Source organism: Mesoflavibacter sp. SCSIO 43206 (genome assembly GCF_019904215.1).
GTDB classification, from domain to species: Bacteria; Bacteroidota; Bacteroidia; order Flavobacteriales; family Flavobacteriaceae; genus Mesoflavibacter; species Mesoflavibacter zeaxanthinifaciens.
This window is the reverse complement of record NZ_CP063201.1, coordinates 1,924,115-1,981,785: the sequence shown is the minus strand read 5'-3', so window position 1 is coordinate 1,981,785 and position 57,671 is coordinate 1,924,115. Positions and strand designations below refer to the sequence as shown.

The following is a 57,671-nucleotide window of genomic DNA, read 5'->3' as shown; positions in this document are numbered from 1 at the left end:
TAAAGTAGCTTTCATAAATTCTTTCATCTAGAAAATTGATAAATAAATTATTTTCATTTTCTTCTGTTATAGAGTATTTTTCTTTCTCCAGACATTCTTTAATAATATCTCCATCAAACTCATTAAGTAAATTTGTAATCCAGATTATATTATCAAATACTAATTTCTTGTTCGTTTTAAAGTCTAACGGTCTCTCATAAAAAAACTCAGCAGAAAGCTCAAAATGATCACATCCACCTCTTTTTATTGTCAATGCCCAATGGGCATTTAGAATAATTTCAGCTTTCTTTTCATCATCAAACCATACATAATCTTTTAATTCTTCAATATTTTTTAAAAACTCGTCAGTTTGAGTTGTTTGGTCAAATATACAATCCTGATTACTACTCAAGAAGTTTTGACTGGTAATCAAATTATTAGAAGTAATTATAATAAAAAATATGAATAATAAGTGTTTCAAATTTTATGTAGACAATGTATTAGTTTTATAAAAAAAGCCTCAAAAAGAGGCTTATATTTTTAGTCATTTGTTGCTTTAGAATACGATTTTCCTTTTTTGTAGATTGGAATTTTTAAACCAGCGTATATATTTGCTGCTTGACTTGAATCTGATAACAGATTAGTTAAAATTGTTTGAGATCCAATAAATAATGGTCCTGCTCTAAAACCAAAACCTGCTTGAAAACCACTATATTCTGATACGCCTAAAGGTAAATAAACACTTACCCACTTACGCTCAAATCTTGGCGTAAGTGTAAATGTATTGTCTATAGAGTTTGTGTTGACTTCTCCTTTTTTTCTTAATGATAAATCACTTCTAAAGTTTAAAAAGAATTGAGAATCCAAATTATAATCTGCTGTTATATGCAATGCTGTTGGAAGCAATACTTTTGTTGCATCTCTTTCTTCTACTAATGTATAGAATGCATCTAATTTATCTTCAAAATCTTCTTCAGAATTAAACTGTGCTTCATTAATAGAGTTAGTAACATCATAAACTTTTACATCTGCATCTTTGTAATTAATGCTTCCTATATCTGTTATACTTATTCCTAATTTAAGTTTGTATGCTGCGTTAGACATATTATCTATATCTAAAGGATCTTTTCGCCACTCGTAAATAAACCCTAAATCTGCACCTAAACCTTGTGCGTTATCTTCAAGTTTAAAATCGCCATCTCCATCTGCACTAAATGCATTAGAGCTACCGTATTGTATGGTTCCTGTTGATGTTATTTGTCCATCTCCATTTATAAAAGTATTAGCATTATAATCTACAAGTAAGTTAGACCCTATAGTATATGCATTACCAAAACCTCTTAAGTACTTTATCGTTGCGCCTCCTTTTAAATAGTGTTGATTATTATCTAACAATACATGTCCGTAAGCAACACCAAACTCTGCCCAACCGTGTGTAGTTATTGTAAAATTATCTTCTTCTATTGTGAAGTCTGAGTTATCATCAAAGTTGTCTTCTACATTTTCAAATAAAACACCACTTAGCTCATTAACGTTAGAAAAAACTCTACCTCTTGTAATGATACCAATACTTGATTTAGGCGAAAGATTAAGCATAAAAGACGGTCCCATTACATCTGCACTTATAGTGAAGTTGTTATTGTCTTTAGGTTCTGTTCTTGAGTCGTCAAAGTCTTCACCTGAAAACAACTCGTTAAAATCTGCAACAAAATAATCATTATTAAATGTAGATGATGCTGATACTAAGTTTATTTCAGTTCTAAATTTTGAGTTTACAATATTTGCTGGATTTAATGCAACACCATGCAAACCAGAATAGTTATCTGAAGTATAACCTATAAATGATTGTGCATTGGCTATATTACAAACCAATAATATAATAGCGATTTTTAAAAATTTCATTTTAATTGGTTTAGTTAAGGTTAAATAGTCTCGTCACTAGCTTTTAACTTTTCAGTGTTTTCTGCTAATTGTAGCTCGTCTATAATTTTTTGGATATCTCCATTAACGATGTTTGATAAATCGTATAAAGTTAAGCCAATACGATGGTCTGTAACACGTCCTTGAGGATAGTTGTATGTTCTAATTTTTGCACTTCTATCTCCACTTGTTACCATTGTTCCTCTTAAAGCAGCTTCTTCTTCCATCTTTTTTGCTAATTCTAAATCATATAATCTAGAACGTAATACTTTAAAAGCTTTTTCTTTATTTTTATGTTGCGACTTTTGGTCTTGACATTGTGCTACTAAACCTGTTGGTGTATGCGTTAAACGTACTGCAGAGTAGGTTGTGTTTACAGACTGTCCTCCTGGTCCTGAAGAACAGAAATAGTCTATACGTACATCTTTAGGGTCTATTTCTACATCAAACTCTTCTGCTTCTGGAAATACCATACAAGTTGCTGCACTGGTATGCACACGTCCTTGAGTTTCGGTTTGTGGTACACGTTGTACACGATGTACACCTGCTTCAAATTTTAATGTGCCGTAAACGTCTTCTCCAGATACTTCAAATTGAATTTCTTTAAAACCACCATTTGTACCTTCGCTATAATCTACAACGTCTACTTTCCAACCTTTACCTTCGCAATACTTAGTGTACATTCTAAATAAGTCACCAGCAAAGATACTAGCTTCGTCTCCTCCAGTTCCTGCACGTAATTCGACTACCGCATTTTTAGAATCTTGTGGATCTTTTGGTATTAGGAGCATACGTATTTCTTCTTCTAATTTAGGGATACCTGTTTTAGCATCGTCGTATTGCATTTTAGCCATTTCGACCATTTCGGCATCGCTTCCGTCAGAAATAATTTCTTCTGCTTCTTTTAAATTATTGGTAAGCTCTATATACTCTTCGCGCTTATCCATTAATACACGAAGGTCTTTATATTCTTTATTTAGCTCTACATAACGCTTTTGATCTGATATAATATCTGGTTGGATTATTAAATCGCTAACCTCATCAAAACGTTGTTTTACAATTTGTAACTTCTCTAACATCTATCTTTTTTGTTGAAAAGCAAAAATACGATAATTTATGAATTTGCAATATTTAATTATACTGATCAAACACTAAATAATTAATACATATCTTTATTACAAACAAAAACTATTTTTATAGCATACATGATCAAACAATTAAAAAGTATTTTCTATTTATATAAATCGTTTTTTATCTGGTCATTACTTATAAATTTACTTTTTGTTTTGATACAAACTCCTGATATAAGGCTTATTTTAATTGTTAAAATTTTATTACTTCTTTTCACCTATTACGTATTGATTAAAACTAACGGAAATCAAAAATTGATGCTGTATAAAATTTTAGGTATTTCTAATTTTAAGTTATTTGCGTCTATATATGTAATCGATCTTATTTTTAACATATTATTTTTCTCTTTAATTAACTTTATAACTGTATAAATTTTGGTTTTAGAAATAGATAATATCGAATTATATTTTAAAGATAAACGCATTTTAAATGGAATTTATCTAAGAGCTGAAACAGGTAAAATCACAAGTATTTTAGGTAGAAACGGATCAGGAAAAAGTTGCCTAATCAACATAGCTTTTGGAACATTAAAAGCTAAATATTGCAATATTAGAATTGATAAAAAACCGCTAATAAAAAAACTATATCTAACTAAAAGAGTAGCATTTTTACCTCAGTTTCATTATACACCAAATCATTCTAAAATAATTTCTATTTTTAAACTATTTAATGTGAAATGGAATAATTTTATTGAAAATTTTCCAGAGTTTTCTAATCTCAAACATTCAAAATTTAATGAGCTCTCTGGTGGACAAAGAAGAATTATTGAAATTTATTTAATCCTAAAAAAAACTTCAGAAATTATATTTTTAGACGAACCTTTTTCTAATATTTCACCTTTATATATTGAAAAAATAAAAAGCCTTATTAAAATAGAGAAAAAACAAAAAGCAATCATTTTGACAGATCATAACTATGAAGTCGTCATAGACATTTCTGATGATATTTATTTACTTAAAAATGGATGTACTAAACTAATTAAGAACATTAATGAATTAGAAGATTACAACTATTTAAGTCCTGGTACTTTAAACTAAAAAGTAGAAAAAACCTCTCTAAATAATTAAAGAAATAATCATCAAAGTAATTAGCAACATAGCCTAAAACATCTGCTAAAATGATTAAGTAAACAAAAGTAGTAAAAAAGAAAGCTCTTTTTAATAGACAGAAGTAGATTAAAAAAACAAAAAAATTATTAAAAGAATCAACAATTATACATACTAAAAATCTACCACAACTCCTATTCCTAAAAGTTGTTTCCATTGTATAGATGCACCACGTTCTACAGCTTCTGCTTCTTCGGTCTCGGCTTCTTCTATAATTTTAATATCATTATCATATTTGATATGAGAGCCTAACGTAGCTTTTACAAAATTATTTACTTTAAAGTCAAACACTACTTCCCAATCTACATCAATATTACCAAAACTGTTTAAATAATCTGTATACAAGCTTAACTGGTTACGTAGGTAAATATTCTCCATAACTTGAGCTTCGTAGGCGTTGGTTATTAAAATCCCCATTTCGGTCCGCATCATTTCTCCATCTTGTATTTTATTTCCGTCTATATCATAAACTGCTGGTGCTACACCAAACGCACCATTGTCTGCTAATTTTTGGTCTAATACAAATGTCCCCTTAAAGGTTAAAGGTGATAAATAAAATGAAAGCTTTTCTATGTTTTTACCATACTCTGCTCCTCCTCCTACAAACACATATCCTGGTGCCATAAAACGAGAAATAGGATTATCTCTATTAGGATAATTATACCCATTAGAGTATTGTGTTTTAAAGTTAAATCTACCTGAAAAATACCAATTAGATATCGTGTCTTTTCTGTAACCAATTGTAGAGATTAACTCAAGTTCGTCTTCAGTTTTTCTTAGTAATTGATCTTCTTGTTTGTTAATACCATAACGTGTTCTTATAGCATTAAACCATATTAAATTATTCTTCTTGTAACGTAAGCTAGAATTTAGAGCTAAAAGTGCCGAAATTGAATTAGCACCACCAGCACTCCAGTTTACAAACGTAACCTCATTTATATCTAAACCTACACGATTAACTTGTTTCCAAGTTAAAGTATCTAGGGTTTTTACAATCGAATCTGTTTCTTGCGCTTGTGTTATTTGGGATACACAAACAGCTAAGATTAAAAGAAAAAATCTCATAATTATAGTTTATTGTTAGTAGGTAAACGTTCCGTATTCGCTTTCTATTGTAAGTTTTTTTGTTGAAGAAGCTTCTACACGTCCAACGATTTGAGCATCAACATTAAATGATTTTGAAATTTTTATAATTTCTTCTGCTACTTCAGGATTAACATACAATTCCATTCTGTGACCACAATTAAATACTTGATACATTTCTTTCCAGTCTGTTTTTGACTGCTCTTGTATGAGTTTAAATAATGGTGGAATTGAAAACATGTTATCCTTTATCACATGTAAATTATCTATAAAGTGAAGAATTTTTGTTTGCGCTCCGCCACTACAATGAATCATCCCATGGATATCTTCGCTTGTATATTTTGAAAGAATTTGCTTGATAATTGGTGCATAGGTACGCGTTGGAGACAACACTAATTTACCAGCATCTATTGGCGATTTCTCTACCTTATCTGTTAATTTAATTTGACCAGAATACACTAAATCTTCTGGCACTGAAGCATCAAAACTTTCTGGATATTTCTTAGCTAAATATTTATTAAAAACATCGTGCCTTGCAGAAGTCAAACCGTTACTTCCCATTCCGCCATTATACTCTTTTTCATAAGTAGCTTGACCAAAACTTTCTAATCCAACAATAACATCTCCTGCTTTGATATTAGCATTATCAATAACATCTGCTCTATTCATTCTTGCTGTTACCGTAGAATCTACAATGATTGTTCTTACCAAATCACCGACATCTGCTGTTTCTCCACCTGTTGAATGTATAGTTACTCCAAAGTTTTTAAGTTCTTCAATTAACTCTTCTGTACCATTAATTATTGCCGAAATAACTTCACCTGGAATTAAATTTTTATTTCTTCCTATGGTTGAAGACAACATAATATTATCTGTTGCTCCTACACAAAGAAGATCGTCAATATTCATTATTAAAGCATCTTGCGCTATACCTTTCCAAACTGATAAATCTCCTGTTTCTTTCCAGTACATGTATGCTAAAGACGACTTTGTCCCTGCACCGTCTGCGTGCATTATTAAACAATAGTCAGAATTATTAGTTAGGTAATCTGGCACAATTTTACAAAAGGCTTTTGGGAATAATCCTTTATCTATGTTTTTTATGGCGTTGTGTACATCTTCTTTTGAAGCAGAAACACCTCTTTGACTGTAGCGTTTAGAAATTTCGGAACTCATTGTGTTGTGTTAAGCTACAAAGATATTTATAAAAAAAAAGCACACAAATATTTATGTGTGCTTTTAAGGGTTATTTTGATGTGGTTGGTAAACTTTTTTATTTCCAATCAGGCATTTTTGCATCTTCCTCTATCAACTCTCTTCCGTTAACCTGACCTAATGTTAGTTTATAAATATTACTTTGCGACAATCCATCATTTGGTGTGTTTTCTATTATAATTTCTGCTTCTGTTGGAGAAAATTTAGCATCTAAATCATTAGTTCCTGGTGGTTTTTCAAAAGACACAGTACTATTTGTTGTCATCGTTGTTAAATCATAAATAAATACTTGAGAGTTTAATTGTCTATACTCTTGATTTTCGTTGCCGGTAACGTCTCTTGTATATAATAGTTTTGTACCGTCAAAAGATAAATCAATTCCTCCTGCTGCTCCTGTTATACCTTGTAAAATTATATCTTGAACTACTCCAAATGTATTTATTGTAAAAATCTCTACCTCATAACCATTACTATTGTTTGTTTTTAAGGCTATAGTGGATGTGTTTTGATTCCAATCTACTTCGGTTATAAAATTACCATTAGATGTTTGATATATTTGATTTAATCCAGATCCGTCTGAATCTATTACATACAATTTATCAAAACTTGGATATAAAATTTGAGAATCATTATTTGTCCACTCAAAGTCTATTTCTTCAAAATTAAATCCATTTACTGGTACAGCAGATGTTATTTGCTGAACATCTGAACCATCTAAATTCATAGTGAAAACATGTGTTTGTCCTCCATTACTTCTTAAAAAAGCAATTTTATTTAAAGATTGCGCTTTGCGAGGTCTCCACGAATTGTTATTTTGAGAAGTTAACTGAATATCATTACCGTCATCATCTGTAGAAAAGATAACATTATTTCCGTTTATTTTTCGAGTAAAGAAAATTCTATTTTCTGGAAACTCAATAGTTCTAAAGTTGAAAACATTGCTAGATACAGAATTATTAATACCATCATTAGCGGTTACTTGCCAAAAATATTTTGTGTTATACATTAAACCAGAAACTGTTAATGTAGTATCCGTAATTTCTGTAAAACTTATTACATCTGCATTTTGATCATTTAAAATCTCTACAGAGTAAGTTAACTCATCCTCTTCTGGATCTGATCCAGACCAAACTAAATCTACGCTTAGACCAACTTCAATACTATTATTTAAAGGCTCTAGCAATAATGGCGCATTAGGCGCATCGTTATTTGCTGTTTCAATTTCAAGTTCAAAAATAACATTAGCAGAAACGGACTCTTGAATTGTTGCACCTTCAAACTTTACAATATACCCTTCTTTTTCTGCTTTAACTGAATAATCTCCTACATCTATATTAGAAATTTGAAAGTTTCCTTCTGAATCTGAGAAAATTGTACTTGTATTTGGATTAGTTGAGATTTTAACATTTTCTAACGGTATGTTAGTACTTTTTTCTACTACTTTACCTGTTAAAGTACCTTGTCCTGTTATTGTAATAGTTTCTTCACTACAAGCACAAAAAAGAACTAAAGCGCTTATTGTAAAAAATATTTTGAATATGTGATTTTTCATGGTTTATTTAATTAATAGCTAATCGATTTAAACAAGTTTATTCTTCTTTTGTTGAATCCTTTTTTTGTTTAAGATTCTCTTTTCTAATCCTACGCTTTTCTTGTTTTAACTCTCTTTTCTGTTGTTTTTTCAGGTCTTTATTACTCTTTGGAGCCGAGAAATAATAATTAACGCCAATCCCAAATCTGTAATACATATCATCTCTTTTACCTGCCTCTACAAAGTCTAATTGATCTGTAAATGCAGTATTATGCTCTGCATAGCCAAATACACCTAAATTATTATTCACCATATATTCTAAACCTGCTCCAAATTGCATTTTTAAATCTATAGTATCAAAATAATTTGAGGCATTAGATCCTACTCCTGCAAAAACATAAGGTGTAAACTTATCGTATGGTAGCATGACATATTCTGCATTCAAATCAAAAGACATGTAACCTTCATTAAGCAGCTGTTTATTTTTTAAATTAAATTTGTTGTAGGTAAAATTTACATTTATAGCAGGATTTAAAAAGTATTTAAACCCAATCTTACTATTAAACTCAAATTCTGGATTTGGTAAATCACCACTAATCCTAGATAAACCTAAAGCACCTGTAACTGCTGTCTTACCTCTTCTTTTTATTAATAACCTATCGTAAATCTCTGTAGACATAGCATCAGATTTTTCTAAGAGATAATCTTCAACTAACTTCTTAGAAGCCTCTTGTGTTGCTTGTGGAGCCCATAATTGATCTTTAATTCCTTCAATAATTAAAGCCTCTACCGCTTTCTCGATCGCTTCGGTAACTGCCATTTGTCCTGGTTCATTTTTTGTAATTCCAGTTTCTGCCTCTAATAATCTTTTAAATTTTACATATCTAAATAAACTTGCATCTATAGCTTGAGACAATATAGTTTTTGAAACATAAACGGTTTTTAACACTTCTCCGTTAGATGTAGAAACTGCTCTAAGATATACTGTTATTCTATCTTGTCGATATTGTGTTGACCCTCCTAAACCAAAATATCTTGCTCCAAAACCACCAGTTATAATATTAGAGTCATAAGAAATTATACCTCCTTCTAACAACACACCTGCATATAATAATGGTGGTAATTGAGGTTCGTTTGGATTGGTAGTTTGCCTATATTGCTTTCTTGTTGATCTAATTATATTCCTCTCTGTAGAAAGATTTGTAAAGTTTTCTCTTTCTATTACAGTAAACCATTTAGAATCTTCTAACGCTTTTGTTAAAATTGTTGTAGCGCCTTGTGTTACAGCTGTACTAAAAGAACTACCGTTTTCTGTTGGTTTATATTGACCTGTTTGGTCTCTAAAATTGTAAACACCAACAACTATTGGTTCTTTTGGTGGCGGTAGGCTTATTAAGTTTTTATTAGCCTTAGTTTGCTCTCCTAATTTTGCTCGTTCTTGTTGATAAGGTTGGTTAAAATAAGTTCCACAAGACGTTAATATAATAGCACAAATAATTAGAACAACAATGTTTAAATTATTGATTTTAGTCATTTAAAATTATTAATTAATTGGGGATAATAAGCTGTGTTTGTTCTCCTGTTCCTGTATCTAATATATCTACCACTAAACCATTACCAGAAGGATATACTTCTACAGATAACGTACCGAAGGTATATGTACCTTCAGACAATCCATCTGCACCTATTTGATCTGCAAATAATGATCTAGAAAGTTGATTTAAAATTTGACTGTTTAAGTTTTCTGAAAAGTTTTCTAATTCTGAGCCATCATTATCATCTTCTGCATCAGGATCCTCTAACAAATTTTGAGACTCTGCAGAACTTAATAACCAATTATAATTAAATGTATCTCCTCCAAAAGCAGGATTTTTTGGTTTGTAAACCAAATCCTGACTAAAACTAGTCATACTAATTAGTAAACCTACAAGTGTTATTAAACTTTTCATGTTAATACTCTTTTATTCGTTTAGCATTTTCTTTTTCTCTTATAAGATACCTTTTTACGTATCTTAAACAAGATTCTGAATGCTTTCTTATTGATTCTGGATCTGGTTTAATCAAAAATTGATAAACTAAATTATCATCAATCTTTACTTCTATTATTGTTCTTCTTCCTAGACTAAATTTTTCTTCTACTACAATAACTTTTGCAGCATTAACTCCATCTTCTCTATATCTATTTGCAAAAGCTTCATAAAACTCTCTTCCAAATTTGGTTCTTGTTTCATCTGTTACTAAGCCTCTAATTTCTACTCCATCTTCACTTGCATTATCAACATCTATAGTTTGATTTTCTTCTTTAGGTTTAACTGTTTTTTTTAAATTATTAGAAGTTGATAGGTTAACTATTTTTTTACCAACTAGATTTTCTTCTTCGTAAATTAGTAAAAAAATAACAACTTCGTCATTTTCTGACAAATTAATTGATGTTTGAGACAGCTCCATTGTCTGGTTAGGCTCTAAAGCAAATAATCCTTCTTGTTTATTTTTTGAGGAGTTATTAGTCTTTTTATTTTTTTTTATAACACTAAAATCATATTTAAGTGTTTTGTAAACCTCTGTTTTATTAAAGGCTATACTTTTGATTTGATATATACCGTTTAAGCTAGACGTATCTATTTTTGCTTCTATATCTCTATTAGTTATTCTTTGCGCAACCAAATTTGATATTGAAAACAACAAAACAATAATTAGTAGTTTGTATTTATAAATAGAATCCATCTAGTTTTTAAGTTTATTTATAATTATTTATGGTTATTGTTCTGCTTTGTCCAGTCATATTGATTTGTAATTTTTCTGAAATAGAGTTTGAACCATAATTTTCTATTTTTAAATTATCACCTATTTGATTAAAAGATGAATTTATAACTTTTTGATTACCAAAATTATAATCTATTACCGTATTATTATCTCCTACTTGTAACACCTGATAATCTATAAGCTTAGTTGCTTTTAATTTTACATCTATTAAATTATCATCTCCTACCTGATTTAAGTCTACATTATATTTTGGTGCAGAGACTACTGCTTCTACTGTATTATAATCTCCTATTTGTGTAACATAAACACTCTTACTATTTAATTGTAATTGCGATGTGTTTGGTTGACTATTATTTACAGCATTACTAACTATAGCTAATTCTTGATTTTGATCTATAACATTACCATCTTCATCAGTTTCTGTTGATGACAAAATAGCATTTTGAGAAAAAGAAAAAACGCTAAACAATGAAAATAATATTAATATTAGTTGCTTTTTCATAATTATTTAAATTTAAAAAATAAGGCAGGATTGTTACCTCCTGCCTCACTTTATCTTAATAATTTGTAATTAAATTTATTTAAAATTTAATTAGTCTTTTTGTACAGTAATACTTGAATTATTCAAACCAATTTGGTCAACTAAAGAAGTATGGAAGCTTCCTGTTTGGAAAACTCTACCTTCATTATCATTCCCAACTTGAATAATATCAGAGTAGTTATCATCTCCATTTTGTACTGATCTTGCGAAGTTGCTAGTACCGTCTTGGTAAACATCAGAACCATTACGATCTCCATCTTGTTCTTGACGAGACTTATTCATTAAACCATCTTGGTAAGCATAAGCATCGTTATCATCTCCCATTTGAGTTTGCCAAGCTTTATTTTTCTCATCATAGTTAATACCTTGATCTACAACAGCATAGTTTCTATCACCATCTTGCATTTGATCAGAGAAGTTTCTTCCACCTGAACCTATATCATTTTGGTATGATAATGCAAAGTTATCATCACCTATTTGAGTTTGAAAAGCTTTGTTTCTAGAGTCTCCTTGAACAATGCTTGCACTGTTGTAGTTACCGTTTTGGTCTTGATCTGCAACGTTTAAGTTACCTACTTGAGTTACATAAGCTCCTGCTAATGCACCAACAGCGTTGAAACCACCACCATTATGACCAACTTGTTTTTGATCAGAATCGTTACCATTTCCTACTTGATATGCGTCTGCAAAGTTACCAGGTGTAGTTTGGTTTGGGTTACTGTTTTGATCTTGACTTGCGCTGTTGTTATTACCTGATTGGTAAACATAAGCTTCATTAAAATCGTAACGTTGTTTTTGGTAAGAATCGTTGTTGTTACCTAATTGCTCTGTCATCGCAGTATTTTCTTGAGCATAACCAACACCTGTATCTATTTCTGCAGTGTTGTCATTACCAACTTGTCTTACATCAGCGATGTTTTGATCTCCATCTTGCTTAACTTTAGACCAGTTGTCGTTACCTCTTTGTTCTACATCGGCATCGTTCATCCAACCACTTAATGCGTTTACTGAACCTTTTTGATCAACTGTAGATTCGTTATCCATACCCTTTTGGAATACGTCAGAGTCGTTACTTGTACCATTTTGATACACTTTACTGTCATTGCTTTGTGCGAACATCATAGACGCACACATTAGTGCTGCTGCACTGAAAATTAATTTTTTCATTGTGAATAAATTTATTGATTAATAGCTGATACAAATATATAGAAATATTGAGATGCTATTTTTGAATAACCATAATTAATTATTGTTTTTAACCAATTATTCGTTATCACAAATAAATTTATCGCTGAAATGCAAAAATCACTTCAGATAATTCCTACAAATAAAAACTTTAAAAAATTGAAGAAAAATTATATCTACGTAGACCTACGTAGATATAATTTAAAGATTTTTATATAAAATTGATAATTTGATAACTTTTAAGTAAAATCCTTTATTTAGTAAATAGCAATTCGCGGTATTTTGTGAGTGGCCAAATCTCGTCATCAACTAATAATTCTAACTTATCACAATGGTATCTAATTTCATTAAAAAGAGGTTTTACATCATTGCAATAGGCGATAGCTTTTTTATACACATCTTCTATATTGTTTGATGTTTTTCTAGCTGTAATCATTTTTGTTACTCCAGAGTTTATCGCTTCTATATGATTTGATATTGATTCTATTAACATCAATTGCTCTTTTGCTAGTTTTTTAAAATCTTTATCATAAATAGCTTTTAAGCCTTGTACGTTTTTAATAAGTCTGTTTTGATACTTAACTGCTGTTGGTACTACATGGTTTCTTGCTATGTCACCTAAGACTCTTCCTTCTATTTGAATGCGCATAACATATTCTTCCATTTCTATTTCATAACGCGCTTCCGATTCTACTTTATTCATTACTCCTAACTCTTCAAAAAGTGTTAACGCTTTTTTAGATACTTTTGCTTTTAAAGCTTCTGGTGTTGTCTTATTATTACTTAAACCTCGTTTTTTAGCTTCTTTTTCCCAAGCTTCTCCATAACCATTTCCTTCAAAAAGGATATTTTTAGACTTTTTAATATACTCTCTTAACACATTAAAGATAGCATCGTCTTTTTTCATTTTCTTATTGTCGATTAATTTATCAACCTCAACTTTAAAATCTATTAACTGTTTTGCGACAATAGTATTTAAAACCGTCATTGGATTAGCACAGTTTGCTGTAGATCCTACTGCTCTAAACTCAAATTTATTTCCTGTAAAAGCAAATGGAGATGTTCTATTTCTATCTGTATTATCTAAAAGTACATCAGGAATTTTACCAACTACATTTAATTTTAGATCTGTTTTTTCTTCAGGTGAAAGTTTTCCATCGGTAACATTTTCAAGCTCTTTTAGTGTCTTAGTAAGTTGCTCTCCTATAAACACCGAAATTATTGCTGGTGGCGCTTCATTTGCTCCTAACCTATGATCATTACTTGCTGAAGCGATTGAAGCACGAAGCAACTCTTCATTATCACCAACCGCTTTAATTGTATTTATAAAAAAGGTTAAAAACTGAAGGTTACTCATTGGTGTTTTTCCTGGGCTTAAAAGATTAACTCCTGTATCTGTACTTAAACTCCAATTATTATGCTTTCCAGACCCATTTACACCTGCAAAAGGTTTTTCATGAAATAACACCTTAAAGTTATGTCTGCCTGCAATTTTTTCCATCACATCCATTAATAATGAATTATGATCTACCGCAAGATTAGCTTCTTCAAAAATTGGCGCTAATTCAAATTGATTTGGAGCAACTTCATTATGTCTTGTTTTTACAGGAATACCTAATAACATACATTCGGTTTCTAAATCTCTCATAAAAGACATAGCTCGATTAGGAATTGTTCCAAAATAATGATCATCTAACTGCTGACCTTTTGCTGCTGCATGACCTAACAATGTTCTACCTGTTAAAACTATATCAGGTCTTGACATGGCTAAACTTCTATCAATTAAAAAGTATTCTTGCTCCCAACCTAAAGACGCATTTACCTTTTTTACATTTTTATCAAAATATTTACAAACTGCTACAGCCGCACTATCTACAGCTTGCAACGCTCTTAATAATGGCGTTTTATAATCTAAAGCTTCTCCTGTATATGATACAAATACAGTCGGAATACATAAAGTTGTACCATAAATAAAAGCTGGAGATGTAGGATCCCAAGCGGTATAACCTCTTGCTTCAAAGGTGTTTCTAATACCTCCATTAGGAAAACTAGACGCATCTGGTTCTTGTTGTACTAATTGACTACCCTCAAATTTTTCTATTGACATGCCACCGCCAACAGTTTCAAAAAAAGCATCGTGTTTTTCTGCTGTTGCTCCTGTTAAAGGTTGAAACCAATGCGTGTAATGTGTTGCTCCTTTTGAGATTGCCCATTCTTTCATTCCTGTTGAGATATGATCTGCAACTACTCTATCTATTTTTTTTCCTAATTGAATAGCATCTATAACACTATTAAAAGCATCTTTTGTTAAATATTGACGCATTGTTGCTTCATTAAAAACATGAGAAGCAAATAATTCTGAACGTCGTTGTTTTTCTTCTATAAATACAGGCTTATGTTGTAGCGACTGTTTAACTGCATGAAATCTTAATGTAGACATAAATTTTCTTTTGTTTTTTGCGAAATTACAATTTTTTGCGTCATAAAATTATTACACCCTAAAAAAAATAGGGTTATCAACAGTCTTTTGATAAATTTATCATTATCACCCTTATTTTTTTATAGGTGAAATTATAATTATTATATCTTTGCGTCAACATAACTAATAAAAATTTTTATACCATGAGTAAATCTAAATTAGAGTACATCTGGTTGGATGGTTATCACCCAACACAAAACATGAGGAGTAAAACTAAGGTTGAAGACAACTTTAGCGGTAAATTAGAAGACTGCCCTATTTGGTCTTTTGATGGTAGCTCTACAAAGCAAGCCACAGGAGACTCTTCTGACTGCTTACTTAAACCAGTTGCTATTTATCCTGACCCTGCAAGAAAAGATGGCTATTTAGTAATGACTGAAGTTTTAAATCCAGATGGTACACCACACGTTTCTAATGGAAGAGCTACAATTGATGATGATGACAACGACTTCTGGTTTGGATTTGAGCAAGAATACTTTATCATGGATAAAAAGACACAACTACCTTTAGGTTTCCCTGTTGGTGGTTATCCTGCTCCTCAAGGTTTATACTACTGTTCTGTTGGAGGAAGAAACACTCATGGTAGAGCTTTAGTAGAAGAACATGCAGATTTATGTATTGAAGCTGGATTAAACTTTGAAGGTATTAATCAAGAAGTTGCTGCTGGACAATGGGAATTTCAATTATTTGCTAAAGGTGCTAAGAAAGCTGGTGATGAAATTTGGGTTGCTAGATACTTATTAGATAGATTAACAGAAAAATATGGCTACTATATTGAATACCATCCAAAACCATTAGGAAAGGATATGGATTGGAATGGATCTGGTATGCACGCCAACTTCTCTAACACGGTATTAAGAACTTGTGGTAGTAAAGAAATTTATGAAAAAATTTGTGAAGCATTTAGACCTGTAGTAAAAGAACATATTGCTGTTTATGGTGAATTTAACGATCAACGTTTAACAGGAGAACATGAAACAGCTAGTATAGATGACTTTAGTTATGGTATATCTGATAGAGGTGCATCTATAAGAATACCTATTATTACTGTAGAAAAAGGTTGGAAAGGTTGGTTAGAAGACCGTCGTCCAGCATCTAACGGTGATCCTTATAAAATTGCAGGAAGAATTGTAAAAACAGTAAAATCTGCTAATATTAGTTAATAACATTTTTGTTAAATCCATTAAAAAACGCTTTCATTAAATTGAAAGCGTTTTTTTATTTCTGTTTTAACCTTTAAAAACTAAAAAGATAAAGGTGGCGTAAACTACTACTAATGCAAACCCTTTAAATTTATCTATAGTATTCTTTTTAGGAATTAACCCTAACGGAAGTATAACCGCTGCAAACAAAAGCATCCAAAAAATATCTCGACTCAAAATTAAAGGCTCTTCTATAGGAATAGTTTTTATTATTGATGTTAAACCCAATACAGAACCTATATTAAAAATATTTGAACCTATTAAATTACCTAAAGAAATCGCTTTTTCTTGTTTAGCTGCAGCAATAACAGAAGCAGCTAATTCTGGCACACTTGTACCAATTGCAATCATAGTTACTCCTATAACAGCTTCACTTACACCTAATTTTTGAGCTATTTCTGTTGCTCCTTTTACTAGCCATTCACTTCCAAAATAAAGCGCTAAAGCACCAATAAGCAACCATATAATGATTTTAACATTAGAAACTACAGATAGCGCATCATCTACTTCTTCAACTTCTTCAGTAGATTTTTGACCTTTAATTAAGTAAACAATAAACAACAGTAAACCTACAAACAATACTGCTCCTTCTATTGGAGTTAATTGACTGTCATTCCATAAAAAATAATACAATGCGAAAGAAAACACCATCATGACAGGCCAAGTTAGCCTGTAAAATGATTTATCTATTGCAATAGCTCCTACAATTGCTGTAACACCTAAAACTAATCCAATATTAGCTATATTTGATCCTACTACATTATTAATTGCAATTGCTGGCGAACCTTTTAAGGCAGCTTGTAAACTTACCAACAATTCTGGTGCAGACGTTGCAAAAGATACAACCGTCATACCAATTACTATTTTTGAAATATTAAGTTTGAAGGATAATGCTACCGAAGACCTTACTAAATACTCGCCTCCTACAACCAAAAGCACAAATCCTAAGATTAAAAAAACAATACTCATAAATTATATTTTATGCGAAGATACATTTTGAATTTTAAAAATTTATAGTCGTAAGTTTTCTTTTTAAACACAATTAATTTTAAAGTTTAACCAAAAAGCCCAAAATTTCGAGAGTGAAATTTTGGGCTTTTTGATTTTAATAATCAACTATTAATTGACTAGTATCTTTTTAACCAAACTTTGATTATTTTCAGTTTCAATTTTGACTAAATATAAACCGCTAGCTACTTTTAAATCTAAGTAGTTATTATTAGCAACTTGTTGTTTTAGCACTAATCGTCCTTCTGAAGAAAACACAGAGATATTGTAATTTTGTTCTTTTCCTGAAACATAAAGCTTGTCTGTTATTGGATTTGGAAATAACTTAATAGAAGAAGTTTCAAAAGTATCTGTACTTAAGTTTTGATTCCACGTATCACCAACATGTGTTCCCCAAATGTATTCTACTAAATCTGGTTGATCTATAAATGGGTTACGGTTAAATTGCCAGTTATAGACTACATTATTTCGATTCATTTCAAAATCGTCTGGTGGATCATTTCTATGCCAATCTAAAATAGTTGCTAAATCTCCCATTTGTCCAGTAGTTGAAGGATAACCATTAACTACACTTAGTCCATTATATCTTATTTGCATATATAAAACACTACGAGCAACATCGCCTTTAAAACTTCCTAAATTGCCACTTGGTCCTGTATATTGTCCGTAATGCTGATTTCCTCTTGAGCTATTTTCTTGCCCATCTACAGCTCTTAATGCATGCGCATCACTATTACCATGACGTAATGAATCTGCTTCTGTAGTCCAATAAATATCAATTCCATCACCTGTATCATCAGCTTCAATACTGTTATAACCTGCTAAAGACCTAGGAAATGTATGCTCTCTGTTCCATTTACCAATATTACTTGCATTGGTTTGGAAATCTAATTTAGCACGACCTTGCTCTGTATAAACCATCCAAATTTGATTAGAGTTTTCTGGATTTTGATCGGCTTCTTTTAAAATATCAATAACATCTGTATAAGTTTGCGCTCTTACAACGGTAGGATCCGCAATAATATCTTGCAAAGCTTGCTCTAAAGCAGCTCCAGATAAGCCATCTAAACTATCATAATAACCAGTAGGCTGAGTGCTTGAAACTACTCCGAAAGTTGGGTTTACTGGCGTACCAAACGGAGCGATAACAAAATCGTTATCTACAACTCTTATCTTAATATTATTGTTAAAAGGTATTAATGGTGTTGGTAAGTTATCAAACCTAATTAAAGGCTCTTCATCTCCTTCATTTAGAGCATCATCAATTAAGGTAATTGTTGTGCTAACTTGATTTTGCCCACTTAATATGGTTAAAGATGTATTTCCTGTATAATCTGAAGTATCAAAACCTTGATTACTCATTACAAAGCTAAACGAGTAATCAGAATCTACATTGCTTTGCGCTGTAAAAGTAATATCGAAAGATGCACCTTCATCAACTTGTGTTTGACTTACAGCAATTTCTAAAGCATTTAAAATTACTCCAGAACCATCATTTAATTGTCTTGGTGTTGGTGTTGTAGACGTGTAAGACCCATCGTTGTTACGCTGTATTGAGTTAGTGTTATTTCCTGGTCCTTCATTAATTTGTTCTGTAACACCTAATAAAGACATTAAAACAGTATCATCAGCGTCACTAGTATCATAAACTAAAGCATCTACTAGATTGGTTGTTGTTGCTAAAGTCCCTTCAGGAAAATCATAATCATTACCTTGATAAATTGCTATAGCATCGGCTCCATTCTGAATCAAATTTTCACCAATAAAAACTTGTGGATAAGGCGTTACCGTATCGCTTCCTATTAAAAGTAATCCATTAACATCTGTAACAGCTCCATCTAAGTCTAATGCAAAATAACTACTATCTCCACCAGAACTAGAGCCATTAAAAAACACTAAAACATATCCATCTAAAGCAAAATTTGGTGTTGCAGACTTTAGCTCTACAAACTCACCATAATCAATTCCTGGTGTATCACAATCTAATTCGTTTATAACAACTGCTTGACTGTAACTAATAGACACAATAAACAGTGATAAAATAGTAATTATCTTTTTCATTTTTGGGAGAATTATTTTTACAAATATACCACTATAAACGAGTTACAATTTTATATGAACGTTAATTAACCTTTTTATGAGTAGAAAAATAATGAAAATCTCTAAAATCGGTGTTTTTTAAATAAAAATTGCCTTGTAAAAAATTTTCACCCTAAAAAAAACCCTACAATTATTACATTTTTAAACAATAAATATATTTTATTATTTCAATTAAAAACTTTGTTGAAGGCATATTTTTAAAAGTTGAAACTTTTTTAATTTTTTTACTTCATATTTAATAGTCAAATTCATAGATTTTATTGCTTTTGCTTGTAGGTTAATATTGAAAAAATATATATTAAAAAAACAATCATTTAAATGGTTGTTTTTATTAACCCTTAAACCTTAAAAACTATGCTAACAATTGCCAAATTAATAATTGATATTATTACATCAATTATTTACTAAAAACCAAAAAAGTAAAACTTAGTCTAGAATAAGTTTTACATTTTTTTTTAAAATTCGCTATTTGGCAAGCATTAATTAAACCAGTAGTTTTGTAAAAAGGTTTACCATGAAAAAGATTTTTTTTAAACTTTTAGCCAAACTAAACAAGTTAATCTTACCCAGTTATACAAAACAAGGTTTAGACCTTAGTAAAGCTAGTAAATTACAATTAGCCATTTTTGGATGGAAACTTTATGTAACTAAAAATGCTTTAGATTAAATTTTTATAACATAAATTTTGATGTTTATATAAAAAAGGAATATATTTGCACCCACAAAAAAAAGGCCTCGTGGCGCAACTGAATAGCGCATCTGATTACGGCTCAGAAGGTTACAGGTTTGAATCCTGTCGAGGTCACTTTAAAGAGCTTAAACTCTTATCAAAACCACGTAATTCTTATGAATTACGTGGTTTTCTGGTTTTTAGAGCAACATTTAAAATGATATGATTTGCTTTAATATGTCAGTTATCCGTCAGTTAATTTTCAAAGTGTCAGTTCAACTGACGCTTTCACAAAAAGCGCTGAATGTATTGCTATAGTTGATTTGACTTTCGTCAAGACGATTTGTTTAATCTAAAGACGACAACTATGCGGTCAACACACACATTTTCAATTCTCTTTTGGGCAGACCAAAAGAACGCTATCAATGGCGAAGTATTAATCTACGCTAGAATAACTGTAGATAAAAAAAGAGCAAATATTAGTTTAAAAAGACGGGTACCTCAAAATCTTTGGGATCCAAAAAAGAAAAAACTCAAAGGTAATTCGCACCAAGCTCAAAACGCTAATCAGTATTTAGATCAGATTTACACACAACTCTTCCAGATTTACCAGGACCTTAAATTTAAAGGAGAGCTCATTACGGCTCAACTTATTAAAGCACAATACACAGGCGAAGCTGACAACAAAGGAAAATCACTTAAAAATATTTTTGAGTATCACAGTAAAAAAATTGCAAACACACTTGCTTCTGGCTCCATAAGAAATTTTGGCATTACAGAAAACTACGTATTTAAGTTTCTGGAGCAAAAAAGAAACACAACAGACATTTACCTCAACCAACTCAATTTTGAATTCTTAAGTCATTTTGAATTGTTTCTGTCTGAAGTTTGGCCAACTGGCCACCCAAAAGCATTAAGCAACAATACAAGAATGAAGCACATACAAAGACTCAGAAAAGTTGTTACCCTGGCTTATCACTTAGAGTGGATAGATAAAGATCCTTTTGTTAGATGGAAAATGACTTACGATAAAACAAACAGAGAATTTCTATCAGAGCAAGAATTAGAAAAACTCGAAAACAAGGTTTTCATTTCTGAACGATTAGATCGTGTTCGCGACCTATTCGTTTTTAGCTGCTACACTGGTATTAGCTATGTAGATATAATGAACTTAACACCCAATCATTTAGTCTTAGGAATAGACGGAGGTAATTGGATAATGACCAAAAGACAGAAAACCAACACAACAGTTAAAGTACCTCTATTAGGGCAAGCTTTAGATGTCGTAAATAAATACAAAGATCATCCGGTAACAGCAGTTAATAATTCATTGCTTCCAGTACTCACAAACGAAAAACTCAATATGTTTCTTAAAGAAGTAGCCAATTTTGTAGGTATTAATAAGAATCTAACCTTTCATATGGCACGACATACATTTGCAACGACTGTAACGCTTTCTAACGGCGTTCCTATTGAAACGGTTTCCAAACTTTTAGGTCATTCAAAAATTGCAACAACTCAAATTTATGCTCGTGTACTTGAAAATAAAGTAAGTGCAGATATGAACGCCTTAAAAAACGTTTTACTCAACAAATCAAAAGACAGCACAGTTGTAAAAAACGCAAAAGCAAGCAGTTAAGTTTTTATAAGAACCTACTTCCCTCACTCCTATTTTGAAATTTTAAACGTGTTGTATAGCTTAATGGATAAATTTTAAATCCAACCTATGCAACACATTTCCCAAATCATTAAACGTTACAAAAAAGAAATCATTAAGATAGAAGAATCTAATCTAAGAAATCTATCTGTTCTTAACGACGGTCTTAACCTTTCAGTACAGACATTAAATAAATTAAGAAAACAATTAAGGACCAAGAACAACATCTTCACTCAAGAAGAAGAAATATCTTTTTTCAAATATGATAAACCGTTTATCAATGGACGAATAAAATTCTTTTCAAAAGTTAGACGATTTATTGCTGAAAAACCTAACGCGAGTATTACTAAACAAATCAAATATGTTCATTCCGCAATAGACAAACTAGAAAAACATAAAATGCGAAATCTTGAATTCTTCCAATATACCAGGCAATGTAATAACACACTAGACCATATATATTTTGTTCGCGGTAAAGACAACATAGACTTTCCTGTAGATACTTCTCATTATTTTACAGATCCAGAATTTTCTACCAGTCACGACAATCTTGCTGCGCAAGTAATTGGTTATGATCTACTCTCAAACTATTACGATCTTGAATTAGAATACCTCAACAAAAAGAAAGACAACATAATTATTGAAGAAGTCAGTCCAGCCATTTTAAATGGCTTGTCCTGGACAGCTTCTAAAACTGATTTAGTAGAAATTATTTATGCACTACATAGTGCAGGAGCCATCAGAAACGGACAAGCTGAATTAAGCAAAATGGCTGAAGTCTGCGCGACACTATTTGATTTAAACCTAAACAATTTCTATAAAACATATGCCGAAATTAAGAATCGCGAGAAAGACACCACAAAATTTTTAGACCATTTAAAACGCAGTCTAGAAAAACGCATAGACCTTGACAATGCTAAGTGAACTCAAAATAAATGCTCATTTTTTACAACGTGATAAATGTTAAATTATCTCGGTAGTACCGAACACATACCGAATAAAAAATTATAAATCTTACCAGCTTTGTAAAACGAAAGTCAAATTAACGTAAGTACTATCATTAAGAGCTAAGCTCGATATGATAGTACTTTAAGTTATCCCGTACTTGATACGGGACCTTATTATTAACCTTTAATTGTTTTACAAATGCCAACATCAATTCTTACCACAGACGATCTTTACGATTTTAAACTAGAACTTCTTGGAGAACTCAAAAAACTTCTACAAGAAAAAGCTCCAAAAACTATCAAAAAATACCTCAAGTCTGCAGAGGTGATGGAAATGCTCCAAATCAGTCCAGGGACATTACAGAACTTAAGAATCAACGGTACATTGCCCTACACAAAAATTGGTGGTATCATTCTATACGAGTATGAAGAAATACTTCGTATTCTTCAAGAAAACAAAGTTGCTTCTTAAAATGAAACAATGGCAGACGTTAATTACATCAAACACCTCAACGCGGTATTTGCTTTGTTCCAAAAAGATTCCAGACTCAACCCTACACACATTAGTCTATATTTAGCATTCTTTCAAATATGGAACCATAATCGCTTTCGCGAAAGCTTCCACGTAAACCGTGAGGATGTAATGCAATTGTCTAAAATAGGTTCAAAATCAACCTATCATAGATGCACCAAACAATTGCACCACTACAAATATCTCATTTATTTGCCATCACATAATCCGTTTAAAGGTTCTGTTATCAAGATGCTCAACTTTAGTTCCCGCGAAAGCGGGAATCTCATAAATGAAGACGCTCATTCTCATCAAAATTCAACTGTACCATATTCAGGACAACAAATGGAACAAGTTGCGAGACAAGCTCTAGACTTAGGTGTGCCAAATCAAGGACAAGCACTGGTACCTTCTAATAAACAGTATAAACAAATAGAAAACAGTTATAAACTGGAGCTTCCAAAAAATGAATTAGAAGTTTTAGATTTTTTCAAAAAAGAAAACTGGCCTCAATTAGAAGCACAAAAATTCTACAACCACTATCAAGCTAATGGCTGGAAAATAGGTGGTAAAATAAAAATGGAAAATTGGCACGCTTCCGCTAAAAATTGGATGCTGAAACATATGGAAATATCAGTTCGAGCAGGTCATATCGAGCGCAGTCGAGATGCGAAAACAAATAATAAACAGCAGTCCCAAATCAAAGACAACCTACACACAGTTAGAAACAAAGATTATAATCAACCGCTATGAAGCAATCAGAAACAGTATTTAATCCAAAGGCACCACACATACTTATTGAAGGCGCCACACAGTTTGAATTAGGTAGTTTTAATGGCAAAGCCATCAATTACGATTTCCCTAAGATACTTAACTACCTAGATGCAAAAGGAAAATTATGCTTTGGCAAGAATTTCAAAATCTACAAAGAGGACCACGAGTTATTACTTAAGCTGGCAAGCTACTTCATTCAAGATCACGAGTATTGCAAGAAACTAAATATTGACACTAAAAAAGGCATACTCTTATCTGGTCCAGTAGGCTGTGGCAAAACGACGTTAATGCGTCTATTACCTCATCTTGTCCCTCATAAAAAAACTTACAATTTTATTCCGTGTCGCAATATCGTTTTTGGTTTTAATGGTATAGGATTCAAAATGATTGAAGATTATAGCGATAATAAAGCATACTGTTTTGATGATTTAGGCGTTGAGCACATTGGCAGACATTACGGTAAAGATTGCAATGTTATGGGAGAAATTCTCATATCACGTTATGAAGTATTTCGTCAAAAACAAGTTTTGACGCATATCACAACAAATCTTAATGCTGTAGAAATTGAAGAACGTTATGGAGAACGTGTTCGCTCCCGTATGCGGTCTATGTTCAACCTACTTAGTTTTGATAGCAACACTAAAGACAAAAGAGGTTAAAAACCTAATGACCTTCTATTATTTGGTTTATGTAGTGTTACTCAACACCTATAAAAATTGGTAACATCAATAAAATTATATCAAACTATCCAATCTGATTTCTCGCCAACACCAGTAATTATTAATGTTTGAATTGCTCGTGAGAAAACTACGTAGTAAAGTGATTTCTCTTTCTTAAGATATTCTTTTTTCTGAATATCAGAATAAATATCAAAACCAGGATGCCTAAATGGCACATAATCCTTACTAAAGCCTCTTACAAATAAATGCTTGAATTCGTGACCTTTTAAATTATGAAAAGTTGACACCACAATTGAATCATTTGATCGTATTGTAGCTTTAATATCAGAAAACTTTTGTTGGATCTCGTTAAGCAATTTCTTGCTTTCATCTACTAAGCGATTTGTTCTACTTGCGATACAGATATCACTCGGGTTTACACTATCATCAAGGAGTAATGTCTCTATCTGCTCTGAAATATACTGATCCTCCGCTTCAGGACTAGCAAAAACTTTATAGGTAGGGTCTGAACCGTGCATTAAACTCACGTAACCAGTATTTGTTTCTTTTTCTCCATCAAAATCATCGTACTGCGTATTTAACAATATACTTACAGCTCTCTTTTTTATTTCTTCTGTAGTTCTATAGTTAACTTTTAATTTTCTAGATCTACGACCACGAATGTGAATACCTGATTTAGAAAAATTAATTCTTCTTCCATAAATATTTTGAAAAGGATCTCCTACCAAGAACAAATCATTCTCTTTTTCATTTACTAAAACTCTTAATAATGATAATTCTAAATTTGAAAAGTCTTGAATTTCATCGCAAATAATATGAGAAAAAGGCTTCTCGCTAATGCTACTAAAATATGCAATTAATAAATTACACAACTCAAATTTAGTATAGTTTGATTCCTTAGCCTTTATAAACTCTTCGCAAAGCTCCCAAATTTGAGTTTTATCTTGGCGACCTATTCTAACAGAGCGACCAACTCGAGAAGTTTTATAATATTCATTAACCGATTTTACTGAATTTGCTAAAATCACATCGTTGTATTCATCCTGAAGAAAGTTTTCATCAAAAGTAGATGGATTAAATTCAATAATCTCTTTCCACAGTTCTAGCTCTTGGCTACTATTAATCATTCCCGACGACTCATCAATTACTTTAAATTCACGTGCCAATTCAAAGATTAGTTTGTCGATATTTAAAATTACTATTTCACTATCAGGTATACTAAATTTTTCAGTTACTGTACTTAAATACTGCGTCAAGCTTTTAGTAAATGTTGTAAAAAGAATTGGCTTATCAAATGATTCTAATTTTTGCGATAAATACTTAGCTCTATGTAAAGCACAGACTGTTTTACCTGTACCAGCGCTTCCAGTGACTTTAAGAGGACCTTTAAACTCTCCATAAGCTATAGAACGCTGTGATGGATGCAGAAATAATTTCCATTTTTCGAAATCTCCAGATAATATATTTTCAAGCTCTTCATCATCTGTAAGCACGTATACATTCTTCTGAGCATTAGGACTCAAGGTATTGTCATCTGATACTTTACCAGCCTCTATTTCTTCAAGAATATCTTTTAATGAAATTCCTTCAGACAAGTAGTATAAATACTCATAAACATCTGATGGAAGATTGGAAGCATAACTTTCTAAATGTTCAACGCGCTCGATGCTTTTAACCAATCCAATAAGATCTTTAGGTACACCAATACTAGTCAGTTGATCGTCTGAATATGATGTATAAAGTGAGGCTGCATCTTTTACGGTGACGTTAGTTGACACAGGTTTAGTTTGGTTTTTAGGGCGGTCATACATTTGAAATGATTGCGTACTCGCATTCCATTCAAAAACTTTATTCTCAGCCCAATCCATTGCTTCATCGTGATTGTCAACCCATAGTAAATGAAATCCATTACCTTCCTCTGGAGCTTGTATAATAGCACGGTATTTTTGATCTATTCTTACCGTCCGAAGAGACTGATCTTTAAATGTATTTATCTTTTCATAATTGATGGCACTAGATTTAGGGTCTTCTTTAAACTTTTTCATAAACTCCCTAGTCTTCTTCTGTATCTTTCTAGGTAGTACAGAGAAAGCATCAAAAAAAGAGTCGTGTATGAACAATTTTATGGCGTTATTCATCTTATTTTTCTAATTTAAAATTGTCAGGAGTAAAAACCTGATATCCATTTGTAATAAATATTTTTTCTGATTCTGAATCAAAAGGACTAACAACTATTTTTTTATCGTGAGAGCCTAATTCGGCAGATGCTAAAATCACATCATTATCCATTAAATCAAAATCTGTATCTGTATTAAAATCAAAACCATTCTTAGCGAATAACTTAACAATATCGTGCAATTCTTCCGAGAAATTTAGTAATGTCTTTTCGCTTACAGCTCCTTGCACTATAGAAACCTCTTTTTTAATCTCTTTATCAAAAGAGTATACCTCTATATTATGAAATTGTGTTAGATTGTAAAACCTCCAGAATAAAGCCCAATTTTCTTTATCCCAAAACGGTACAGCTTTATAATAACCATAGCCTTTAAGTTTAAAATCTTCTGGACGAATAAACAAACCAAAACTAGCTTCGTCTTTTAATTGTAAATCATCTGCGTGAATATAATTAGTTAGCTTTAAGTTGCCCTTTTCAATATCTTTGATACTTCTCGTCTCAATTATTTGCTCAACACTTTCAGGACTGTAAGAAACCCCCATCATCTTACTTTGAAAGCTAAATACGGCAAGACTTGACCAATTTTTATTATCGACTACGGTAATAGGATTTATAAGAAGTTGAAAAAATCGCGTCGCATTATTATTATAATAAACGTCTCTAAAATCATATTCTTTAAAAGAACTATGTTTCAGAAAAAATTTACCAACTATAAATTTCTCGTCTTGTTTAAGCCCTATAGCATCTTTATCATTAAATATAGACTCTGCAAAATCACTCCAAGTAAATACCCATTGATTATATCTGCCAGAATTGATAATACTATTTCTTATTTCTAAATCTTTAGGAAAGCGATCGCTATGATTTTCACTAGCGTGATACTCATAACCGTCAAGATATATTACAATATCCTTTATGGTTTCTAATTCGTCTAGCGTAAATTTTTTACCATTTTTAGTAAGTCCAACACATTTTAAAACAAAATCAGGACGTGTTTTCTTCTCGATACCAAAAAGCCACCTATTGAGATTTTGAGGATATACTTTGTAAACAATTTCATTACCATAATAAGCGAGCTTAAGTTTGTAAATTTTAAGTCCCATCTCATTGTCAGACTCAAAAGTTGAACCTGAAAACTTATTTGCAAATTCTTCGAGAAGTCCTTTAAACTTCCATTCTAAGTCTGACTCTTCATTATTTCCAAACGTACTTACATTTTGAAGGCTTTCTATACTATTCCACTCATCAGTCTTTTCTAGTATATTAGAAAATAACTCCTCTGCTTCAGTACGGCTTAAGATGGTTCTCTCATATTGGTTACCGTAAGTATAAATACATCTATAACATCCATCCTTTCCTTCTTGCTTACACGAACAGTAAGCAATACGTTCATAAGCCTTTTCTAAAATTTTAGTAAAAACTGTAGTATCAAATAGCTTTGATAAATATCCTGTTCCTCCAGGAATAGTTTCATAGAAAACCAGATATCGATCTTTTCTATTTGTCGTTTTATTAAAAATTTCATTCTCTCTAATTAGGATATGATCCGGACGACCTTTAAAATATTCTTTCAAACCTAACTGAAGACCTGCCTTAAATAATGCTATACGCTCTTCAGATCTAAAATCTTCAACAGGAAGCAGTATTGATAAGGCTTCAGTATTAAATTTACGATACAAATAAATTTCATTAAAAACATCATCAGATTGATCGTCGTACAACACTTCTCGGTTAGAACAATAAGGGAAGTGGTAGGCTCTATCTCTATTGTTTAATTCTCTTGCTGACAGTGAACGTTCTGTAGATTTTCCACACGTTTTACAAACTACAAATCCTACTTGTGGGTGTTTTTCTCCATTGATTTCAATTTCCCTTGTACCAAAAAAACCTTCTTCTCTAATACCGGTATTTATCTCTAAGTAGTCTACGTCTTGAAAAAACTCGATTCCAAAAGGCACTCTCTTTAAGACGTGTGCACCTTGAGAAGATGATTGATTAATCTTGATATGTACCGATTTTTGATAAAAATGTCGCTCTCTATCATCTGAAGAATCTGTGATTTTTGAACGTTCTTTATCATTTACAGATAAAACACCTTGAAGTTTTACAAGAAATTTTCTGTTATTTAAGCTAGACCAAGAGCCGTGACCACAAACTGGGCATTGAGATTGTTCATTTTCCTCTACATCAATTTCTTTCTTTACGTGATTACAGTTACTACAAAAACGATGCTCTTCATAATCTTCTTGAGACTTGATCTCTAAACCTTCAGACTTCAGTTTATGACCCTGAGAATAGAATATGTTCGCAGGAGCCAATTCTGTTAATGCAGATGAACTAGGTCTAACTATTTCACTAAAATCTTCATATTTATATTCTGTTTTCCCATCTACTTCCTTCTTTCTTTTAATTTGTGCATTTAAGGTAACTCCAGTTTCTGGAAAAGCGTAATTAGGTAAAACACCTACGTTAGTCAAATACTCAATTACATTACGTCTATTAATATTGTAAATAGCACTAGACAAAGCTCTTTTCTCATTTTTAAGGATTACCGTTTCATTACCTGTCTCCGGTAGTGCTTTAAGTCTCTTGTTTACAAGTTTTATCTTCCCTTGATAATACTCTATCTCATCCAGTAAATTCTTATGTAAACAAGTTAATCTATTAATAAAACGTCCAGAACTTAAATCTTCAAAAATAGATGCAAGGCTTTTAGAATTATCACCTAACTGTTCCTTGTATTGCTCAACAAATAAATCATAAAGTAAGGTTTTATTATTCTCTATATGTGTAGCTATTTTTTGAAATAAGAAATTAGGATCACCTGGTTTTAGAGATTTCAATCTCAATACTCTCACCATTGGAGGTATATTATTTTCCTCAGGATCCATTGAAGCCCAATGATCAAAGCAAAAAGCCATAAAGTGTCGCTTTAAAATATCCTTTGCTTCTAAATAACACGATGGTGTTTTTATTTGCCCACTCATCATATATTGAGGGTCTTGAAAGTAATATAAATCGTGAGCATCACGTCCGGCAAGATTCAAAATCATTGACGTACCACTAGATCTTCCTGCACGTCCTATACGCTGCAGATAATTAGCTGTTTCAGGCGGTAAGGAAGAATTGAAGGTCACATTAAGATCACCAATATCTATACCCATCTCTAATGTAGAGGTTGCTACTAATACGTTTGTACTATCTTGTTTAGGTTGTCTTTTAAAATCATACTCTAATTTTTCACGTTCATTTCTATCAATAAGCCCAGTATGATCTTTTGCAAAAATTCGTAACGAGCGTCCACGATTATAAACCATACGGTAATAATCTAACTGGGTGTTTTCTGCAGCTTCATACTGTCCTTTACAACGGTATTGTAAACATTTCATCCCACTTACTAATGATGCTTGTGCTTCACCAGTATTTATTTGATTACCGCAATGAGAACATTCATAATGAACAACATTTGGACTCAAATAAATGCTATTTTCAGACAACCCATAGTTTGTAACACCAGCTGCAACGCGTTTATCTAATATTTTATTAGCATCTAGGTAGTCTAACAACTGGGCATAAAAATCATTTATTAAAACGGTCTCTTCTTGAATAATCTCTTGAAAGCACTTTTTAAAATACGCACTAAACCAGTTGTCCTTAGTAGTTGTTTGAACAACATCAAAAGCTCTTGTATTTGCACCACTTGCAAGCGCTAAAAATTTAGGCAGTCTTGATGATGGCCCAAAGTTTTTCATTAAGAAGTATTGTTTGTTTACATTACCTCTGTGTCCTATTAAATATGAGTTAGTACGTTCTGTCCTATACTTTTTTAGATATTTATGATCTACACCTCCTTTTGTTCGTAATCGGTGTAAAAAGCCATTTAAGAATTTTAAAAAGGGCTCTTTATCTATGGCTGTTCCTAATTTATTTTCGTCTAACCAATATTTCATTTGGTCATAGACCTCACTCATTATTGCTGTATCAAAATAGGTTGCAGATGCTCCCGTTTTTTCAAGCGTACGACCTATCATCGCGCTATATGAAAATTCAGACCAAATTTCCCAAGACATTCTATTAGAAAACTCTTTATCAAAAACACTACTTAATTTTCCGTCCTTATTTCTGTAATCGCTTATTTCTAATCTCGCCTCACAATCTGGCGGAAAAAATTTGTAATAATAAGCGTCTAAATTTCCTGTTTCTTCATCGTCTGAGTGTTCTTTCCAGTGTTCTATAAATCGTTCATACACTTGTGGTAGTGTAATAGGCTCTTTTACATCTTTCAAAACTGCTTGTATTGCGTGGCGCATACCAAAACGAAAGTTTCTATTTTCTATAAAACCGGCTTGATGTGCTGCGTCTTGAACTCCATTTGTAAAAGCAAGTAACTTACGTTGCCCATCTTTAGTAGGATCTGTTGCTGTAGCAAGTACCTGCGCTGTTGCTATGGACTCTAAGGTAGGGACACCTGTTCCTATAAGTGCTAGTGTATTACGAGAATTGCAATGTGGACAGATTTTATCTATTCTATTACCATCAACTATACGTGTTCCTAGTATTTTAAAATAATCGTTACTCTCGTAATTATCATAAATACTTAAGGAATGTGGATGCAAATAACCGTCTATCGCATCTCCAGAGTGCGTGTAGTCAGAAGCATAAACTTCTTGATACTTCCGGTCTTCAAGGCTACTAATAAAATATAAATTCTTGTTTTGACTATGCGCCATTAATTGCTGGCGTGTTCTAGATAAATCGTCCTCAAAATGCGCATTTTGTTCTTTCTTGACACCTATCCATCCGCTACCTCCACATTCTCTACAAAAGTATGGTGGCAACGATTTTACGGGATCATTAGGATTCATATCGCTTTCCCATTCAAAAGCAGCGGTAGGTTGCAGTTTACGCACTATTTTTGAAAGACTGCGTAACCAATAGGTGATTTGCAGGTATAAAAAAGGAAACTGTTTAGAGCCAGATTGTTCTTTGGCATACGTTATGAGCGCTAGTAGGGAGCCAAATAGTAAGTGAATCTCTTTATCATCTAATTCAAGGCCTATTTTTTCTCTCCATCGCTTTAACTTTGGTTTAATTTCAACTACATCAGATTTTGTGATCTTCAATAAGTCAAAAAACCATTTGTTTTTTTTGAGTGCATCTCCTAAATCTTTGGGTGATAAACCTGCATAACCCCAAAAAACCAGTTGCCGCTCTAAATAGCTGTCATAGGTGTCGTTCTCCTCAAAAGCGCATTTTTGAATCTGAGTTATATCAATAACAGGTTCTTCTATAGTATCATCAAAAAACTCATCTGGTTCTAAACGCTGTTCTTCTATAACCGCATCGGTTGTAACTTTTACTCCAAATACTTTAGAAAAGAAATCTACAAGCTCCAGCTTTCCATGATCTCCACCACCCATTGTTGCAGATGTTCCTACAGGTACGATTTGATCTTTAGACAGTTTTAGTTTTAACTTTAAGCGACGTATTAAGTTTGCTACGTCAGATCCTTTTGCTCCATCATAAGTGTGTAGCTCATCCAGTACTATAAACTTTAAAAGGTCTGTATTTTTAAAGTTGTGGCTCCATAAATTATGAAATCTTGCTTGTAGTAATGCAAAATCAAGCATCTTAAAATTGGTAAGCAATATATCTGGCGGTGCATCTACAAGTGTTTTACGATCTTCTATAATACGATCCTCGCTCATACGTGTTGCACGTATCCCATCCTTATCTTTTCCTTCTCCTATAAAAAGTCCAGCACGTATTTTCCCCTTTAATTCACCGTCATTAAAATCATTAATTTCTTCTGCTATCCTGCGTGCTTGGTCTGTTGCTAGTGCGTTCATAGGATACAGAATAATGGCTTTTATCCCTGGTTTATCTCTATGTTGATAGCAATAATCTAGTAACGGAAATAAAAAACTCTCTGTTTTACCAGATCCTGTTCCTGTGGTAAGTATTACAGGTTCTGGCTTATGACCGTTACGTGTAGATAGTTTGAGAAAGGATAAAAATTGATGATGGTACGGATCAAAAGGTGGTTTTACGTATAACGCTTTCGCGAAAGCGTCTCTATCTCCATCTGTAGCAATCTTATCAAAAGGCAGTCTTAACTGCATATACGGTCCTTTAAACATTCCCTTTTGTTCACTTAAAAGGAAATCTTCAAATGATTGATCCAGTAACGGATCTTCAAAGTTGAAGGTAGATCTTAGATAATCTACCACCGCTTGCTTTATTTCATTTGCTTGTAATAATGGTAGCATCTATATGTTCTTGTTTATTGTTATTATTCTCATTTATTCACCAACTGAATTTACCAACCTGTTATTTTTTTCACCTTGTCAACTTTTGTAAATACTGTAACGACAACGTGTTTATTCACCAACCAGATTTACCAACATCCTTTTTAAGAGTCAATCACCAACTTTCTCATTATTTACCAACCTGATTTACCAACCTTTTAAACAGTCTGTTTATTAACTGTTTTATTATCAATAATTTAAGATTTAGTTATAATCTATTTATTTACCAACCTGATTTACCAACCAATATTTGTAAATATGCTTCTGGTCGCCGTAAATAGAGGTATCATCTATTATTTATTTACCAACCTGATTTACCAACTCCATCATCATTTTCAGGTAGAATATGTAGTAATTTCCAATTACCACCTTTAGTGCCTTCTCTATCTAAAAGTCCTAATTCTTTAAGGACATCTATATTCTTCCCAATAGCCGTATCACTTATACCAATTTTACTCGCCAGCTCTCCTATAGTCACTTTACTATTTTCATTGACGGCTCGTAAAATTTCTAATCGATTATCTGTAAGATGCTTTTCCCATCGGGCTATCCATTTTTCAAAATCAAAAGGTCTTGTAAGTGTTACCGTAAACATTCCATCAAAAGAAAAATGTGGCGGTTGTAAATCGTTCTCTTTCATAAGGTCTTTAATACGGCCTATACCAGAGCCTATTTGTTCTACCATACGCATACGTGCAAAAAGCCCAAATACTAATGGGTTGCGACTATGGCTACGTTTACCAAAATCTTTTGAAGATACAGCACTTACCAGTCCACCTGGATTTGCGATTTCTACACGATCATCAAAAAGCTCTATAGTAATGGTAGCACCTCTATCATAATAATCTCTATGAGCTAGCGCATTAACTATAGCTTCCTTAAATACGGTTTGTGGTATTTCCCAAACTTCTTCACGTGGTCCTGTAGAGCCTTCAATCTCATAACGCACATCTAATTTGTTCTTTAACCATTGTATCGCATCTTTGTACTGCACATATAATGGTCCTGTAAATTTTTTATCATCTACAATATATCGTTTATCCTTACCATCAAAAGCAACGCAACGTATCAATGCAGTATCAATATATTGTTGTGGTTCTTTACCAAAAAACAACACCGCTCCGTTTTTAAAGGCGTTTTTTTGATCTTGTAACTTCAGATTTTTAAAAATCTGCTCGTTAGGTACTGCGCTAGATAAATTTGCTTCTGCTTTAAACTCCTTTAAATTTTCTGCGTGAATACCTGTGGCTATGTCAAAAGCTGGACACGGTGTTTCATCAAAATAAATGCGATCTGCTTGTTGAAAAAAATCGCGCATCTCCTCAATCTCAGTTACTTTTTGAGAATTAGGACCTATACGTACATAGATAGCACCACTTAAAGCATAAGGTTTTTGAGTACCAGATGGTACTTCTATCACCCAGATTTCTTTACCATCTACATCTACTGAATATATTTCACAATTAAGAGCTGGTTTAATTTCTCGTATGCTATTTTGTATGGCAGACCGTTTTGCATTGTCTATGGTACACCCTTGTATCACATTATCATCATCTACACCTATTAATAATGTACCGCCAGATGCATTTGCAAACGCACATATCTCTTCTGTAACCTCTTTTATTTTTTTAGGCAGACGCACTTTAAACTCTGCATTGTAACCTTCTCCAGAAGCTGCAATGCTTTTTATGTCTTTATCTGTGATCATACTACTGCTTCTTCTGTTTTAAAAATGTTCTCAAAATGCGCCCAGGCTACTTTATAATCTTCTACACGGTCACACTTAGTAAAAGGCGCGTGGTAGGTTACTGTTTTACCTTGATATAACTCACTTTTTGTAATGGTATGCTCATAGGTTTCTCCTGCTTTTAGATCCTTAATGCTGTTCCAGTCACTGCGGTCTAGACCTACGCCTACAAGACCTTTAGATACGGTAAATACAATATTACCAGTAGTATCATACCAGGTGTCGTCTTCATTTTGTTGTAATACAGGAAACTGTACATTGTACATTAAAATCAATTCTTCTAACGATAAACCTAATGCCATAGCAGTAATCACATCTATCTCAACAAGTGCTTGCCTGCGCTCAAACCAATTACGTAATGGGGTTTCCCATTTCCATTCTTTAGTTAGAGTGTTAAATGGTTTTAGCCTAGAGTCATTTATACTCCAAGAGTCTTCTTTAAAATCTTCATTCCAGTTGCGCTGCCATAAATCTTTGTAATTATCACTGAGGCAATTCAATATTAATGTTCTAATAAACAAATACTTTTGATATTCAAAAGGAACTTTTAACGGTAAGTTCTTCATCATTGAATCTTTCAGATTACCACTTCCTAGTGACTTCATATAGAAATCTAAAACTATTGAAGATGCCAAAGCACTTAGCTCAATAAGTCTTTCATCTTTTTCGAAGGTAATTGAGTTAATACTATTGATATGCGAAACCTTAGGTGGTAATATGGCACACTGCAAAGTTCTTTCTCCTGTTAAACTCATCATTCTAGTGAAAGCAATTTTATACGAATTCAGCCATTTATTTTCTTTTGAAAATTGATCTTCCTCTCTTTTGTTCTTCTTAATTTCAGTAGGCACAAAATTTGTTCTTTGCACAGATTCTTTAGTTTCTAAAAGATCAATTACATCATAATGTGAATTCAAACTGCAAATCTTTCTTGGTGTTTTATAAAATGGATTTGCAACAAAAAAGTGAGGTCCACTTAATATCAACTCATAATCATCAATTTTTGGGTATTTTGTACTTTGGATCAATAAACCATCTTTTACAGCTTGGGCTTGATCGTAACCAATAACGATTTTATGTTTTTCATCAGAAACTTTACCTTCAAAATCTGCCAATTTACTCAATACCGAAAGAATTTCTCTAGTATGTATACTTACTAATTTAGCCGACTGCCATTTATCTGAATTTTCAAATAATGTTGATAATGTCATTAAGCTTATGATATCAATTTCAACAATTCTGCTTTTGTGTGGTAATATATTCCAAACTAATTTTTTTTCATTTTCGTCATAAGACTTAATACCTGATGGTAATCCAACACCACTATGCTGAAAGCTTAGATTAATAGTTGATGGATGAAATAAATTATTAATATTAAAAAATGATATCGATGATTTCTCTCCTGAATAAATATTTAAGCTAAAAATGGTTTCGTGATGTACTTCTGAAAATAAGATAAGTTCATTTTTAAACTGAAAATGATAAACCAACCTTTGAAATAAATCTTTTCTCAATTTTCTACCTCTTGGATCATCATAAATACCTTCTGGGTGAACTAATCCTGCATAACCGTCTGTATTTAAAACTTCGATTGAATTATTTAAAACACACTTGTATAAATTATTTTTTTGTCCAGTTAACAGATTATAATTCTGTGGTGTTCCCATAAACTCTTGAGTAGAAGTTGCAGCGATACTTTCATTAAATAAAAGATCTTCCAAATGTTGATTTCCCTTAAGTTTTTCTATCAACATTTTCTTCACTGTAGAGGCATTATATCTGCGTATTTCAACTTCTGGAAAGTATTCAGATAAAATTCCTGATTCATCAAATCCAATACTTATCCACGGTGGATTCCCTACAATCACATCAAAACCGCCACGCTCATAAAAGACTTCTATAAACTCTAACTCGTTATGAAAAAAGCGGTGTTGCTGTGCCAGCTGCTCTATTTTTTCAATTCGGTCACTGGTATCAAATAAGGTGCCTGCTCGGGCTTTTTTACGTATTTGCTCTTTAATGTCCTGTGGTGTGCCATCTGCCAGCAGCTCATTAGTGTCTATCTGTAGTATAGATTCTACCTCGTTATACCACTCGGTACGGTTAGGCAGTAACCTAATATCGCGCACGTCCCAAAACCATAAACTACACCAGTAGTCTAGTATCATTTTTAACTTAAAATAGGGCGCGCTACGGTCTTTACGGGCATCGGTGAGTCGCTCTTTTTCATTATAGGCTTTGGTAGTGGTCTGTGGGTTGGGCTGGCCATATACCTGGTACACGCTGGCAGTATCTTTTACCATACCCATTTGCTGCTTATAATGTTCCTCAAGCAGGTAATCTATAACACTACTTATTTTTTGTAATCGGTTTAACTCTAAGCGTGTTAGTGGTTTTTTAAAGTCGTTTCGCCAGTCTTTAAATGCTTTTTGCTCAACTTCGGTTAACTCATTTTTTAATAATTTAATACCATAACTAGGTACCATATTATCATCTGGTAGCAAGAAATGATAGATTTGATTACGCTTTCGCGAAAGCGTACCCTTTTTGTTCCACATTACACGTTTAGGCGCCTTGTCCCACCACGGTTTTGGAATGGGTTTTTTACCAATTTTACCGTTTGCCAAAACAGGGAATTCTTCTAAACAGTCTTTATCATTATACACCTTTAACCAGGCGCCCACAACTGCATTACCAGCACCTAAACGATGCGCAAAAAATGGCGTTTCCATATTTTTATGCATACAGTTAAGCCATAAGGATAGTTTACCTAGCTCTACCGCAGTTGGGTTAAGGTCTACACCATACACATTGTTTGCGGCGATGTAGGCTTTTACCTTTTGTAGCTCGTCTTTATAATCGCCAGGTGTAATGCGCTTGCGACCAGCTGCTTGTTCTTCATTTTCTTTTAGCTCTAAATAAGCAACAGCCAGCTGGTTAATCACCTCATTATGGAAGGCTGCCGCACCCATTGCTGGTTCAAGTATTTTAAGTTTTAAAATCTCGTCTGCACAGGCTTCACCAGTAAGCACACCATCTACAATAGCTTGTTTTTCTTTAAGGCGTTCTATAATGCTTTTAAGTGTATATTTTACGGTGGTTTGTGTCAGTACTTCTGGCGTGTAATACGATGCTGAGTTTTTACGATCACGACCGTTCAAGCGATACACAAAATGTCCTTTAGGAATAATAACGTCTTGTTCTGGATGCTCTGGGTCTTTTAATATCTCGGTTTCTTTAAAATCATCACGCCTAGTTTTAGGCACTAAAAAGGTACCGTCTGTTCCGTTTTTATCCTTTGCGTTTTTTACCTCGATAAGGTCTTCTCTGGCAAAAAAACCAGAGTACGATAATAAGCTCTCGTACACACTTCCTAACTGGTTAATACCTAGATTAGCATACGAAATTCTACCACGTCCTTTATTTTTTGTGCGTTCAGAAAGCGATAAGCGCACCACAATTTCTTGCAATATCTTGTTGCGAAACTGGATACCTTTTAACTGCTTTAAAGATGCATTGTCAAACAATGGCGAGTCTAAAGGTCGCATCTGGAAACCATCTTTTAAATCTGATCCCGTATGTAAAAAGTCAAAAAGCTTCCATAAACTCTCTGAAAAGAAATAACCATTACGGGACGAGTCTGTAGTTAATGGCACCATCTCAAGATCACGTAACATTTCTAGACTATAGCCTTTTTGATAGGTACTGTCTTTAATAGGTAATATCTCAAGATCTGCTCGTGACTCTGCATAGAATAAAAACAGTAAGCGATATACCATTTCTAGACATTCATCCTTAAGTTCTCTTGCAAAGTTGTCATTATCAAGTAGGGTAACGATTTCCTTTTTTGCTTCTAAGGTTTTGGCTTGTGATGATTTATAATATATGGCTTCATTTGCTAGGGCTTCTACCGCATAGATTACGGCACTTTTTAAAGTAACCGTAACACCATAACTGGCTTTGTGTGCATCTTCTTCTAAACCTACCAAAACACTTTCGGTTTCCGAAATGAATTGCTTTTTAGCGAGTAGTGCATAAAATAGCGCTAGTAAATTTTTATTTGAAGCCGTTTTAGTTACTGTAAAAAGCTCTTCTAGATCAAAAAGTAAATAGCTATCAAACTTCCATTTTTCATATTGTATTAGAAATATTTTTGGTCCTGCAAGCATTATTAAATACACCGGACGCTCTTCTTCTGGCAGTAAAAACAATTCTGACAGCGCTTCTTTTATAACTTCTGGTCGTATGTCATAACCATCCCAAGAGTCTGGAAGAACTTTCTCCCAGTCCTCCTTTATGTAGCTTTGTTCATACAGCCCATCTGCGTCTACTTCACCTACTTGAATCATAGGCTGCATCTCCATTATGTACAAATACGGCTTGTCATTCTTGTTAAATCGATAACGTACTGGGATGATTTTTTTATCATCCATCACCACAGGTTCATCATAAGCACGCACGCCATTTATGTATCCTAGTGCTTGCAATAATTGGGTATGGAAATCGTGGGTACGCTTTACTTTGTCCTTAGTTCTACGTAGGTTTAAGTAATCGTTTTTAAACTTATAATACTTCTCACTTAATGGCGCTATCTTACTAGTAAATTCCTTAATGTGGTCTGCACCATAGCCCGATTTATCAAATACTTTCTTCGGGAAATCTTCATCAAAGAAATGCTGAGAAAAGTAATCGCCTATATTTTCTAAAAATTCTATCATCAGTTGTTATGCATTAAAAAATATTGCTAGTACTCTTAAAAAGGGTTCGTTTTCTAATTGGAAAAATTCATTGTAGAACTCGTCCATTTGTTCCTTCACGTAATTCACTTCGCGTTGTCTTTTCTTTTTATGGAAGGAACCGGATGTTTCATCGCCAAATTTTAGTTCCATTTGTGCTTCAGAAGCGGTTAACCAAGATTCTAATTTTTCTTGATAGCTTTCTAATTTCTCTTCCAGCTCATCTTCAAGCCCACCTTGTAATGTGTACTTATACAATTGTTCGCCTCTTTTTACTGCTTCAGGTAGTAAGGATTTAATTTTATCGAGTTGCTCGTTAGTAGTTTCTAATTCTGTCAACCTATCATTTAAGCGAAACTGGTTTAAAAACTCATTAAAGGTTTCTAAATTTCCAACGCTAGCACCGTCAAAAGATTTACCTATTACAAAGGTTTTAGAAAACATAGGCTTTCCTTGCTGGTTAGAAGTAATACCTTGAAAAACAAACCAAGCAGTGTTTTTAGGTAATGGCTCACGTAATCTTGCAACAAGTGCTTTACCACGATCTACTTGTGCTAGCAACTTGTATTGCATCCATTTGGCAATGGGATTTAGGTCATATAACAACTGAAAGTTAGGCCATTCATTCTGTTTTTTTCTGGCTCTTATAATAGACCGTTCAACAATATCTGAGTTTGTAGTTAGATTAAAGGTTTCATTCTTTTGCGGGAAAGCTTCTTTAGGCATATCGTATAAAACACCTTTAGACGATAACTCTTCAAATTGCTCAATCTCTATAACCTTATCGGCTCTATCTATAGTTATACGAGGTATTAATCGTTCATCTTCAGCTTTTAATTCATCAATTAATGTGGCATAATAAGTAAAGTCATCTGGATAGAAAGAAGCAAAACCTTCGTCTTTTTTTATTTCTTCTTTTGTCGTGGCTGTATCTTCCATAAGACTAGATAGCCAGTCGTCATCAATTACATCTTTATTTTTTGTATCCAAAAGAGAATCATCACCTGTGGCTATAGCTTTTTCCACCAACTTAGTTTCTTGCTGCTGGTCATAAAAGCCCATTACACTACCGGCATCTCCTAAGCTCTTATGAACCTCTTCTTCTTTTTCTTTCAATTTTTCTACAATTCTAATATCGCCTTGTACGTCTTCACTTTTTGAATCTGAAATCAAATAGTATATAAAAGGCGTTTGTTTTTGACCAAAACGGTCAATACGTCCATTACGCTGGTCTAAAGTGATAATAGACCAAGGAATATCATAATTAAACATCTGATTACAGTAATAGTGAAGGTTAACACCTTGGCTTCCTGCATCTGAAGCTAAGAATAAACGTATCTCGCTATCCTCTTTTGAAAAATCTTCCAGTATATCTTGTTGTTGTGTATCGGTCAAACTTCCATTAAACTGAACAACTGCTTTTGGTTTTAATCCAAAGTCTTCTGCTAAGTTTTTTTCAAGCTCATTTAAAGTAGCACGGCGTTCGGCAAAAATGATAATACGTTCATCATTCTTTTTGCCTTTCCAACCCATTTGATCTAATTTAAATTTGAGCTGATTGTATTTAGAATCGCTCTTTTCGTCTACAATTTTCTGAAGGACGTCTCTTAATTCTGTAAGATGTTCAATAACACCTTCTTCATCTATATTTTTTTCAATTCTTTTAATTACCGTTTCTAAACAAGCTTTTGGCGAAGACATATAAGCTTTAAAGAGTCCTATGGAAAACAAGAGTGCTCCAAAATTATGATCGCCATCACTGTCTTCTTGTGCTACCTTTTTAAATTCCTGAATAATTCTTAGTGCCTCCTCTTCATCTCGATTAAGAGGACAATCAATTTTACTTGTAACTCGATCCTTAAAGGCGTCTCCAACTTCATCTTCAACATCCTTTTTAAATCGACGCACATATAAAGGTTGAATAGCTTCTTTTGTAAACTCGCCATTAAAAGGAATGGCTGTTGGGTCTAGCATCCCAATAAGATTTGCAAAATTTTCACGTTTACCATTATGCGGCGTTGCAGAGGTTAATACCATAGCTTCTGTACGCTCAGATAAAAACTTGGCCAATCCACCACGTTGTGAAGCTACATTTGCAACAGTATGACATTCATCAATAGCAACGACATCCCATTTTACGCGCTCTAAATAATGCCTAAACTTGGCGTTATTTTTAAGGGTATCAATTGAGACAATTACTTTGTCATAATAATCAAAAGGATTCTTGTTAGATGGAATTTCGATTTTGATTTTTGCAATACCTTGACTATCTAAACGAACCAAAGGTATTGCAAAACGCGCCCAAATTTCTTGCTGAAATTGAGCTAAAATAGATTTTGGTGTTACTACCAAAACTTTTTTTCCTTTACCACGTCTTATCAATTCTGCAAGGAATATCCCTACTTGAACCGTTTTACCTAATCCTACAGCATCTGCAATTAGTATTTTAGGCTGAGGTAACTTAAGTGCTTTAATAGTAGATTCAAATTGATAATTAGCACCACGAATAGCTGCTTTATGTGCTATTTCAATATGTTCTGAGTAGTGAGACGAGTTTCTAAAAGTAGTCTCTAAAAACAGTTTAGTCTGCCTATAATGTGCTGATGTGTCTGCTTTTAGTTCGGTTTCTTCTGGCTTGATTACTTTATAGTTTTTTTCTAATCGCAAGTCAAACTTAAAGCTTTGACCATAGACCAATTCAGATATCCCTTCAACATCAATAATGTCGCGCTCTCGATTTGTAACAATAAAATCTTCTCCTCGTAAGCTAATCCTTATGCCTGGAGTAACTTTTTTGGTTTGTTGGGTTAGTGTATCGTTATTCAAATTATACGTTATTGGTCGTTAAACATTTTCAATCGCAAGTCTCAATGCTTCCTTAGAGAACTTTTCACTGCCTACTGTCTTTAAAATCTTATCTGCCAGCCATAGCGTTAGCAGTTCTTTTTTAGATTGTTTAAAGATTTTTGCAAGTGCATCTATATCTTCTTTTCTAAACGAACGCTCGCCGCGTTCCATCTTACTTAATAATGCTTGATCCATATCCAGCTTAGCTGCAAGCTGTCGAAGTAGGATATCATTAGCTTCTCTCAGCGTTCGTATGCGTTCACCTATCATCTTAGTAAATTTTTCATTAAAAGACTTGACAAATATTGGACAATTTAAGGATTATGTACGAAAATATTAGTATTTTGTTGAACTAAAATTATCTAGGATAGTATAATATATTTTGCCTATGGATTTATTTAATCAAGAACCAAAAGAAAGAGTATTTAAAAAGATGCAATTGCTTGATGGTGAAGTTTGGTATATGGACAATTTTATGCCATTAGACAAAGCAGAATCTTATTTTAAAATCTTAAAAAATTCTATTGAATGGAGGCAGGAAGAAATTAAAATGTACGGTAAAACTTATCCAGTACCCAGAAAGACTGCTTGGTATGGCTATGAAGGTTTTAATTATAAATATTCTGGAATTTTATGTAATCCCAAACCTTGGACTAAAGAATTGTTGGGTATAAAAAGAGTCATAGAAAGTTTCTTGCCAGAATCAGATTTCAATAGTGTCTTATTAAATTTATATAGAAATGGAAACGATAAAGTAAGCTGGCACGCAGATGATGAAAAAGGACTGGGTATAAATCCTCTTATTGCTTCTGTTAGCTTGGGAGCTACAAGACGTTTTGATTTAAAACATAAAACAGAGCCTAATGAAAAACTTCAATTAGAACTAGTACCTGGCTCTTTAGTAATTATGAAAGGCGCTTTGCAGCATAACTGGCTTCATCAAATTCCAGTACAGAAAAAAATCAATGACCCAAGGATTAATCTAACATTCAGAACCATTGTAAGCTAATGAGTATTTACAATCAAATTGTAGAAGCTATTGATGAATTGAATGATGAATCCTTAGAAATAAAGGATTACTTACAATCACTTCAACCTGATGTGAGACAATTAAGAGCTTCATATAGAAAGCCACCACCAGTTTATGTAGATTATGCAAAACAAAACATACAAAGCGCTTATTTAATAACGTATCTACCGCATTACTATCAGTTGATTTATAAAATACTGTTAGAGCAAGATCTATCGACAATGAAAAGTAAAACAGAATTTTCTGCTGTTTTTATTGGAGGTGGTCCAGGATCAGAAGCTTATGGTACAATAAAATACATTCTGGAATATTGTGCTAATATTAAATATATTAATGTTGACATCTTAGACATAAATGCTGCAACTTGGGGTTATAGCCATTCTGCTCTTACTGGTTTTATGCTACCAGATTTAAATAGATTTAATGATATCTCATTGAATTGGAATAGACATCAATTTGATCTCGTTGATCCAAATGTTGTAAATTCTAATAAATCAATTTTTAAGAATGCGGATTTGGTTGTAATTCAAAACTGTATCAACGAAATAGCTCAAAACAAGTATAAAATCTTAGAAAATAATATTCTCGATATTTTTAATTTTATCCCGAATACCTCATCTCTACTTATGATTGATTTAACAACTAGCGTTAGATCACAAATAGCAAAATTAGAAAAGGCGATTGAATCCAAATTTCCAAACATTAATAAAAACACTACCTCTGGAAACAGGAGTGCTTCTGCTCTAACTTCTATAAACTATAGACCATCTCAAATTATAAGAGAAAGCTTATTGAATTATACTGACGGCTTAATTCCTAGAAAAAATCTAAAGTATGATTATTCGCTTTTAAATAAAGTTAAAACTCAAGTAAAGCAAGAGTCCAATAAAGTAGGTATTAATGCTATATACAGGCCTCTAAATGATATAAATGACTCAATACAAGATTTAACAAATCGCTCGTTTATTGGTATTGATTTTGGTACATCTAGCTCTGTTTGCTCTGTAGCTTATGTTCAAGATGATAATTTAAAAGTTGAACTACTCGAAATTGAACAAAAGGATCATTTGGGGATCGCTTCTAGTAGTACAATAGTTCCTTCAATTATGGGAATCGTAGGAAATCAGTTTTTACTTGGTAAGTATGCTAAAGAGAAAAGGCATCAGTTCTCATTTGGTAAAAATGGTTGGTATGGGTTTAAAGAAAACATCTTAAACCTAGAAAATCAATCATTTCCAAATTCAAAACTACTTAATCACCCGTCACTCCAAATAAATAATGGTGCAGATGCTCTTATCGTTTTTTTCAAGAGACTGAAAGTTGAAATTGATAAAATTATTGCAGATAAACAATTACCATTTGATAAGCGTTATTCTTTTAGTACTCCTGCTAATTATGGATTAAAAGAAAAAGAACTTCTTGAAAGCTACATTTTACAAGCAGGCTATGAAGAAGGAACATTTGCTTTTATAGAGGAGCCTGTTTCTTCTCTTTTAGGTACTATCCATCAAGAAAATCTTGCGTTAGATTTAGAGGAAGACCTAAATATTTTGGTAATTGATGTTGGAGCAGGGACAGTTGATTGTTGCGCTATTAGATTAGTTAAAGATACTGACAACGTCATTGCTGAAAATTTAGCTATCTACAGAAATAGTAACATCGGTGGTAATCTCATTAATAGATTAATTTCTAAAAGGCTTTTTGAAAAAGATAATAGTTTAGTTATTGATGAAGATTTTATTTTAAAAAATTGTGAAGATTTAAAACTAGAGTTTTGTAAATCGGTTAAGACAGACGCTCAAGTACATTATACTTTAAATGAATTATCTAAGTCAGAAATAAATAAACAGTGTAACACCCGCGATCACGGAAAATACAATTCAATTGACATTAGTTATTCAGAGTTTAATGATATAATGACAAATTATTTTAATGGGAATGAAAATTATAAGGGATTTAAAAGTACTATTGATAAAACGATAAACGAAGCTAATTTATCAAGAGATGATTTTGATTATGTCATTATATCTGGAGGAGGAGCAAAAAACCCTTATTTAAGATCACTATGTGCTGATTATTTTCAGGCAGATAAAATAGTTATGCCAAATAATAGCCAAGAACAAGTAGGATTCGGAAATGCGATACAATCTTTTGTGTCAAATGCTTTTGGCAAACAAATTATAGAGACTGTGCTAAATGGAGATATTTATCTCGATGAAAATATTAAGAAAACTATTTTATTTAAAAAAGGAGAAATTCTTCCTTCTTTAGAATATGAAAGTAAAATTGCCAACAATAAAAATTCAATAACCTTAATATCAAGTGTTACAGGCGAAAAAATTCGGTTTGATTGGGGTGAATATACAAATGATATCCCTACCAAACTTATATTGAAAGTTAATCAAGAATCTAGATTGATTTGTGACTTAGTTACAAACAAATCAATTATTAGATTAAAACCAAAAATAACCAAACTATAGTAATATGCAATGGATGATAGAAGAAGCTAGGCTAGGTCCTGAGCAAAGAGAAATAATAGATGAAATACCCAATTTAAAAGGAAAACCTATTTGGATACAGGGTCACGCGGGATCTGGCAAATCTATTGTTTTACTTCACGCCTTAACGGATTATGTAATTAGGAACCCAAGTGCTAATGTTGTCGTTGTCGTTTTCACCCACGCCTTAATTGATTTACTGGCTTCAGGATTGAGACAAATTCCTGCCTTGAGAGGTAAAAGTATTCCAGTAATAACAATCTATGATGTCAATAAGCGTCTTTTTAAAGGAGAAAAATTTGACGCAGTTTTCTGTGACGAAATACAGGATATACCAACAATTCTATTAGAAAGAATGAAAAATGGGTGCAATCAATTAATCATAGCTGGTGATGCAGCGCAATCTATTTATTCAAGAGTTCCTCAATTTCAAGAAAAACCCGCTACGAAAGAAGAAATTATAGCACAATTAAGTCCAATAGAAAGAACTACAACTACTATTTATCGTTTAACAAGAACTGTTATAGGAGTATTACAAAACGTGTACAACAATCTTTTTGCAGATATGGTACATATAGGTAGAGAGGATTCTGAGATAAGACTATTTAAAGCAAATAGCTATGAAGAAGAAATAACTTTTTCCTGGAATGAAACAAAGCAAATTAATATTGATAGACCTGGAGAAGTTAACGCGGTATTGTTTTTTAAGAAAAATGATATGATAAAATATGTCGATACCATTTTAGAATTGGAAGGGAAACAAAAATGGTCTGAAGGTACTTATCCAGATTATGCCTTGTCAAGTAGAAATTTTGAAGCTATGAATACTTACTTAAATAACCAAGGTGTTCCATTAATGTATGTAGGGAACGGTACTGGTTCATTAGAGAAAGCTAATACTGAAAACAAGATTGTTTTAATTACTTACCATTCTTCTAAAGGACTCGATTTTGATGCTGTTGCTTTGCCTTGTATTCAAACTGATTTAGGAGAAGCAGATAATGAAAATGCGGTAATCTTAGTTGCTCTTTCAAGAGCTAAAAGAGATTTATTAATAACCTTTACTGGCGCTATGTATTCAGGATTTAAGAGGTTCTTATTAAACACTAAAGTAAGAGAAATAAAGAATTTAGAATCTGATAACGACGAGGTCGTTTTTTAAATAAAAAAATAAATGAAAAATATAATCATCGTTCTATTTCGTTCAGAATTAAATTATTTAATTAAATATGATAGATTAAGAACATCATCAGATAGAATTATTCCACTAACGTATTACGATTTTGATATACTGTCGGAAGAAAATCAAGTAAATTTATTACAAAATTCAATGCCAATTTATGAGCAAGAGCACGAGGTATTACTCATTGAATATAGCAGAAATTTAGAGTATGACAATGCTCCGTTATTAAAATTTGAGGGAATAAAGTCTATTATACCTTTATCTGAAATTGGTTCAAGGCTGCTTATATCTAAACTTAATAACGATCTTAAAATATCGAGACCTCTCAACCCATCAGTTTACTCATCATTTACTAATCATCGAAGTCATATTTTAAGAAATACAGCAGGTACTGAGCTTTGCTCAATATATGAACTTGAAGTTCCAAAAGATGATTTTATAAGTGATTTTAAAGCTGCAACATTATTTCAATTAAATAATCAAAATCCAGAAAAAAAAGATTCAACTCTTGCTCACTTAGTAGATTTTAATATCACACCAAGTTTTATACCTGAAGGCAACATTGAAGCGGTCTTAAAAACGGCTTGTGTCGGTATGAAAAAAACAGGGATAGATATTGAAAAAACTAAGAGTAGTATGTTTTATAAATTCGTGATTGAAAACAAAGAAAGGATAAATGGAGTTTCATTTTATAAAGCACTAAAATTTATAGAAGAAAAGATCCAACTTGAATCGCTTACTAGGGAACCTTTCAGAAAACTCAAAAATGTGCTATCAGAAAACGGAAAACTAGAAAATGCTTTTACAATTTATAGTTATTTCTATTTTTTGAAAAAGAAAATGGAAAAGAATGAATATGATATTTCTAGCATAAAAGATACCGTTTTAGAGTTGAAGTATCACGATATTGTATCTACTTCAAAAGTTCTTTTTATGCTTGGTTACACGTTTTCTATGCAAACAATCTCAAAATCATTACAATCATATTCAAGTTCTCCCTTGTTGAAGTCTACAAGATCTTTGGATTTAAATTGGAAACCTGAGATTGTAGAAGAACTTAGTGATGAAGAATTTGTAAATAGAGAGCCTAGCAAAGAAGAGGCTGACAGTGAAAAGACAAACAATATAATACCTAATCAAAGTAATTACAACGAAGAAACTGAACAATCAATAGAAGTTGAGCTCTCAGTTAATAGTAAACCAATAAATTCAGTAACAAATATTGAATCAAAAATCAATGATGACTCTGAAAAAGACATAATTGAAACTAAAGCAAAAAACAATCAAGTCAATGAAGGCTTATTTTCAAATACTTCTTCAGTAAATGACTCTTCTGATTCTATATTCACTTTCCAAGAATTCCAAAAAAACTTAAAAAAAAGAAAGTCTTTTTTGTCTAAAATACTCGAAGAACTTAAATCAACAAAAATTGAGGAAAATCAAATAACAAAAGAGGTACTTATCAAATGTCTTAAAAATATTAATGAATACGAGAAACAAAAAGGTGGGTTGAAAGTCGCTGCAATTGATGCTCTAAAAATCTTTGATAAAGATGAATGAAAATAAAACAAAAGGTAATTTACAAAAAGCAATTAACTTCATTACAAAGCTTTCAAGTTCTAAGAGAGAAAAACTGATGTCGATTTTAAAGAAAGTAAATGAAGTTCAGTCCTCAAATCTTACGACCAAGGAAAAAGCAAAAGAAATCAAACGAATAATGTGGAGTGACCAATCAACTAATACCAAGCTGTTTATTGGCGCTTTCCTAGGTGCTGTAACTGGCCTCTTCATTTTTGGTACTGGGGGCATAGGTATCGCAGCTTTAGGTACAGGTGTAGGTGTTTGGGGTTGGTTGGCTACAGCAGCTGGTGGAGCTTTTATTTCTTCATTAATACAGAATTACGAGAAGAAAGAGAATGAAGATTAATTCTATTAAAGAAATAACACAAGCCATCAAAAATTTCGATATAGCTGCTCTAAAAGAACTGCTCGATGATAGTAAGCCATATCAAAATGTTCCTAAATCAATTTTTCTTAAAAAATTAGATAAAAAATTCAATCAAGCGAAACGTGACAATTGCCATTCTTTCGACGATGTATTTTTTGGGATATGTGGTTCCTGTAACAAAGGTTGCGAAGGAATGACCTTCTTATCAAATTCTGGATACTATTTAGACTTGTTTATTGAAAGTAAAGATGGAGAGACAGCAGATGATATCTACGTATGCAATAAGCTTACTAATTTTACAGAGCTTGAAAAATCAATGGACTTAGGCTTTAGTTTCAGAAAAGATGAATACTACAACTTTAAACCTACCTCAAAGTACCTCATTATAAAAAAAGAATACAACGCGTTGCTCAGTGAAATAACTACAATTAATACACCTGTTAAAGTTGATGAGTTAAAGAATTTGTACTACAATAACTTTAACTACTTAAGCGAAACCATTAATGATTTTAGTCCATTTGAATGTTTCAACTACAACTTATATAACGATGCTTATAGTTTGGCAAGTAAAGTAGAACGGGTATTTGAAATAACACAAGTGCAAGAACAAGCAATTGAGAGCCTGGTGGATTATCACAATTGTAGTACTGAAAGAGAAAGGCTAATCTGGTTCTTTAAAAATCAAGAAAACCTATATGGATCTATCTATTTTGAATTTTCTGATAACTGGAAAACAGATTCCATAATATTTTACGAACAAGAAGAAGTTGAATTGAAGTTAGACATTACAGGATATGAATATGTTATAGACTACTTTTTAATATTAGATAACTTATATGATGAACTCATAGAAAAGTATAAACCAATACCAGTGCACTTTGAAGGTTCAAAAAATGGTAGCATCGAATGTTCATTAGAGAACTATCTAAGATTGCACAACAAGTATATAGACGTAGTAAAAAAGTACGGTAGAAAAGAGTATTAGATTAATTCGGTTGCAAATCGTGTAGACAGAATAGATCAATATACCATCTATAATCGCAATTACAATAAATACACCTTTTAATTCATCTTCAGTAAAGATTTCAAAATTCGGGAAGGCAGGTAATTAGGTGTTCGTCAGTCGCTCCATTTAGTTCCATAGTACATAATCAAAAATGCTTCTATCGTCGCATTTGTGCTTACCTTAAATAGTACTACTGCGGCGATACGTCCTCGCTCGCACTATTTACTTGTACTATTGCATACATTACGCTATTCCTCACCCATAGCTACTCTTGTGCCTTAAAATCCAAACCTGTGTGTGCTATGCACACGCATAATTTATTAAGGCACAACCGCTATTTAATGTTTTGCGAGCCTGCGTGTCGCTGCGGGCTACGACCTAAAACTTATGGCAGCATTACGTTATGAGAAGACAAAACACTAAGAAATCGATGTTTAAATAACAAGAGCATAGCTAGGCTACGTTTGCTGGTATTTAAATAAGCTTCGCGGTCGAGTTCAACGTGTTTTGTCTTAGTAATAGGAAACTGCCATAAGTTTTAGGTCTACCGGTGTCACATTTTTTGATGCCAATTCAACAAAATCTGTTCTTAAATAACGTCCTACAGCCATACCACCTTAACCTAGCGGATAAGCTGGTACCGCTTCCGTCCTAGTGTGTAAAAGCTATGTATTCCTTCGGCGACTTCCTTCCGTCAGTCACCTCACTCACACACAGCACTTACCTATTCAATTAAAAATAGAAATCACTTTAAACCAAATCAAAAAACTGCGCCACCTAGTGTTACCACATTACCGTGAGAGTGCTCGTACCTCACACTATCACTCACAGTACCCTTGCTAATCTCGCAGTCGGCTCGCGCCTTTTAGATTACCTGCTTAACAAACAATAGCGAATAAAAAACCTTCTACTTAAGAAGGTCTTAAAACTTGTTTTTAAAATTTTTAAACCTCTTCGATAGTTGCTTTAGGTGCATTAGATGTAACCGATGCAATACCATTTTCCATTCCAGAAGAAGACGACTCATACATTTCACTAGTTCCTATAACTTGTCCATTACTCGCCTTAAGATTAAAATAGTGCTTACCATTACTCGATTTTAGGCGTTCATATCGTTTATCATCTTGTGAATTCTTACGAACAGATTCTATCCCATTCATAAATCCAGCTTTAGCTGAATAACCTTCACTTGCTAATATTTTTTGACCATTATCAGCTTTCAACCTAAAACGATACTCACTCCTAGCATCTTGATATACTTCAAATTTGGACATAATATTTGTATTGTTTTGATATTAAATGTACTTAAAATAGACATTCAAAGCACAACATTAAACCCTAGTTATCAACCACTTATTCAACAGTCTTAAGAATAATAATAAAAAAGGCCACAAATTTAGTTGGCTTCCATCGGCCACCACAATAATGCTATAAAGTTCAAGCCAAAGGTTTTGAAAAAAATAGCACGCCAAAAGGCAGTTCTATTTTTTTCAACCTTCCTCCTAGGCGCACGATTTTTTCCAAAAAACTTGACAGCATTGCCACGCCACTAGAGAAATCGCTTTCTTTTTTTTGTTTTTCTTTTAAAATAATACGGAAGGGTTTTGTGATACAATGAAAGTATCGGAATAAAAAAAGAGCCTCTTCGGAAGCTCTTCTTTATTACTTTTTCTTCTTTCTCGGTACTTGTCCAGACCGTAATCGTAGTAGCGTATGATGCAGTCTTTTTACGAGTAATGAAACCACATAGCTAATTACAGCGCCTATTGCAGCCATAAGTGCGGTCTTAATGAGGTCATCTGATGTGATATGAATCCACGCAGAAGATAACGTCCCACCGAGTACCGAAAATTTGATATGTGTCACATTTTGTGTCACTCTATTTAATATTCGACTCGGAATCTTTTCCGTCTATTTTGGGAATCTCTGTCTTCTCATCAATCGTTACTGCTTGACTAACAGCAGTAGCAACGGTTCCGGCAACAGTCATATAAGTTGCTACGGTTACCAAAACAGCTGGCAAACTAATAGGTGCTGCAATAATTGCGCCACCTGCGGTAGCTAATGCAATACCTATATTACGCAAAGTTCTGAAAAACTTAGGCGTTGGCTTTTTATAACGTTCTACAATATTCATTGTCTTAAGATTTAATAGTTAATAATACGTTTTCGTTTCTGTCAAATGCTTGATAGCAAAGAGATACCAACTTTTGAAACAGTGGTTTGGAATAAGTTCCTTTTCCTATACCTGTTAACTGAGTAACAGGAGCAATACAACCACGAAGCTCACGCTTCGCGTTATTGGCAGGATGCAGTAGTATAAGACTACGACCATCTACATTAATAAGATGTAAGTGATGCTTAAATTTTGTCGAATACCTCGCTTTCAGCTCGTATTCGCCTTCAGGAATACAAGACACGTTTCTTTCATTGTTCAACCAAGGTAATTCAATAGCAAAACCTAAAAACTGACCATTATAGAAGAGAGCACTATTAGTACCCTCTTTATAATAGGTCCTTTGCAACAACACATTCATTTAGACAGTATCTACTTTTGCTACAGCAAGTGCATTAAACGCACCATTTTTCAACGGATACATTTGTCCATTTACTTCTTGATAAAACTCAATACCAACGACTTGCAAAATTGGAAGCGCTGAGTTTGCTGGAAGTGCAACACTCAAATCAATTGCTGAAGTATTTGCACTATCATAAGGAAGAATCGCCGTTTCATCACTCTCAAAAGTTGAGCTCTCATTGGCAAAATCAAGCTCTGCAGCACCCATTACTACCTTAAAGTGAGTAGTACCTCCTGGAGCTGCAATTCTTACCGTTGGTGAAAATGGAGCCAAACTCACATCGACATCTCCAGTTGTACGATCAAGAGATGTAGCATAAGGAGCAAATAATGTTGCGCCTAGCTTTCCGTTAGCATTGAATTCAAAGCCTTGCAATGTAGCCATATCACCATCTTCAATGGTTCTAAGACCACGCTCATTGACAGTATCGGTTTTTGTAATAGCTACAAGAGATTTAGTCAAACGACTCACTACACGCTTATCTTTTGCATTCTGCAAAAGCACACGGATAGCATTTCGAATCACTTTGCCTCCTTTTCCTGCACGTCCAAACTCAGAACCATTTTCACGAGTTCTCTGAAACGCAGGATCATTTGCAATACGATTGGCATCGACACCTCCTTTATAGCGCGCAAGGTGTCCATCTGCGCTTTTGTAAAAAGAAATATCTCCGATAGTTCCTTTTAATTTGATAATACCTGTTTGTCTAGCCATAATACTCTAATTTTTTGATTATTAGACAAAAGACATTAGTTTTATAAAAGAAATCAAAAACAGCCATACATTGGTGCCACAAAATGCGTTTTATGCCATTAGAAGACATATAAACAATCCATAGTTGAGGTATAGATAAAGTATGGATAGAGTATAAAATGAGAATAGTAAGAGCTTGTATATACCCAAAAGACATACAGCGTATCACTGGAAGAAGTGAACGCTACGGTCGTAAGCTTTTAAATGACATTAAAACCCACTTTGGCAAGAAGTCACACCAATTCATCACTGCAGAAGAATTCGCCGAATATAGTGGCATTAAAGAGGAAATCGTTAACCAATATCTTGAACAAATTTCATAGTATTTAATATGATTTATATAGGTTTGAATCCTTGATTTTCGTATCTTTATGATGTTCTGAGAAAGACAAAGAACTATAAAGACTTTCAATCTAAATGGTAGCTATTAGGTTAGTAATCAAATAGAAAACTAAGAAAGTCAATAATACTAAGGAATTACTGACAAGGTTTGAATCCTGTCGAGGTCACAACAATAAAAAACCACGTCTATTTGACGTGGTTTTTTGTTTTACAAACACTACAAACAAAATAAATTGCTTATTATCAAGTATATATCTATATTTATTTATAACTAATCAATACTATTAAGGTTATGAAAAAAAATATGGGAGCTTTAGATAAAAGCCTACGCGTACTTATTGCTATTATTATTGCTTTATTATATTATTTAGATGTAATAGAAGGTACACTAGCTTACGTTTTAATGGCTATTGCAATTATCTTTTTAATTACAAGTTTTATTAATTTTTGTCCATTGTATAAAATTTTAGGCATTAACACTAATAGACGTAAATCATGAGACAAAAAAAGAGCCTTTTTTAAAAAGGCTCTTTTTTTATACTATTTCTGCGCTTAATCCTGCTTCAAGAAGCTTGGAGCAACGTGGTTTCAAGTCGTCGTAATCTCCTGTTTTCACTGTACATTTTCCTTTATAATGTACTAAAATAGAACATTGCTCTGCTTGTTCTGGTGTGTGATCACACGCGTACATTAATGTATTAATAACGTGATCAAAGGTGTTAACGTCATCGTTATACAAAACAATTTCGTTATTGTTTTTCTCTAACGTATCTACTTCTAATTGTTCCTGAATTTTTTCTTTAGTACTCATATATACAATGATTTTGAGTGTATTACACTTCTAAAATATTAATTTTTAAAATGTAATGCAACCCAATTGTTACGTTTTAACGTTTTTGTATGCTGTAAATTATGAGCATTACACTCTTTTTCTATTAACGGAATATCTTCTTCATAGAAGCCACTTAAAAATAAACTTCCGTTGGTATTTAAACATTTTGCATATGTTGCTATGTCTTGCAATAAGATATTACGATTGATATTAGCTATTATTATGTCGTAATTTTTGTCTTTTAATAACGAAGCTTCTCCTTCGTAAACCGAAATATGTTTACAATTATTGCGTTCTACATTTTCTAAACTGTTTAAATAACACCAATTATCAATATCTATAGCGTCAATTGGTTTTGCTCCTTTCATCTCGGCTAGTATAGCTAAAACAGCTGTACCACATCCCATATCTAAGACTGATTTATCTTTAAAATCGTTTTGTAAGATATGCTGGATCATCATGTGTGTTGTTTCATGATGACCTGTCCCAAAACTCATTTTTGGTTCAATAACAATATCGTATTCTGTGTCAAATTTTTCATGAAATGGTGCGCGAACAGCACAAACATCATCCACTACAATTGGGTTAAAGTTTTTTTCCCATTCTGCATTCCAGTTAGTTTGCTCTATATCTTCGTGTGTGTAGGTAATATCAAACTCATCAGAATTTAATATTTGTATATCTTCTAAGATATTCTGGTTCCATTCTTCTTTTTGAATGTATGCTGTTACACCTTCTTCGGTTTCTACAAAACTTTCAAATCCTGCATAACCTAACTCGGCGATTAAAATTTCTACTGCTGGTTGTAATGGTTCTACTTTAAAATAGTAACCTTTATAAATAATATTAGACATTGTTATTGCTATGTTTTTGCGGTTTTACCCGCGTTAGCGATAGTAGTGACATCCTTTTTTTAGGTACGAGAAAAAGATATAACGAATAGCGCGACGCTTTGCCTGACTTAAATCAGGCAAAGGGTAACGCCCAAATTAATATTTTAAAATGCGTTTACTATTGCGAAAAAATCTTCTGCTTTTAGTGATGCTCCACCTATTAAGCCGCCATCTACGTCTGGTTTAGAGAAAATTTCTTTAGCGTTGTTTGGTTTTACGCTACCTCCGTAAAGGATTGAGACATCGTTTGCTACATCATCACCATATTTATCTGCTAATGTTTTACGGATAAATGCGTGCATGTCTTGTGCTTGCTCTGGACTAGCTGTCTCGCCTGTTCCTATTGCCCATACTGGCTCGTATGCTAAAACGATATTTTTAAATGCTGATGCGTCTAAATGAAATAATGCATTGCTAATTTGGTTACCTACTACGGTTTCTTCTTTTCCAGATTTACGGTCTTCTAACTCTTCGCCGAAGCAAAATATTACTCGCATATTATTTGCTAATGCTGCGTCTACTTTTTTTGCTAAAGTTGCGTCTGTCTCGTTAAAGTATGCTCTACGCTCGCTATGTCCTAAGATTACGGTTTGTATACCAACGCTTTTTAGCATTGATGCGCTTACTTCTCCTGTGTATGCTCCGTTTTCTGCGAAGTGCATGTTTTGAGCGATTACTTCTATATCTGATGTACGTAATGACTGAAATGAATGCCAAAGATTTGTAAATGAAGGCGCTATCATTACTTCTGCATCACTTGTTTGTGTTAGCTTTTGTAAATCTGTTAATAAGCCTTCTGTTTGGGCTAAGTCATTATTCATTTTCCAGTTTCCTGCGACGATGTTTTTTCTCATTTTTTTCCTGCGAAAGCAGGTATCTCTGCTTTCTTTTTAATTAAACTTAATATTTTTTAGTGTAAACTGCTTATTACGTTTTAAACACTATTTATTTCTATTTATCTATTATGAGATTCCTGCTTTCGCAGGAATTTTACTCTAATTTTACCTTTGGATCTAACCAACCGTAGATTATATCTACAAAAATATTAATTATTATGAAGAGTAGCGCTATAATTAGCACCGATCCCATAATTACTGGTAAATCTAAGGTGTTTAAAGCGTTTACAATTTCTTTACCTAAGCCATTCCACCCAAAAATATATTCTACAAAAACTGCTCCTGCTAACATACTTGCAAACCAACCTGATATTGCTGTAACTACAGGATTTAATGCGTTTTTTATAGCATGATTTTTTATAATTTGAAACTCTGAAAGTCCTTTTGCTTTGGCTGTACGAATGTAATCTTGGTTGAATACTTCTAATAGTGAGTTTCGCATTAATTGAATAACTACAGCTAATGGTCTAATCCCTAAAACTAGCGCAGGTAGAATTAAATTTTTCCATTTGATGTGCATTTTTTCTCCAAAGTCGTCAAGTTCGTATAAACTTCCTGTCATTTCTAAATTTGTGTATTTGTGCAATATAAAACCAAAAAACCACGCAAATAATATGGCACTAAAAAAGGAAGGTACACTCATCCCTAAAGTACTTATGACTTGTATGAATTTATCTAAAAATGTATCTTTTTTTAATGCTGAAATAACACCTAAAAATACACCCAAAAATAAAGCTATTGTTATCGCTGAAATTGCTAACACAAAAGTATTTGGTAATGTTTCTGAAAGTACTTGACTTACTTTTTTACCTTGTTTAGTAAAGCTTTCTCTTAAATATGGAAATTTTAAAACTGTGGTTGTATTAGCTACAGAAAACAGTTTGGTTGCTGCGTATTTATTTTGACTTAAAAACGTATAATCACCTTCTGTTTTTGAGTGAAATGAAATTGGTGACAAATCGTTTAAATAGTACAAATATTGTGTACTTATAGATTTATCAAATCCATATTTTTTTTTAACAATAGCTAACTGTTCGCTATCTTCGTTTTGTCCCAACATCATTTGTGCTGGATCACCTGGCAAAACACTAAATAAAAAGAAAATAACAGTGACTACTCCAAATAATGTGAGTAATGCGTAAAAGATTTTATTTAGTAAGTAGCTTAACAGATGTTATATTTTTATGATTAGGTTATTCTTGTTTTAGTTCAAAACTTGAGACACCAATGTATTTTTTACCTTTTACAGTGTTTACAGAATCTAAAAATTTTTCGAAAGAACCTTCTTTTTGAACAGGAACAAGCTTGTATTTATCCATATCTAAAGCTTCAGCTTCTTCTAACGTAGCTTCTTTTCCTTCTATTAAATATAAAACTTCTCCTTGACCTATCTGAGATATATTTTTGGTAGGTTC

Annotated in this window: 44 protein-coding genes and 1 tRNA gene (2 of these 45 running past the window's edge); 16 read left to right on the top strand and 29 right to left on the bottom strand. The window is 32.7% G+C overall.

Annotated elements, in window-relative coordinates:
• The 3 genes from INR78_RS09100 to prfA form a co-directional block, all read right to left on the bottom strand.
• A protein-coding gene (locus INR78_RS09100) for a hypothetical protein (RefSeq protein WP_223076260.1) crosses the window boundary here: on the bottom strand, positions 1-391 show its 5' portion. Its footprint begins 56 nt before the window's first position; 391 of the gene's 447 nt are visible here — the first part of the coding sequence; its start codon is at positions 389-391; its stop codon lies beyond the left edge, outside the window.
• A 128-nt stretch (positions 392-519) separates the two neighbouring features.
• On the bottom strand, positions 520-1,881 hold the full coding sequence (locus tag INR78_RS09095; RefSeq protein ID WP_223076259.1) for a DUF5723 family protein: 1,362 nt from the start codon (positions 1,879-1,881) through the stop codon (positions 520-522).
• Positions 1,882-1,901: 20 nt separating this feature from the next.
• Positions 1,902-2,978: a peptide chain release factor 1 gene (gene prfA, locus INR78_RS09090; protein ID WP_027880737.1), complete on the bottom strand. Its 1,077-nt coding sequence runs from the start codon at positions 2,976-2,978 to the stop codon at positions 1,902-1,904.
• Positions 2,979-3,404: 426 nt separating this feature from the next.
• On the opposite strand from prfA, the gene INR78_RS09085 reads away from it, so the two are divergent.
• Positions 3,405-4,067, top strand: a complete 663-nt coding sequence (locus tag INR78_RS09085; RefSeq protein WP_223076258.1) for an ATP-binding cassette domain-containing protein — start codon at positions 3,405-3,407, stop codon at positions 4,065-4,067.
• A gap of 183 nt (positions 4,068-4,250) precedes the next feature.
• Here the strand turns inward: INR78_RS09085 and INR78_RS09080 are convergent, their stop codons facing one another.
• From INR78_RS09080 to INR78_RS09040, 9 genes are all read right to left on the bottom strand, one after another.
• Positions 4,251-5,201 (bottom strand): DUF3078 domain-containing protein, encoded by a 951-nt coding sequence (locus tag INR78_RS09080; RefSeq protein ID WP_223076257.1) that lies wholly within the window; start codon positions 5,199-5,201, stop codon positions 4,251-4,253.
• 15 nt (positions 5,202-5,216) lie between these two features.
• Positions 5,217-6,395 (bottom strand): AIR synthase related protein, encoded by a 1,179-nt coding sequence (locus INR78_RS09075; RefSeq protein ID WP_223076256.1) that lies wholly within the window; start codon positions 6,393-6,395, stop codon positions 5,217-5,219.
• A 97-nt stretch (positions 6,396-6,492) separates the two neighbouring features.
• Positions 6,493-7,986 carry a carboxypeptidase regulatory-like domain-containing protein gene (locus INR78_RS09070; protein WP_223076255.1) on the bottom strand — a complete coding sequence of 498 codons (1,494 nt, stop codon included), beginning with the start codon at positions 7,984-7,986 and terminating at the stop codon, positions 6,493-6,495.
• A gap of 37 nt (positions 7,987-8,023) precedes the next feature.
• Positions 8,024-9,499 (bottom strand): CsgG/HfaB family protein, encoded by a 1,476-nt coding sequence (locus INR78_RS09065; protein ID WP_223076254.1) that lies wholly within the window; start codon positions 9,497-9,499, stop codon positions 8,024-8,026.
• A 13-nt stretch (positions 9,500-9,512) separates the two neighbouring features.
• Entirely contained in the window at positions 9,513-9,914 is a 402-nt protein-coding gene (locus INR78_RS09060) for a curli production assembly/transport component CsgF (RefSeq protein WP_223076253.1), read from the bottom strand.
• Between the two features lies 1 nt (position 9,915).
• Complete coding sequence (locus INR78_RS09055; RefSeq protein ID WP_223076252.1) at positions 9,916-10,689, bottom strand: curli production assembly/transport protein CsgE; 774 nt, start codon at positions 10,687-10,689, stop codon at positions 9,916-9,918.
• Positions 10,690-10,702: 13 nt separating this feature from the next.
• Positions 10,703-11,230: a hypothetical protein gene (locus INR78_RS09050; protein WP_223076251.1), complete on the bottom strand. Its 528-nt coding sequence runs from the start codon at positions 11,228-11,230 to the stop codon at positions 10,703-10,705.
• Between the two features lie 90 nt (positions 11,231-11,320).
• Positions 11,321-12,436, bottom strand: coding sequence for a hypothetical protein (locus INR78_RS09045; RefSeq protein WP_223076250.1), 1,116 nt, complete (start codon positions 12,434-12,436; stop codon positions 11,321-11,323).
• Between the two features lie 271 nt (positions 12,437-12,707).
• The gene (locus INR78_RS09040) at positions 12,708-14,894 is read right to left on the bottom strand and encodes a glutamine synthetase III (RefSeq protein WP_223076249.1); all 2,187 of its coding nucleotides are present in this window, start codon (positions 14,892-14,894) and stop codon (positions 12,708-12,710) included.
• Between the two features lie 182 nt (positions 14,895-15,076).
• Between INR78_RS09040 and INR78_RS09035 the strand changes: the two genes are divergently transcribed.
• Positions 15,077-16,096: a glutamine synthetase beta-grasp domain-containing protein gene (locus tag INR78_RS09035; RefSeq protein WP_223076248.1), complete on the top strand. Its 1,020-nt coding sequence runs from the start codon at positions 15,077-15,079 to the stop codon at positions 16,094-16,096.
• Between the two features lie 66 nt (positions 16,097-16,162).
• Here INR78_RS09035 and INR78_RS09030 read toward each other — a convergent pair whose 3' ends face one another.
• Together INR78_RS09030 and INR78_RS09025 are read right to left on the bottom strand one after the other, a co-directional pair.
• Complete coding sequence (locus tag INR78_RS09030) at positions 16,163-17,104, bottom strand: calcium/sodium antiporter (RefSeq protein ID WP_106679182.1); 942 nt, start codon at positions 17,102-17,104, stop codon at positions 16,163-16,165.
• Between the two features lie 150 nt (positions 17,105-17,254).
• Positions 17,255-19,204, bottom strand: coding sequence for an endonuclease (locus INR78_RS09025; protein WP_223076247.1), 1,950 nt, complete (start codon positions 19,202-19,204; stop codon positions 17,255-17,257).
• A 553-nt stretch (positions 19,205-19,757) separates the two neighbouring features.
• Here INR78_RS09025 and INR78_RS09020 point away from each other — a divergent pair.
• The 7 genes from INR78_RS09020 (at position 19,758) to INR78_RS08990 (ending at position 24,461) form a co-directional block, all read left to right on the top strand.
• On the top strand, positions 19,758-19,910 hold the full coding sequence (locus tag INR78_RS09020; protein WP_027880722.1) for a hypothetical protein: 153 nt from the start codon (positions 19,758-19,760) through the stop codon (positions 19,908-19,910).
• A gap of 64 nt (positions 19,911-19,974) precedes the next feature.
• Positions 19,975-20,048: transfer RNA gene (locus INR78_RS09015), tRNA-Arg, on the top strand.
• Between the two features lie 232 nt (positions 20,049-20,280).
• Positions 20,281-21,552 (top strand): site-specific integrase, encoded by a 1,272-nt coding sequence (locus tag INR78_RS09010; protein ID WP_223076246.1) that lies wholly within the window; start codon positions 20,281-20,283, stop codon positions 21,550-21,552.
• An 87-nt stretch (positions 21,553-21,639) separates the two neighbouring features.
• Positions 21,640-22,494, top strand: a complete 855-nt coding sequence (locus tag INR78_RS09005) for an RteC domain-containing protein (RefSeq protein ID WP_255593043.1) — start codon at positions 21,640-21,642, stop codon at positions 22,492-22,494.
• Between the two features lie 222 nt (positions 22,495-22,716).
• Complete coding sequence (locus INR78_RS09000; RefSeq protein WP_223076245.1) at positions 22,717-22,989, top strand: helix-turn-helix domain-containing protein; 273 nt, start codon at positions 22,717-22,719, stop codon at positions 22,987-22,989.
• A 9-nt stretch (positions 22,990-22,998) separates the two neighbouring features.
• Positions 22,999-23,781 (top strand): hypothetical protein, encoded by a 783-nt coding sequence (locus INR78_RS08995; RefSeq protein ID WP_223076244.1) that lies wholly within the window; start codon positions 22,999-23,001, stop codon positions 23,779-23,781.
• Positions 23,778-24,461, top strand: a complete 684-nt coding sequence (locus tag INR78_RS08990) for an ATPase (protein ID WP_223076243.1) — start codon at positions 23,778-23,780, stop codon at positions 24,459-24,461. Before INR78_RS08995 ends, INR78_RS08990 begins: the two co-directional genes overlap by 4 nt.
• Before the next feature lie 80 nt (positions 24,462-24,541).
• Here INR78_RS08990 and INR78_RS08985 read toward each other — a convergent pair whose 3' ends face one another.
• The 6 genes from INR78_RS08985 to INR78_RS08960 all read right to left on the bottom strand — a co-directional run bounded on the left by INR78_RS08985 (position 24,542) and on the right by INR78_RS08960 (position 42,566).
• Positions 24,542-26,527: a UvrD-helicase domain-containing protein gene (locus INR78_RS08985; protein WP_223076242.1), complete on the bottom strand. Its 1,986-nt coding sequence runs from the start codon at positions 26,525-26,527 to the stop codon at positions 24,542-24,544.
• A 94-nt stretch (positions 26,528-26,621) separates the two neighbouring features.
• Positions 26,622-32,927 (bottom strand): DEAD/DEAH box helicase, encoded by a 6,306-nt coding sequence (locus INR78_RS08980; RefSeq protein WP_223076241.1) that lies wholly within the window; start codon positions 32,925-32,927, stop codon positions 26,622-26,624.
• Positions 32,928-33,267: 340 nt separating this feature from the next.
• On the bottom strand, positions 33,268-34,674 hold the full coding sequence (locus INR78_RS08975) for a helix-turn-helix domain-containing protein (RefSeq protein ID WP_223076240.1): 1,407 nt from the start codon (positions 34,672-34,674) through the stop codon (positions 33,268-33,270).
• Positions 34,671-39,431 (bottom strand): hypothetical protein, encoded by a 4,761-nt coding sequence (locus INR78_RS08970; protein ID WP_223076239.1) that lies wholly within the window; start codon positions 39,429-39,431, stop codon positions 34,671-34,673. The genes INR78_RS08975 and INR78_RS08970 overlap by 4 nt, the downstream gene beginning before the upstream one ends.
• Positions 39,432-39,437: 6 nt before the next feature.
• A complete protein-coding gene (locus tag INR78_RS08965) occupies positions 39,438-42,275 on the bottom strand; it encodes a DEAD/DEAH box helicase (RefSeq protein WP_223076238.1) in 2,838 nt (945 codons plus the stop codon).
• A gap of 18 nt (positions 42,276-42,293) precedes the next feature.
• Positions 42,294-42,566, bottom strand: a complete 273-nt coding sequence (locus INR78_RS08960; RefSeq protein ID WP_013621942.1) for a helix-turn-helix domain-containing protein — start codon at positions 42,564-42,566, stop codon at positions 42,294-42,296.
• A gap of 163 nt (positions 42,567-42,729) precedes the next feature.
• Here INR78_RS08960 and INR78_RS08955 point away from each other — a divergent pair, with 163 nt between their 5' ends.
• The 6 genes from INR78_RS08955 (at position 42,730) to INR78_RS08930 (ending at position 49,940) form a co-directional block, all read left to right on the top strand.
• Complete coding sequence (locus INR78_RS08955; RefSeq protein ID WP_223076237.1) at positions 42,730-43,305, top strand: alpha-ketoglutarate-dependent dioxygenase AlkB; 576 nt, start codon at positions 42,730-42,732, stop codon at positions 43,303-43,305.
• A complete protein-coding gene (locus tag INR78_RS08950) occupies positions 43,305-45,806 on the top strand; it encodes an Hsp70 family protein (RefSeq protein ID WP_223076236.1) in 2,502 nt (833 codons plus the stop codon). Before INR78_RS08955 ends, INR78_RS08950 begins: the two co-directional genes overlap by 1 nt.
• A 13-nt stretch (positions 45,807-45,819) precedes the next feature.
• Complete coding sequence (locus tag INR78_RS08945) at positions 45,820-46,986, top strand: 3'-5' exonuclease (protein ID WP_223076235.1); 1,167 nt, start codon at positions 45,820-45,822, stop codon at positions 46,984-46,986.
• A 12-nt stretch (positions 46,987-46,998) separates the two neighbouring features.
• Entirely contained in the window at positions 46,999-48,567 is a 1,569-nt protein-coding gene (locus tag INR78_RS08940) for a hypothetical protein (RefSeq protein WP_223076234.1), read from the top strand.
• Positions 48,560-48,934 carry a hypothetical protein gene (locus INR78_RS08935; protein WP_223076233.1) on the top strand — a complete coding sequence of 125 codons (375 nt, stop codon included), beginning with the start codon at positions 48,560-48,562 and terminating at the stop codon, positions 48,932-48,934. Before INR78_RS08940 ends, INR78_RS08935 begins: the two co-directional genes overlap by 8 nt.
• A gap of 214 nt (positions 48,935-49,148) precedes the next feature.
• Entirely contained in the window at positions 49,149-49,940 is a 792-nt protein-coding gene (locus INR78_RS08930) for a hypothetical protein (protein ID WP_223076232.1), read from the top strand.
• A gap of 965 nt (positions 49,941-50,905) precedes the next feature.
• On the opposite strand, the gene INR78_RS08925 is transcribed toward INR78_RS08930, so the two are convergent.
• From INR78_RS08925 to INR78_RS08910, 4 genes are all read right to left on the bottom strand, one after another.
• Complete coding sequence (locus INR78_RS08925) at positions 50,906-51,235, bottom strand: YegP family protein (protein WP_223076231.1); 330 nt, start codon at positions 51,233-51,235, stop codon at positions 50,906-50,908.
• 605 nt (positions 51,236-51,840) lie between these two features.
• On the bottom strand, positions 51,841-52,098 hold the full coding sequence (locus INR78_RS08920) for a hypothetical protein (RefSeq protein ID WP_223076230.1): 258 nt from the start codon (positions 52,096-52,098) through the stop codon (positions 51,841-51,843).
• Positions 52,099-52,102: 4 nt separating this feature from the next.
• Positions 52,103-52,498, bottom strand: coding sequence for a DUF5675 family protein (locus INR78_RS08915; protein ID WP_223076229.1), 396 nt, complete (start codon positions 52,496-52,498; stop codon positions 52,103-52,105).
• Positions 52,499-53,254 (bottom strand): hypothetical protein, encoded by a 756-nt coding sequence (locus tag INR78_RS08910; RefSeq protein WP_223076228.1) that lies wholly within the window; start codon positions 53,252-53,254, stop codon positions 52,499-52,501.
• Positions 53,255-53,927: 673 nt separating this feature from the next.
• Here INR78_RS08910 and INR78_RS08905 point away from each other — a divergent pair.
• Entirely contained in the window at positions 53,928-54,134 is a 207-nt protein-coding gene (locus tag INR78_RS08905; RefSeq protein ID WP_106679027.1) for a DUF2892 domain-containing protein, read from the top strand.
• 36 nt (positions 54,135-54,170) lie between these two features.
• On the opposite strand, the gene INR78_RS08900 is transcribed toward INR78_RS08905, so the two are convergent.
• The 5 genes from INR78_RS08900 to INR78_RS08880 all read right to left on the bottom strand — a co-directional run.
• Positions 54,171-54,446, bottom strand: a complete 276-nt coding sequence (locus tag INR78_RS08900; RefSeq protein WP_106679025.1) for an ATP-dependent Clp protease adaptor ClpS — start codon at positions 54,444-54,446, stop codon at positions 54,171-54,173.
• 38 nt (positions 54,447-54,484) lie between these two features.
• Entirely contained in the window at positions 54,485-55,321 is an 837-nt protein-coding gene (gene prmA, locus INR78_RS08895; protein ID WP_223076227.1) for a 50S ribosomal protein L11 methyltransferase, read from the bottom strand.
• A 143-nt stretch (positions 55,322-55,464) separates the two neighbouring features.
• Positions 55,465-56,214 (bottom strand): triose-phosphate isomerase, encoded by a 750-nt coding sequence (tpiA, locus tag INR78_RS08890; RefSeq protein WP_223076226.1) that lies wholly within the window; start codon positions 56,212-56,214, stop codon positions 55,465-55,467.
• 136 nt (positions 56,215-56,350) lie between these two features.
• A complete protein-coding gene (locus INR78_RS08885) occupies positions 56,351-57,427 on the bottom strand; it encodes an ABC transporter permease (RefSeq protein WP_223078050.1) in 1,077 nt (358 codons plus the stop codon).
• Positions 57,428-57,449: 22 nt separating this feature from the next.
• A protein-coding gene (locus INR78_RS08880) for a BT_3928 family protein (protein WP_223076225.1) crosses the window boundary here: on the bottom strand, positions 57,450-57,671 show its final stretch. It continues 1,110 nt past the right edge of the window; the window shows 222 of its 1,332 coding nt (coding positions 1,111-1,332); its start codon lies off the right edge, out of view; the stop codon is at positions 57,450-57,452.

What these genes read in the sequence shown, in the direction of transcription:
- INR78_RS09095 (WP_223076259.1), bottom strand. Translation starts at nt 1,881, where the DNA reads ATGAAATTTTTAAAAATCGCTATTATATTATTGGTTTGTAATATAGCC.
- prfA (WP_027880737.1), bottom strand. Translation starts at nt 2,978, where the DNA reads ATGTTAGAGAAGTTACAAATTGTAAAACAACGTTTTGATGAGGTTAGC.
- INR78_RS09080 (WP_223076257.1), bottom strand. Translation starts at nt 5,201, where the DNA reads ATGAGATTTTTTCTTTTAATCTTAGCTGTTTGTGTATCCCAAATAACA.
- INR78_RS09075 (WP_223076256.1), bottom strand. Translation starts at nt 6,395, where the DNA reads ATGAGTTCCGAAATTTCTAAACGCTACAGTCAAAGAGGTGTTTCTGCT.
- INR78_RS09070 (WP_223076255.1), bottom strand. Translation starts at nt 7,986, where the DNA reads ATGAAAAATCACATATTCAAAATATTTTTTACAATAAGCGCTTTAGTT.
- INR78_RS09065 (WP_223076254.1), bottom strand. Translation starts at nt 9,499, where the DNA reads ATGACTAAAATCAATAATTTAAACATTGTTGTTCTAATTATTTGTGCT.
- INR78_RS09060 (WP_223076253.1), bottom strand. Translation starts at nt 9,914, where the DNA reads ATGAAAAGTTTAATAACACTTGTAGGTTTACTAATTAGTATGACTAGT.
- INR78_RS09055 (WP_223076252.1), bottom strand. Translation starts at nt 10,689, where the DNA reads ATGGATTCTATTTATAAATACAAACTACTAATTATTGTTTTGTTGTTT.
- INR78_RS09050 (WP_223076251.1), bottom strand. Translation starts at nt 11,230, where the DNA reads ATGAAAAAGCAACTAATATTAATATTATTTTCATTGTTTAGCGTTTTT.
- INR78_RS09045 (WP_223076250.1), bottom strand. Translation starts at nt 12,436, where the DNA reads ATGAAAAAATTAATTTTCAGTGCAGCAGCACTAATGTGTGCGTCTATG.
- INR78_RS09040 (WP_223076249.1), bottom strand. Translation starts at nt 14,894, where the DNA reads ATGTCTACATTAAGATTTCATGCAGTTAAACAGTCGCTACAACATAAG.
- INR78_RS09035 (WP_223076248.1), top strand. Translation starts at nt 15,077, where the DNA reads ATGAGTAAATCTAAATTAGAGTACATCTGGTTGGATGGTTATCACCCA.
- INR78_RS09030 (WP_106679182.1), bottom strand. Translation starts at nt 17,104, where the DNA reads ATGAGTATTGTTTTTTTAATCTTAGGATTTGTGCTTTTGGTTGTAGGA.
- INR78_RS09025 (WP_223076247.1), bottom strand. Translation starts at nt 19,204, where the DNA reads ATGAAAAAGATAATTACTATTTTATCACTGTTTATTGTGTCTATTAGT.
- INR78_RS09020 (WP_027880722.1), top strand. Translation starts at nt 19,758, where the DNA reads ATGAAAAAGATTTTTTTTAAACTTTTAGCCAAACTAAACAAGTTAATC.
- INR78_RS09010 (WP_223076246.1), top strand. Translation starts at nt 20,281, where the DNA reads ATGCGGTCAACACACACATTTTCAATTCTCTTTTGGGCAGACCAAAAG.
- INR78_RS09005 (WP_255593043.1), top strand. Translation starts at nt 21,640, where the DNA reads ATGCAACACATTTCCCAAATCATTAAACGTTACAAAAAAGAAATCATT.
- INR78_RS09000 (WP_223076245.1), top strand. Translation starts at nt 22,717, where the DNA reads ATGCCAACATCAATTCTTACCACAGACGATCTTTACGATTTTAAACTA.
- INR78_RS08995 (WP_223076244.1), top strand. Translation starts at nt 22,999, where the DNA reads ATGGCAGACGTTAATTACATCAAACACCTCAACGCGGTATTTGCTTTG.
- INR78_RS08990 (WP_223076243.1), top strand. Translation starts at nt 23,778, where the DNA reads ATGAAGCAATCAGAAACAGTATTTAATCCAAAGGCACCACACATACTT.
- INR78_RS08985 (WP_223076242.1), bottom strand. Translation starts at nt 26,527, where the DNA reads ATGAAAAAGTTTAAAGAAGACCCTAAATCTAGTGCCATCAATTATGAA.
- INR78_RS08980 (WP_223076241.1), bottom strand. Translation starts at nt 32,927, where the DNA reads ATGCTACCATTATTACAAGCAAATGAAATAAAGCAAGCGGTGGTAGAT.
- INR78_RS08975 (WP_223076240.1), bottom strand. Translation starts at nt 34,674, where the DNA reads ATGATCACAGATAAAGACATAAAAAGCATTGCAGCTTCTGGAGAAGGT.
- INR78_RS08970 (WP_223076239.1), bottom strand. Translation starts at nt 39,431, where the DNA reads ATGATAGAATTTTTAGAAAATATAGGCGATTACTTTTCTCAGCATTTC.
- INR78_RS08960 (WP_013621942.1), bottom strand. Translation starts at nt 42,566, where the DNA reads ATGATAGGTGAACGCATACGAACGCTGAGAGAAGCTAATGATATCCTA.
- INR78_RS08955 (WP_223076237.1), top strand. Translation starts at nt 42,730, where the DNA reads ATGCAATTGCTTGATGGTGAAGTTTGGTATATGGACAATTTTATGCCA.
- INR78_RS08950 (WP_223076236.1), top strand. Translation starts at nt 43,305, where the DNA reads ATGAGTATTTACAATCAAATTGTAGAAGCTATTGATGAATTGAATGAT.
- INR78_RS08945 (WP_223076235.1), top strand. Translation starts at nt 45,820, where the DNA reads ATGATAGAAGAAGCTAGGCTAGGTCCTGAGCAAAGAGAAATAATAGAT.
- INR78_RS08940 (WP_223076234.1), top strand. Translation starts at nt 46,999, where the DNA reads ATGAAAAATATAATCATCGTTCTATTTCGTTCAGAATTAAATTATTTA.
- INR78_RS08935 (WP_223076233.1), top strand. Translation starts at nt 48,560, where the DNA reads ATGAATGAAAATAAAACAAAAGGTAATTTACAAAAAGCAATTAACTTC.
- INR78_RS08930 (WP_223076232.1), top strand. Translation starts at nt 49,149, where the DNA reads ATGACCTTCTTATCAAATTCTGGATACTATTTAGACTTGTTTATTGAA.
- INR78_RS08925 (WP_223076231.1), bottom strand. Translation starts at nt 51,235, where the DNA reads ATGTCCAAATTTGAAGTATATCAAGATGCTAGGAGTGAGTATCGTTTT.
- INR78_RS08920 (WP_223076230.1), bottom strand. Translation starts at nt 52,098, where the DNA reads ATGAATATTGTAGAACGTTATAAAAAGCCAACGCCTAAGTTTTTCAGA.
- INR78_RS08915 (WP_223076229.1), bottom strand. Translation starts at nt 52,498, where the DNA reads ATGAATGTGTTGTTGCAAAGGACCTATTATAAAGAGGGTACTAATAGT.
- INR78_RS08910 (WP_223076228.1), bottom strand. Translation starts at nt 53,254, where the DNA reads ATGGCTAGACAAACAGGTATTATCAAATTAAAAGGAACTATCGGAGAT.
- INR78_RS08905 (WP_106679027.1), top strand. Translation starts at nt 53,928, where the DNA reads ATGAAAAAAAATATGGGAGCTTTAGATAAAAGCCTACGCGTACTTATT.
- INR78_RS08900 (WP_106679025.1), bottom strand. Translation starts at nt 54,446, where the DNA reads ATGAGTACTAAAGAAAAAATTCAGGAACAATTAGAAGTAGATACGTTA.
- prmA (WP_223076227.1), bottom strand. Translation starts at nt 55,321, where the DNA reads ATGTCTAATATTATTTATAAAGGTTACTATTTTAAAGTAGAACCATTA.
- tpiA (WP_223076226.1), bottom strand. Translation starts at nt 56,214, where the DNA reads ATGAGAAAAAACATCGTCGCAGGAAACTGGAAAATGAATAATGACTTA.